Origin of the sequence: Methylobacterium sp. Leaf111 (assembly GCF_001423285.1) — a bacterium.
In the GTDB taxonomy this organism is placed as follows: Bacteria; Pseudomonadota; Alphaproteobacteria; order Rhizobiales; family Beijerinckiaceae; genus Methylobacterium.
In genome coordinates this window covers 109869-165981 of sequence record NZ_LMNE01000056.1, presented here as the reverse complement: position 1 = coordinate 165981, position 56113 = coordinate 109869, and the positions used below count along the sequence as shown (strand labels likewise).

The following is a 56113-nucleotide window of genomic DNA, read 5'->3' as shown; positions in this document are numbered from 1 at the left end:
CGGCAGGTCGCGCAGCGGTTGCCCCTGGGGCAGGACGGGCGCCGCCGGCGTCGGGGCGCTAAGTGCACCCTGGCCCGCCATCGTGCCCATGTTGTGCCGCATCTGCGCCGACGCGGGCCGGGACCCGATGAACCCGGCGAGACCCGCCACGAATGTACGCCGCCGCATCCTCAGCCTCTCACCGGTTCATTCGACCAATCCATCAATCGCCTTATCAGGAATTTATCGGCCAACACCATCCCGAAAGCAGCATTTGTTGTATATTTTACAGTATTGACGTTACAGTATTGCGCAAGACTTCGACATGGTATCGTTGCGCGCACGGCGACGCCCCTTCGCAGGCGGGACGCCGCGGCGACGCGCAGACGACCCGCCGAGCGTCGTCGGCGTGTCGTACCGATCCCGAACACCGACGAGACCCTGGACCCCATCGGGGGCGGGCGCGCCTGCCGACGCGCGAAGACACGCGAACAGCACGCGAAACGCGCCGAATGCGGATGAGTCCTGGGACAGATCTTTCCACGCGGTCTCAGCCGGGACCGCGACGCACGGCCTCCGCGAAGGGATCTCGACGGCGCCGGTGCGCCCAACGCGATCCCGGATCGCGGACCCGTGACGAGTGGCCGTGAGGCCCCTAGCCGCCCGCAACGACGACGAGGCGCTGGACCTCGCCGCGCAGGTACGCCTGCAGGAACTTGTCGTAGTCGCGGAACGAGACGCAGCCGTTCGAAGCGCCGCTCGCACCCAGCATGTAGGTGTGGGCAAGGAGGCCGACCCGGCCGTGGATGGCCTCCGGGCCTCCGACGGGGGTGAGACGCAGGGCGCGGACGCCGTGGAACGGCTGCTCGCGCTCGCGGATGTCGTAGGTGCCGAGGGGGGTCGGCCCCCTCATCCGCACATGCGTGTGGCCGGGATTGTCCATGCTCTCGCCCAGCCCCGAATGCGCCTCGAGCTTCTCCCCGTTCGGAAGGGTCACGACCTTGGCGCGGATATCGTAGACCGCGACGCCGCCGGTCGGGCTGGTCGGCACGGCGCTGAGGGCGCGCCGGAAGACGTCGTCGACGGGTTTGGTCTCCAGGGCCGTGTAGGCGAGCCGCGGCGGCTCGGAACTCTCGACGCCGAAGAGCTTCTCGATGAAGGAGCGGGTGTCCTCCGGGGGCGGCGCCGCGCTGGCGGTCCGGGCGGGCGCCGCGCGGGTCGACCGTGCGGAGAGGCGCCCGGCGCGAAATTCCGGGGGCCGCGGCACCGGCAGCGGCACCCACCGCGCCACGAGGGGCGACTGGGCCGTGGCCGGCTCCGCCATAGCCGTGGGCGCGGTCTCGGGCGCGGCCTCGGGGGTTGCTGTCGTGGCTTCGGCGACGCCCGCGGGCGCCGGGACTTCGGGTGCCACGGGCGCCGGGACTTCGGGCGCCGGGTCGGCGGACGTCGCGGCGGCGGAGTCGGCAGACCTGTCGGTACCGACCGGGGCCGCTGCCGGCGGGTCCACCGGCGTGACGGCGGCGAGGGTCGGGATCGCGGCCGGCGGACGGGACCAGGCGACGAAACCCGCGATACCGCCGCCGAGGAGGAGGGCCGCGAGGCCGAGGCCTCGGGCGGCGCGACCGGGTCGGGTCGACATGGAACGCTCGGCAGCTTCCGCCATGGTCGGCTCCATCTCCTGCATGGGCCGGCGCACGTGCCGGGCCTTCGGTCCGGCCCCAGGGCGCGGATGACGGGCGCGCGACTTGCGTCGTCCGTCACGGGGCTATCCGACCCGGTCGACTCGGCGTTTCTGAGGCGGGATTGTGCCGAAACTGGACACATGCTTGTATCCGGCGCGCCTTTATTCGCGGAATCTGCCGAACCTCCGTCGCAAGACTGCCGATCCTGTGTCACCACACTTTCGTCCGGAATGCGATACCCAGCGCGATTCGTCGATCCTCGCGCCGGGGTCGGATCCCGCTCGGCCCCTCGTCCTGGCGGAACGCCGGCGGATGCCCGCGCGGCAGGCCGGCGCGACGGAGCCGGGGGTCGGCCCCATCCCCTGAGGCACGAACGCCACACCCGCCGCGAAAGATCGAGCGGTCCCGGCAAATCCCTTACCGCCCGCGCCCGGCGCCTTGCCGCCAGCGCAATTGCCGGTGACGCAGGCCGAAACGAGGAGCCCCCGGGCTCCCCACCCGCACCTGCTCGGAACATGACATCGATGCCGCGTTCGCTCCCGTCGACAGCCGCCGTCCTCGCGCTCGCCGCCAGCCTCGGCGCCTGTGCCTCCCAGCGCCTCGAGGGTCCCACGCGCGGCCGGATCGCCCCCGGCCCCCAGGCGGCCCTGGAGCCGGTCGTCCCCGCCATGCCGTCCGGCCCGGTCACCTCGGAGCCGCTGGCCCCGCCGCCGGGCGCCACCGCCGCCCCGGCGGACCTGCCGCCCCCGGTGGGCGCCACCGTGGCCGTCGCCCCCTCGACCCCGGTGATCGCCCCGGAGGCGCCCCCCGTCGCCCCGACTCCGCCGCCGGTCGTGGCGGGCGGCCGCTCGTCCGTCGTCGGCACCTGGAATGCCAAGGACGCCACCGGCGCGAGCTGCAAGGTCTCCCTGTCGAGCGCTCCGGCCCTGGACCTCTACAAGGCCAGCGCCTCCGGCTGCCCGAACAAGGACCTCTCCAAGGTCACCGCCTGGGATTACCGCGACGGCGAGGTCTACCTCTACCAGCCCGGCGGCACCGTCGCGGCCCGGCTGCGTCAGGGTGGCGGGGCCCTCGACGGCGCGCTGTCGAAATCCGGCGCGTCGCTGGCGATGGTGCGCTGAAACCCGCGCGACCTCGACACGACCCTCTTGGTATACCGCGACGAAAAAGCGGGTCCGCGCGTCACGGATTGACGCGCAGGCCGAGCAGGAACGTGTTCGCGTGGAAGCTCGAACCGGACGAGGTGCTGTCGAGGCGCTGGTAGATGTAGCTCCCGCGCATCGCCAGCCAGCGGTTAAAGCGATAGTCGATCCGCGCCGTCGCCGAGAATCCGCGCTCGGTGATGTTCACCCGGTCATAGTCGTTCGACAGGTAGCTGATGCCGCCGGTCAGCGAGAGATTGCGCAGGAGATCGTGCTGGACTTCCAGCGTCGCGGTTTGTGTCAGGACACCGCTCGAACCGGGCACCGACGTCTCGACGATGCCCGTCGCTCCATTCAGGCGGACCGTGGTGAGCGGACTCGCGCTCCAGATCAGCGCCGCGGTGATGACGGGCGCCGTCAGATCGCGCAGGGCCGGGTCGACATAGCTGCGGTGCTGAAGTCCCGCCGAGATTTCCCCGGTGACGAAGCGGGTCAGGGCAAAGGATGCGCCGCCCGAGAGCGTGATGCCATCGGAATCGCGCCGTATTCCCGAGGAGTCTACGCGCAGATCGTAGACGCGCGTGTCGGCCAGGACATCGACGAAGGGCGTGATGACGGGCGAGATCTCGTATCCGGCCCGGAGTTGCAGGCCATACTGGTTCAGGTTGCGATCGCTCTGGCGCAGGATGGTGCCATCCGAGAGCTGCGCATCCTCGAACTCCGAGCGGTCGAGCAACCCCCGCAGCGAAACCTGGACCCGGTTGAAGCGCTCGGAGACGCCGACCGTCGTGCCATAGCTCGCGATCAGCGGCCGGGTCGCCGTCGCGGCCGCCAGGTCCGGCGTGCCAGTGCGTTGTGTTTCCAGGAGAAATCGGCCTTCGACCTCGATCCGCGTGTCGCGGTTCGCGTCGATCCGCAGCCGCGTCACGCCGGCTCCGTTCGGTCGGCTGGCCCCCTGATTGTCCGGATAATCGACGTAGCCCCCCCGCAGGTCGCCGGTGAGCTCGCTCGACGACCAGTCGCTCCGGAAGCTCAATTCGCCATCGGTCCGCAGCGCCAGCGACGGCTTGGCCAGCCGATTCGTGATCTGGTCGGGGTTGGTGTCATAGCCGATGCTCTGCTGGATCGCAGGCAGGATCGTGAAGGTGCCGACCTTGATCCCGAGCGGCGCGTAGGCCTCGTCGATGGTGATCGGCCGCCGAAGGGCCGTCGAGAGAAAGAATCCCGGCGTCTGGACACCAGCGAGCGGCAGCACCGTCGGCAACGGAACGCCGCTCACGGCATTGCGCACCACCGGCGTGAGACGCAGATCGTAAGGCGGCACTTGCGTGATCGATCGGACCGGCCGGACCGTCGCGCTCCCGAAGCGGCGCGGCGGGATCGCCCTGAGCCGCAGGAGATTCGTCAGTCCGCGATTGTTGGGCCCATTCGTCCCGCCGGAGGCGAGGGCGCTGCCGGATCGGCTTCCGGCCAGCGCACGGGTGGCCAGTCCTCCGCTGCCTGACGTCTCTCCGCCGGTCGCAGAGCCGTTGCTGTTCAGAACCCCGCTGCCCGAGACGGTACTGCCCCGCAGGCCCGCGCCCAGCGGCAGGACGTCGCCCACGGCCGGCGCTCCGAAGGTACTATCGGGCGCACCGGAGGGAAGCGCCTGAGCCCGGGCAAGGGACGGAAGCGTGAGGGCAGCGATCAGGGCAAAGCCACGAAGACCTTGGCTCTGCCATCCTGCGATCGGCCCTGCGCATGTCACGGATCGACGTCTTTCCGCTGACCTTGACGCCGAAGACGGCGCTTCGAGACCTGGGCCGCCTGCGGATGCGCGAGACGGACGACGCCAGACCGTCTTTCAAGGGAAGACGCCCCGACCTCATGGTTAACAGGCCTACAACCGGCACGGTTAATGGGGCGTCAACGCGGAGCGGGACACATCGGGCAAGGCCAAGGGGTCGCCATCCGACCACAATCCCTGTCCATAGGCGGACGACCGTGGCGCCGCACGCGCACGCGATCTCACGAGAAGGATACGGGGCAGTATGGCTCCAGCAGACAGCGCCCAGGCCTTGCGCCCCGCCTCGATCCCCGCGGATTCGACGCTCTCGCCGGCGGTCGCCTCCGCCCTGCGGACGATCGAGACCGAACGCGATGGGCTCGCCTGCTTGATGGAGTCCATCGGCAATGGGCTCGGCGCGGCGTTCACCGATGCGGTGTCGCGCATCGCCCGCGCCAAGGGACGCGCCATCCTCACGGGCATGGGCAAATCGGGCCATATCGGTCGCAAGATCGCTGCGACGCTGGCCTCGACCGGGACGCCCGCCCTGTACGTTCACCCCGCCGAGGCCAGCCATGGCGATCTGGGCATGATACAGCCCGAAGACGTCGTGGTGGCACTGTCCTGGTCGGGCGAGACGACGGAGTTGGCCGACATCATCGGTTATGCCCGTCGCTACCGCGTCGGCCTGATCGCCATCACGTCGAGCAGCACGTCGACTCTGGGCCGCGAAGCCGACATCTGCCTCACCCTCCCGAAGGCGCGCGAGGCCTGCCCGAATGGCTTGGCCCCGACGACGTCCACGGCAATGCAGCTCGCGCTCGGCGATGCGCTCTCCATTGCGCTCCTCGAAGCACGCGGCTTCTCCGCGCGGGAATTCAGCATCTATCACCCGGGCGGTCGCCTCGGGGCCTCGCTGCGTCAGGTTCGCGAGGTGATGCATACCGGATCTCAGTTGCCGGTGGTCCCATGCGGGACCCCGATGCGCGCGGCCATCGCCGAGATCGATGCGAAGGGGTTCGGCTCGGTGGTCGTGGTGGACGCCGAGGGACGCCTCGCGGGGATCCTCACGGACGGCGATCTGCGCCGCAACGTCTTCCGCACCGATCTCGATAGCCTCGCGGTCGAGGCGCTGATGAGCGGCAAGCCACGGACGGTCGCCCCCGAAACGTTGCTCGCGAAGGCGCTGGAAATCCAGGAATCGATGAAGATCACGGCGCTGATCGTCGTCGAGGACGACCGCCCGGTCGGGCTCGTGCACTACCACGATCTGCTCCGGTCAGGCGTCGCCTGAGCCGTCAGAGGCGGCGCTCGAGCCAGCGCTGAACCGGTTTCCAGCCCGGGATCCACTTGGATCGCCAACGCGCCGTGTCCTCGGCGGCATCGCGGGCCTCGAGGCTGTCGAAGGCATGCGCGCGCTCCAGCATCTCGGCCGCGACCGCTTGTGGGTCCGGGATCGACCACCCGAAATGAAAGCCAGGCTCCTCTTCGATCATGCTCCCCGGAACGAAGTAGTACCGCGCCTGCGTGCCATTGAGCGCATCGAGCAGGGGATAGTTGGCGTGGACCGGAGGCGTCCAGTTCAACGCGAGGATCCGGCGGTTCGGCGCCGCGAAGACGGCCGTATGGAACGCCGAGCCTGCCGTTCCAAGAACCATTTTCCGTTCCGAAAGCAGACGAACCAACTCAGGAAACCGCAGGGTCTCCGGGAAAACGATGTCCACCCCCTGCCGCGCCAGACGCTCGCACAGCACATCCTCGTTGCGCAGGCGCGAGATCCCCGATGCCAATCTTGCTTTCGACAGGTAGACCGGCCGCGTTTCCCGATCGACAGCGACTGGGTCGTAGAACGCCTCGCCGGTATAGTGCGTGAGCGTGCCGTAGATCGCATGGGTGAAGTCCTGCTCCTTTACGCTCGGCTCCGGAACCAGCAGCTTCGGGATCCGCGTCACGTTCTGGAAGGTCACGAGGTCTGCGATGGTCAGATCGAAGCGGGCGAGAATGTCGGCGAGGAACGGTAGCGTCGCCCATTTCGCGTGCAGCGCATCCAGAGGTCCTTCAGCGTAGCAGAGGAGGCGTGGCTTCGGTCCCCTCCAGGTGAGGAGTGGCCAGAGGCGCGCGAAGGTGCCGAGGAGGAAATGGCCGTAATGGGTGATCAGCGGACCGATGAAGAGAGTCGGGCGATCGTCCGCCTCGTCCACGACGTCCGTCAGCATGGGATTGGCGCCAAATTCGATGATGGTGCCATCGGCATCGCACAGCGCCCAACTCCCGTCCAGGGTCGCCGGCTGATACACGGCGTTGGTCACCGCACGCAGTCCCGGAAGTGTATCGCGCTGTTCGGTCCGTCCCCATACGGTGCGGCAGCGCTGCAGCTTGGCCTTCACGCGCGGATAAGCCCCTCGAAAGAGAACCGTAAGGTCTTCATACCGTCGACCTTGTCGTCACCCTCGTGAGCGTGCGTCGAATCGGCAGCGGGTGTGGCACGAACCAACGTTTCCATCCTGGCCTTTCGGCTGTGTCCGAGGGCACCTATAGTTTCCTTCGCATGTCCACGCCACCTCGCCCCGTCCGTCGCCTCGATCCGATCCTCGTCGACCGTATCGCTGCGGGCGAGGTCGTTGAGCGGCCTGCCTCAGCGGTCAAGGAACTCGTCGAGAACGCGATCGATGCTGGCGCACGCAGTATCGAGGTCACGATCGAAGGAGGCGGCCGACGCTTGATCCGTGTGGTCGATGACGGCGCGGGCATGGATGCGGATGATCTTGCGCTCGCCGTAGAGCGACACGCCACCTCGAAGCTTCCAGGGGGAGACCTTACCCGCATCGAAACGCTGGGCTTTCGTGGCGAGGCCCTACCCTCCATCGGCGCGGTCGCGCGCCTGACTCTTACCAGTCGTACGTCCAAGGCCGAAACCGGTGTCACCCTTACGGTCGATGCGGGCATCAAGGGCGAAGTCCGCCCGGCACCGAGCGCGCGCGGCACGCGCATCGAGGTGTCCGATCTGTTCGCGGCCACACCTGCGCGACTGAAATTCCTGAAGTCCGACCGGGCCGAAACGGCGGCGATCGGCGACATCCTGCGCCGGCTCGCGGTGGCGCAGCCCGAAATCCGACTTGTCCTGCGATCGGAAAGTGGGACGCCGCTCATTTTCCCGGCCGAGACAGAAACGGGTTCTTCCGCAACCCTTCGGCGCCTGACTGGGATCTTCGGCACCGACTTCGCATCAAATTCGCTAGCCCTCGACATGGCCCGCGAGGGCTTCGCGCTTGCGGGTCATATCGGCCTGCCGAGCTTCCATCGCGGCGCTGCCAGCCAGATCCACTTCACCGTCAATGGCCGGCCGGTCCGTGACCGCCTACTGCTCGGCGCCGTGCGGGGCGCCTATGCCGATACCATGAGTTCCGACCGCCACCCGGTCCTGGCTCTGGCGATCCTGTGCGATCCGTCGCTGGTGGACGTGAATGTGCACCCGGCCAAGACCGAAGTCCGCTTTCGCGATCCCGGCCTGGTCCGGAGCCTGATCGTCAGTGCGATCCACGAGACCCTCCGACAAGCCGGCCTGCGCGGCTCCACCACGGGCGCTGCCCGCACGTTGGACGCCTTGCGGCCGACCGGTCTCGCCGTTCATTCGGGCACCAGTACCTATCCGATCCCCTCACTGAACCGACCGGGCTCGGTGCCGTCCATTGCTGCGCCCTATCCCTACCGCCAGGCGGTTCCGCGCTCGCCGGCGCTCACCGGAATGGCCGAGGCGCCCCAGGCCCGCTTCGCGCATGATTTCGCCCCCCCGGCGGCGGATCTGCGCCCACGGGTGGAGCCAGCGGACGAACAGGTGCACCCCCTTGGAGCGGCGCGGGCTCAGTTGCACGAGACCTACATCGTCGCCCAGACGGCCGATGGTCTCGTCCTCGTCGATCAGCATGCCGCCCACGAGCGCCTGGTCTACGAACGGCTGAAACGCGAACGCGTACGGGGCGGCATCGCCCGTCAGGGTCTGCTGATTCCCGACGTGGTGGAGATGGCTCCCGGCGAGGCGGAGCGCCTCGTCGCCGCGGCCCCCGATCTCGACCGCCTGGGCCTCACGCTCGAGCCGTTCGGCTCGGGCGCCGTCCTCGTGCGGGAGGTACCGGCCGCTCTCGCCGGCGCTTCGATCCGGACCCTCGTCACCGATATCCTCGATGCGCTCAGCCAGAGTGGTCTCGAAGACGAAAGCCCCGATGGCACCGATGCGGGTGCAGGCCCCCTCGGCCGGCGCCTGGACGCGATCCTGTCGCGGATGAGTTGCCACGGCTCGATCCGAGCGGGCCGGCGCCTGCACCCAGAGGAAATGAACGCGCTCCTGCGCGAGATGGAAGCGACGCCGCTCGCCGGCACCTGCAACCATGGCCGCCCGACCTTCGTGGAGCTGAAGCTCCACGACATCGAGCGGCTCTTCGGACGGCGCTAGGCCGCCGGCAGGTCGGAGGCGGCCTTCAGAGCACCGTCGAGGGCCTTCTGGCGGGCGTCCGGACCGAGTGCGATGCCCTCGGCGACGATGATCTCCGGGTTCGTGATGCCGATGAAACCCAGAACCACGCGCAGGTAGGTCTCGGCATGCTCCGCCGCCGCGTTCGGTGTTCCCGCTCCGTAAAGACCGCCCCGAGCAACGGCTACGATGACCCGCTTCTGCGGAACGAGGCCGACGGCGCCGCTCTCGGTGTACTTGAAGGTCTGGCCCGCCACGAGGATACGATCGATCCAGGCCTTCAGCTGCGACGAGATCGTGAAGTTGTACAGAGGCGCGCCGATCACCACGATGTCGGCGGCGAGGAATTCGGCAAGGACGGAACGGCCGAGCTCGACGTCGTGCTGGATATCAGGGGTGTTCGTCGCGTTCGGCTGGTGGCCTGCCAGGTAGGAACCCGAGAGGTGCGGAATCGGCGTCGCGGCGAGATCGCGGTAGGTGACGTCGAGGCCCGGTGTCGCCGCCGTCAGATGCGTGACGATCGCAGCCGAAACCGCGCGGCTGACCGAATGGTCCCCCAGAATGCTTCCGTCGACGTGCAGGAGTTTCATCTTCGATCCCCGGTATCAGAAGTGTACCGAGGCGGTATAGAGAACCAGATGCGCTCCCGCGCAAGGAGGCACATTCGTGGAACTGGGGCACAACGAGGGAACCGCAACGACCGCACAGCACAACCCGGGCGATTGCCGGGTCGTCGGCACAGTCCTGTCGCGGATCGGCGACAAGTGGTCGATCCTCGTGGTGATGATGCTGACGGATGGGCCGCGGCGCTTCAACGAACTGAAGCGCCTGGTCGGGGGCATCTCGCAGCGGATGCTGACCTTCACCCTCCGAGGCCTCGAGCGCGACGGCTTGGTCTCCCGGACCGTGTATCCCACCATTCCGCCCCGGGTGGAGTATGAACTTACGGATCTCGGGCGATCCCTGCAGGTCCCCGTTCAGGCCCTGGGGGCCTGGGCATTCTCGAATCTTCCGGCAATCCAGGAGGCACGAAGTCGCTTCGATGAAGGCCAACCGAATTGAAGGCAGGATAATATCTCACGTCCAGTAAAGGATACGAGCCGGCAAGGTGCGCTGGATCTCTCCCGTCAGCCAAGAACGCATGGACTGCATCAGATCCCGCGGAAAGACGTACTTCACCGATCCGAATTTCGTCAGCTTGCGACTTCGTTCCGTCTCCGTCATCGGGAGATCCGAACCGGGATACCACCTTTGCAGAACGCTCTTCGAACCGGGCGTGAAGCGATGGGTGATGAGTTCAACGGTGAGATCGATGCCCTTCACGCCCGACAGCGCCGCGGCGACATCCCGTATCAAGCCGGCATAGGCGTCCTGCCAGTTCGGGACCGGCAGGATCGGCGCGATGGTGAGGCCGACCGGATAGCCGGCCTCCGCGACCTCCCGGAGGGCCGCCAGGCGCGCATCCAAACTCGCCGTTCCCCCCTCGTAGCGAGCAGCCGAGCGCGCATTCACGGAGAACCGGATGCGGGAACGCCGGTTGTGGGCAAGGCCGAGCAAGGGCTGCACGGCCGCGAACTTGGTGGTGAAGCGAAGTTGGACCGGTGCCTCCCAGGCGCCGAAGCGGGTGATGGCGGCCGAGAGCGAGCCGGTGAGATGTTCGATGCCGAGGGGATCGGTGTAGCACGAGGCCTCGAAGGTGGTGCCTTCCTGGGCGCGGTCAGCCTGGGTCGAGGTGATGGCGCCCTGGCCGAGATAGGCCGGCAGGTTGTCGAGGATCGCGTCGAGGTTCGCGTAGGCCCGCGTCACCGGGGGGCCCGAGAGAGAGCCCGCCAGATAGCAGTACTGGCAATGGGCCGGGCAGCCCTCGGCGAGGTCGAAGCGCCAGTCGGCGCTCGGTGGAATCGGCTGGAGTTTCAGCTTGGTCGGTGGGGCGACGACGATGGCGAGGGTCGCCTTCGCCTCGCGATACGCGATCCGTGGGTCCGGATTTCGTAAGCCCGTCAGACGGTTGGCGGCCAAGCGCTCGACCGGTAACCCGAGGGCCTCGGCGCGAGCCACCATCGCGCGGCCGTGCGCGTGCTCCAGGGCGGCCGGGGTGACGAGGACGCGGCGCGGTCGCCAGAGGCGGGACGGGCGCGGGTCGGAGGCGACCGGATCGATCTCGGCGGCGTCGGTTCGGGGTTCGGCGAGGACCATACCGGAGGAACGCGCCCGGGTGCCGCGGGGGTCCGCCGCGCGCGCGTCGGTCGCGCCGGTATACCACGCAGCTCGCGTCGAGGTCGCGCGTCAGGCGGCGTAGCGCGCGTAGGCGAGGGCGGTGTCGCCGTAGACCCGGCGCTCCAGCTCGGTGAACCCGGGCGGCAGGGCGACGTGGACACTCGCGGATTCCTCGACGACCGCGAGGGCGCCGGGAGCGAGCCAGCCGCCGGTGGCCGCGCTGGCCAGGGCGGCCGGAGCGAGGTCGCGGTGGTAGGGCGGGTCGCAGAACACGAGGGAGAAGGTACCGCTGGTGCCGGCCGGGCCGAGTCGGGTGGCGTCGCGCCGGAACAGGCGGGTCGCCCCTTCGGCGCCGAAGGATTCGATGTTCTCCCGAATCAGGGCGCGGGCCTCGGCGCCCTCGTCGACCAGGAGGGCGTAGGCCGCACCGCGCGACAGGGCTTCGAAGCTCAGCGCCCCGGTGCCGGCGAACAGGTCGAGGACCCGGGCCCCGGCGACGGCATCGTCATAGGCGTGCGCGAGGACGTTAAAGAGTGCCTCGCGGAGCCGGTCCGAGGTGGGCCGGATCGCGTCGGTCTTCGGGGTTGCGAGGCGGCGGCCGCGGTGATCGCCGCCGACGATCCTCACCGGCCGCCACCGCGGGGCGGACGGGCGCCGCCGGGCTTGCCGCCACCGGAGCCGCCGCGGCTGAAACCGCCGGGCTTGCCACCGGGCTTGCTGAAACCGCCGGGTTTGCCACCGGCCTTGAAACCGCCGCCGGGTTTGCCGGCCCCCTTGAAGCCGCTGCGCTCGCCGTCCGGGCGAGTGCCCTTGTAGCCACCGCCCTCGCCGTCCGGGCGAGTGCCCTTGTAGCCACCGCGCTCGCCGTCCGGGCGGGTGCCCTTGAAGCCGCCACGGTCGCCGCCGGGGCGGTCGTTGCCACGGAAGCCGCTGGGCTTGTCGCCCCGGAAGCCGTCGCGGCGGTCGTCCCGGGCCGGCGCGCCGCGGGAGGCCGGACGGGCGCCACGGTCGTCGCCGCCCTCGGCGCGATTCGCATTGCCGCGGAAGGGGCCGCGGGGGCGATCCTCGCTCCCGCGCGGGGGACCACGGCGCTCGGCACCGTCCTGCGAGCGGAAGTTCCCGCGCGGACGGTCGTCGTCCCGGCGCGGCGGCCGGCCTTCGCCGCCGAAGCCGCGAGCGGGCCGGTCACCGGCGGGGCGAGACTCCGAGGCACGGTCGTCGGCCTGCCGGAACGGGCGGCCCTGGGCCTCGGCGCGGGGGAAGCGGCCCTCGCGGGGGGCGGCCTCGTCCCCGCGACGGCGCACGGCGCTGTCGCGGCGATGCGGCTCGGCGGCCGGTTCCTGCGGGCTCGACTTCAGGCGCTCCACGAGGACACGGCGCTCGCCGGTGCTGATGGCGCCGACGCGTTCGCGTCCCCGGGCGGCGGCCGTCTCGCGCTCGACCTTCGGGTCGGCTCCCCGGCGCGGGATCTTGACCCGCCGGGTCCCATCCTCGGTTTTGGCCTCGTCCTCGGCGCGCCAGACGGAGCGGCGCGGACCGGCGCTGTTGCCGCCGGTGGGCACGCGGGCGGGCTTGGCCGGCGCCATCGGGCGGCCGCCGCCGCGCGGCCCCTCGTCGTCGGTGCCCCGGGTGTCGCGGCGCTGGGCGGCCGAGGCGCTGCGGGCGGGCTGCTTAGCCTGCTGCTTCGGCGAGCCGAAGGGCGCGATCGGCTCGCGCACCGGGCTCTCGAAATCGACGCCGGCCTGTTCCGAGAGGGCCGGACCGAGCTGTTCCTTCAGCACCTTGGTGCGGATCTCCTCCGCCAGGCCCGCTTCGAGGTCGCCGAGCTGGAACGGCCCGAACGAGAGGCGGATCAGCCGGTTCACCGCGAGCCCGAGATGCTCGAGGATGCGCTTGACCTCGCGGTTCTTGCCCTCGCGCAGGCCGAGGGTGATCCAGAGGTTGTCGCCGGACGCCCGGTCGAGGGTCGCCTCCACCGGACCGTAATCCATGCCGTCGATGGTCACGCCCCGGCGCAGCTTGTCGAGCTCGGCCTGGGTGGTGTCGCCATGGGCGCGCACGCGGTAGCGGCGCAGCCAGCCGGTATCCGGATGGGCCACGACCTTGGCGAGGCCGCCATCGTTGGTGAGGAGCAGCAGCCCCTCGGTGTTGATGTCGAGGCGGCCGATGGCGACGACGCGGGGCAGGTCCTCGGGCAGGTTGTCGAAGACGGTCTGGCGGCCTTCCGGGTCGCGCGCCGTGGTCACGAGGCCGCGGGGCTTGTGGTAGATCCACAGGCGCGTGCGCTCGCGGGCCGGCAGCGGCTCGCCGTCGACGGTAATCCGGTCATCGGGGGTCACGTTCATCGCCGGCGAGGTCAGGACCCGCCCGTTGAGGGTGACGCGGCCCTGTTCGATCATCGCCTCGGCATCCCGGCGCGAGGCGATGCCCGCGCGGGCGATGGCCTTGGCGATGCGGTCGCCCTCGGGCGTGCCCTCGTCGCGGGCGGGACCGCCGGACGCGGCGGCCGCGGTCCCCGGCTGGGCGGCCTTCGCCACGGCGGTCGTTGCCATGGCGGTCTTGCGGCGCAGGGGCGCGTCGCCGCCGCGGGGCATGGCGGCGTGCCGGACCTTCGGCTTCTCCTCGGCCGAAGGGCCGGGAATGCCGGCATCGGTCGCCGGAGCCCAGGACCCGGCCGGGGCCTTCGACTCGTAAGAGGTCGTGGCGGCGGCCTGCGGCGCCGCCGCCTCGGCCGGCGTCGCCTTGGCGCGCTTGGGCGCAGCCTCGACCGCCGGCCTGGCGACGGACGCGTCCGCCGCGGGCGCGGGAGGCTCGGCGGCGACAGCCTCGCTCGGCGCGGCTTCGGGTGCCTTGGCCTTGGAGGGCTTGGCCGTTGTGGGCTTCGCCGTCGTGGGCTTGGCCGTCGTGGGCTTGGCCGTCCTGGGCTTGGCCGCGGACGGCTCCGCCACTGCGCTCGCGGCCTCGGGCGCTACGGTGGAGGCCTCCTTCGAGACGTCCTGGGACGCCTCGGCCTTGGCCGGCTTGGCTTTCGCGGCTTTCGGCTTGGCCGTGTCGACGGGTTCGGCGCCCGCCGCAGCCTTGGCCGACGCGGCATCGGCCGTCGCAGGCTTGCCCGTCTCAGCCTTCGGCTTGGCGGAGGCCGCCTTCGGGGCCTTGGACGTCACGGTCTCCGCCGCGAGCGTCTCCTCGGACGCGGCCGGCTTCGCGGACTTCGCTTTCGAAGGCGTCGCAGCGGACGCCGGGGTGTCCGAAGCCGTCGCGGTCGCCGTCTTGCCAGCGCCGGCCTTGCCCGCACCCGTCTTGGCGGCGTCCGCCGTCTCAGGCTTGGCCTTCGCGGCCTTGGCCGCCTTGGCGGGCGGGCTCGCCGCCCCCTCGGCCGCCCCTGCGGCGGGCGCGGACGCGTGGGCCTTCGCTGGCGCGGTCTGGGTGGACGCCGCCGCGGTCTTGCTCGACGGGTTTGCCGAAGCCTTGGGCTTCGAACGGGAGGTCTTGGCAGGCACGTCCTCAGACTTGCCCATCGTATCGTCAGTCTTGTCGGTCATGCCTGCCCCATAACAGAGCGGGCGCGTTGTTGCGAGTGATCCCGCGCGCAAGGGCCGCGGGTTCGGTGGATGCAGTCCCCAAACATGCGAAAAGGCGGCTCGCGCCGCCCTTCCGAGATCATCGTCGCCGGATACGAGATCCGGGGTCGAAAGACTTAGAGCTTGCTCTTGACCGCGTCGGCGGCGTTCTTGACGCCGTCCTTGGCATCGCCGACCGTCTTCTGGGTCTCGCCCTTCAGCTCCTGGGCCTTGCCCTCGGCCTTCAGCTTGTCGTTATCGGTCACGTTGCCGATGCCCTGCTTGACGTTGCCGACAGCCTCGTTGGCGAGACCCTTGATCTTGTCGGTGGTGCTGCTCATCGTGCGCTCCTCGTCTTCGGGTTGGCGGTCGGCGTCGTCTCGGCCGTGCCGCATTGCCCATCCCAACGGCCACGCCCGAGCGATGTTCCGGGATTTAATATCCTCGTGAAGCCATTCCACGAACGGCTTCGGCTTCTGCTCGGTGCGGGAGCTCCATCGGCGCGCCGCGCTTGAACAATCCGCGTGCGAAGACGGCAGCGATGTCCCATGGCGGTGACGAAGCCGCCGTCGAGCCCGACCTGCCGTCGCTGAACCGCCAGCCGGGGGTTGCAGGGCTTTCGTGCCGACGGTGCCGAGGGTTCCTCGGGTGCAGCCCATTGCGAAGCAGCGTCGCGGTCGCCAAGGATCGGGCGCCAGGGATCGGGCGCCGATCCGCAGGACTCCATCATGCCCGAGACCGATCCGTCCGCCACCGACCCCCTCAGCCACGCCTTCGCGGCGGCACGTCGGGCGGCGGCGGAGGGGGAGGTTCCGGTGGGTGCGGCGGTGGTGAGGGACGGGGTGGTCCTTGCCGTGGCGCACAATCGCCCGCGGGCCCTGCGCGATCCGACCGCCCATGCGGAGATCCTGGCGATCCGGGCCGCCTGCCAGGCCCTCGACGACGAACGGCTGAACGGATGCGACCTCTACGTCACCCTGGAGCCCTGCGCGATGTGTGCGGCCGCGATCGCCTTCGCGCGGATCCGGCGGCTGTACTTCTCGGCCGCGGACCCGAAGGGCGGTGCCGTGGAGAACGGGCCGCGCTTCTTCAATCAGCCGACCTGCCATCACAGTCCGGAGGTCTATGGCGGCTTCCGGGAAGCCGAGGCCGCCGGGTTGCTGCGGGATTTCTTCGCCGAACGCCGCCTGCCCTGAGAGTTCAGCTGCCGCCCCCGCCGCCGGTGCTGGCGATCGGCGTCTGGGTCTATGCGGCGTTGCCGGACGCGCCGGACGCGTTCGAGGCACTTGGAGGCCCCAGTGGCTCCGGGGGCGACGGTGCCGATCGAACCCGGTCCCCCATTATCGATGCCGCCGGGCCAGACGATTCCTTTGTCGACGACGCCCGGAATCGTCAGGCGCGGCGGCCCGGGGGGCTCGATCTCGGCGCGGGCATTGCCCGTCGCCAACGCCAGGGAGCCGCCGGCGAGGACCAGGGAAAGGGCGGTGGGGACGATCCGCATGGGGTCCTTCCCGAGATGGGCGTGACCCGGTCGGTGCCGGACCGACACGGATCAATCCCGGTGGTTTCGAGCCTTGCCGGGGCTCGATCGCCGCAGATCAGGCGGCCGCCAAAGGTTTCGAGACGTCTTCCAGGGATTTCCCCTCGGCCGCCGTTCCGAAGAGACCGCCCACGACCGCCGCCACGGCCATCAGGGTCGCGCCGATGAGGTAGCCGACCAGCACGTAGTCCCGCGAGCCGGTCTCCACCAGGGCGCCGAACAGGAGCGGCCCGGAGACGCCGCCGATGCCGGTGCCCAGCGCGTAGAACACCGCAATGGCCAGGGCCCGGATCTCCAGGGGGAAGGTCTCCGCGACGGTGAGGTAAGCCGCGCTCGCGGCGGCGGAGGCGAAGAAGAACACCACCATCCAGGCCGCCGTCTGGCCCACCGGGCCGAACACGTCGATCTTGAACAGGTAGCCGGTGATCGCCAGCAGGACCGCCGAGATGCCGTAGGTGAAGGCGATCATGGGACGGCGGCCGATGGTGTCGAACAGGCGCCCGAGGAGCACGGGACCCAGGAAGGAGCCCAGGGCGAAGGGCAGCAGGTACCAACCGACATGGTCGCCCGGCACGTTGTAGAACCGCTGCAGCACCAGGGCGTAGGTGAAGAACAGAGCGTTGTAGAAGAAGGCCTGCGCCACCATCAGGGCGAGGCCGACGAACGTCTGCCGGCGGTGACCGACCAGCATGGTGCCGAACACCTCCTTGAGGGGGGTGTGGCTGCGGGTCCTGAGCTTCATGCGCTTGCCCTCGTCGATCGGCGGCAGGGTGTGGCCCTCGTCGGTGAAGCGCTTCTCGATGGCGGTGACCACGCGGTCGGCCTCGGCGACGTAGCCATGGGTGGCGAGCCAGCGCGGGCTCTCGGGAATCCAGGTGCGCAGGAGGAGGATGACGAGGCCGATGCCGCCGCCGACGAAGAAGGCGATGCGCCAGCCCCAGGCCGGGTCGATCATGCCCGGGCGCAGCACCACGATGGAGAGGAACGAGCCCATCGCCGCGCCGATCCAGAACGAGCCGTTGATGACGAGGTCGGTCCAGCCGCGCACGCGAGCCGGCACGAGTTCCTGGATCGTCGAGTTGATGGCCGTGTATTCGCCACCGATGCCGGCGCCCGTGAGGAAGCGGAACAGGCAGAAGCTGTAGATATTCCAGGACAGGCCCGTGGCGGCGGTGGCGGCGAGGTAGAGCGCCAGGGTGATGAAGAAGAGCTTCTTGCGGCCGATGCGGTCGGTGAGCCAGCCGAAGCCCAGCGCGCCCGTGACGGCGCCGACGAGGTAGGAACTCGCCGCGAGGCCGATGTCGAACTCGGTGAAGCTCATGGGCTCGGCTCGCAGCGCCCCGACGAGGGAGCCCGCGAGGGTGACTTCGAGGCCGTCGAGCACCCAGGTGATGCCCAGCGCCACGATGACGAGGACGTGGAAGCGCCCCCAGGGCAGGCGGTCGAGCCGGGCGGAGATGTCGGTGTCGATCACGGTTCCCATCGGGACCCGCTCCGGCGTCGTCCCCGCGCTCGCGCTGCCCCGGTCCGCCACGGCCTTGGTTGCCATCGAATCCTCGTTAACCGTGCTGTACGACAGTTGTTGGCAATCCGGCGCGGTGCCCGGCGGTTCCGCCAAGCTTCACGCAAAGGTTAAGTCATCTCCGCTGAACTCGGCAGGCTCTCCCGGACGCCCTGCCGATGCCCGCCCGCGTGTCTTCCGCCCTGCTTCTCGCCCTCACCGCCCTCGGGGTCCCGCCCGCCGCCGCATCCGAAGCGGGACGCGGCGCGGCGGCGCGGCCCCTCGATCCGTGGCGACTGCGGCCGAGCGACGTCGTGCCGGCGGAGGCGGGCCCTGCGCGGGACGCCAAGGGCCGGCCGGTCTCGGAGATCCCGGAAGAGCGGCGCGTGGTCCGGGTGGTTTATCCCGGACTCACCAATCCGCGCTGAGACGCGGGTCGAGGGCCTCGGCGAGGCCGTCGCCCAGCACGTTCAGCGCCACCAGGGTGGCGACGAGGAACCCGGCCGGGGCGGCGAGCATCCAGGGGGCGGATTCGATGGCCCGTGCGCCCTCGGCGATCAGGGCGCCCCAGCTCGTGGACGGTTCCTGCACGCCGAGCCCGAGGAAGGAGAGGAAGCTCTCCAGCAGGATCACCTTGGGGACCAGCAGGGTCGCCGCCACGGTGACGGGTCCGAGGGTGTTGGGGACGATGTGCCGGCGCAGGATCGCGACCGTGGAGAGGCCCAGCGCCTCGGCGGCGCGCACGAAGTCGCAGTGGCGCAGCGACAGGGTCTGCGCCCGGGTGATCCGGGCCATGTCGAGCCATTCCACCGCGCCGATGGCGACGAGGATCAGCCCGAGCCCGGCCCGGAAGAAGACCAGCAGCAGGATGACGAAGAACACGAAGGGCAGGGCGTAGAGCACGTCGACGCCGCGCATCATCACCGCGTCGACCCGGCCGCCGGCATAGCCCGCCACCGCCCCGTAGGTGACGCCGATGAGGAGCGCGACGCCGGAGGCGACGAGGCCGATGAGGAGCGAGATCCGGCCGGCGACGAGGCTGCGCGTAAGGAGGTCGCGCCCGAGCACGTCGGTGCCGAGGGGAAAAAAGAGCCGCCGCACCGGCGCCTCGACCACGAGGCGGCGCCCCTCGGCCTCCCGCGACAGGATGGTGGCGGGGCCGAACAGGTCCGAGCGGGGCAGGTAGCTCAGCACCCGCGCGTTGATCGGGTTCGGCGCCGACAGGGTGACGCGCAGGCGCCCGTCCGCGACCCGGATGTCCGCGGCCGTCACCCGCATGCGGAAGGCGAGGCGCTCCACCGCCGGGGCGATGGCCTCGGGGCGCGGATGGGCCCGGAGCGAGGGCGCGGTGCGCACGAGGTCGGGATAGATCCGGCCCGGATCGTGGCCGGTGAGCGGGGGACCGGCGAGGCAGGCGAGGGCGACCAGCGCCAGGACGGCGAGGGCCGCCAGGGCGCTCCCGTTGCGGGCGAGGCGCCCGAGGACGCGCCTCACCGGGCCGCCCGCAGGCGCGGGTCGAGAAGGCCGGAGAGGAGATCGGCCACGAGGTTAAGGGCGATGACGAAGACGGCCACCAGCACGACGGTGCCCATCACCAGGGTGTAGTCGCGGTTGAGCGCGCCGTCGACGAAGTAGCGGCCGATGCCGGGCAGGCCGAAAATGGTCTCGACCACCACCGAGCCGGTGAGCAGCGAGGCCGCCGTCGGCCCGAGGATCGCCACCACCGGCAGCAGGGCCCCGCGCAGGGCGTGGCGGGCGATGCGGTGGGGCGGCAGGCCCATGGCGCGCTGGGTCCGGACCGGCTGCGCGGCCAACACCTCCGCCAGGGCGGCGCGGGTGAGGCGGGCGAGCGCCCCGACCTGGGGCAGGGCCAGGGTGACCACCGGGAGCACGAGGTTGGCCGGCGCGCCGCTCTCCCAGCTGCCCACCGGCAGCCAGCGCAAGGTCAGGCCGAACACGATCTGCAGCAGGGGCGCCACCACGAAGGTCGGCACCGCGAGCGTCAGGCCGGCGGTGAGGCCGACGAGGCGGTCTACGGCGCTGCCCCGGCGGAAGGCCGCCAGCGCGCCGAGGCCGATGCCGAGCACCAGGGCGAGCGCCAGGGCGAGGGTGCCCAGCGTCATCGAGACCGGCAGGCCACGGGCGAACAGGTCGCCGACGGTGAGGTCGCGGAAGGAGAAGGAGGGCCCGAAATCGCCGGTGAGCAGGGCGCCGAGGTAGCGCCCGTACTGGACGATCAGCGGCTGGTCGAGGCCGTAGACCCGGGCGAGGTTGGCCATGGCGGCCGGGGGCAGGGGCCGCTCCAGGTCGAAGGGCCCGCCCGGGGCGAGGCGGATCAGGAAGAAGCTCGCGGTGACCACGGCGAACAGGGTCGGGATCGCCTGGAGGAGGCGGCGCAGGACGAAGCCGATCACGCCGTCAGCCTCAGGAACCGGGTCGGGGCGGCGTTGCGCAGGTTCGGGTGGTAGCCGGCCAGCCGCGGGGCGATCAGGGCCTTCGAGCGGGTGTGCATCACCGGGATCCAGGGCAGCTCGGTGACCACGATCGTCTCGGCCGCGGAGAGGAGCTCGGCCCGCCGGGCGATGTCGCCCTCGGCCGCCGCCCGCCGCATCAGGCCGTCGTAGGCCGGGTTGCTGTAGCGGCCCGGGTTGAGGCCGTCATTGCCGGTCTCCAGCAGGAACAGGAAGTTCTGCGGATCGGAATAGTCCGCGATCCAGGACATGCGCGCCACGTCGAAGGCGCCGCCGTCGCGCAGGTAGGCGAAGTGGGTCTTGGCGTCGGTGTAGACGAAGCGGGTCTCGATCCCGATGCCGCGCCACATGTCGGCGATGGCGAGCGCCGTGTTGCGGTTGTTGTCGCTGGTGTTGAAGCGATACTCGAGCCGCAGGGGCCGGCCTTCGCCGAAGCCGGCGGCCGCCAGCAGCGCCCGGGCCTCGTCCTCACGGTCGATCGGCAGGGCCTCGCGGCCTTCGGTCTCGGGCGGCCGGCGATAATGGTCGAGGCCGGGCGGGCAGAGGGAATAGGCCGGGTCCATGGTCCCGCCCCAGAGCTGGCTCGCCAGGAACTCGCGGTCGATGACGAGGGAGAGGGCGCGCCGGACCCGGACGTCGTCGAAGGGCGCCTTGCGGGTGTTCACCGCGAGCGCATAGAGGCCGAGTGAGGGGCCGAGCACCACTTCGGAGCCGAAGCGCGCCTTGAGCGAAGCGATCTGGTCGCCGGGCAGGTCGGCCAGCGAATCGATCTCGCCGGCCGCGTAGCGCCGGACCGCGCTCGACAGGTCCGGCGTCGGCAGGAAGGCCACCTGCGGGATCGCCACCGTGGCCGCCGCATGAAAATGCGGGTTGCGCTCCAGGGTGATGCGGTCGTTCGGCACCACGTCCGCCAAGCGGTAGGGGCCGTTGGTCACGCTGTTGCCGGCCCGGGCGAAGGCGTCGCCGTGCCGGGCGACCGAGGGCGGATGCACCGGCAGCGCGGTCTGGTGCGTCAGGAGTTCGAGCAGGTACGGCGTCGGCTGCTCCAGGGTCAGCACCAGGCGCCGCTCGTCCGGGGCGACGACCCCGAGGGCCTCGGGGGGCAGTCCGCCCTGGTTCACCGCCCGGGCGTTCTTCAGGGGAAACAGGACCTCGGCGTATTTGGCCGCGGTGGCGGGGGCGAGGATGCGCCGGAGGGCGAAGACGAAGTCACCGGCGCGGACCGGATCGCCGTTCGACCAGCGCCCGTCCGGACGCAGGGCGAAGTCGTAGGTCAGGCGATCATCGGACAGGGTCCAGGCGGTGGCCGCCCCGGGGATGATCGCGCCGTGATTGTCGTAGGTGAGCAGGCCTTCGTAGAGGTCGCGCAGGATATGCGCCTCGGCCACCGTCGAGGATTTGTGCGGGTCGAGGGTCTCCGGGTCCGCATCGTTGCCGCGCCGGTAGAGCTCGGCCGGCGCGGCCGAGGCCCGGCCGACGCCGCCGGCGGCCAGGAGCGCCGCACCGCCGACGAGCCAGTGCCGCCGATGCGGGCGCGGCATCGGTTCAGGCGCCGGTCTGCGCGGTGAGCCCCGCCGCCTCGATGCCGGCCAGCGCGCAGAGCTCGTCGTTGTCCGAGGTGTCGCCCGAGATGCCGACGGCGCCGATCACGGCCTCGCCCCGGCGGATCAGGACGCCGCCCGGCACCGGCACCAGGGCGGCGGGGCCGACGAGGTGGCTGACGGCGGCGACGAAGTAGGCCTGCTCCTCGGCGCGCTTGTGGATCGCCCGGCCGCCGAGGCCGAGGGCAAGGCAGCCATTCGCCTTGCCCATCGCCACCTCGGCGCGGCGCAGGGAGGTCCCGTCCTCGGCGCCCATGGCCTTGAGGGCGCCCCGCGCGTCGTAGACCACCACGGCCAGGGGCTTCAGCGCGTGGGCGCGAGCCGTCTCCAGGGCGGTGGCGACGATGGTCTGCGCGGCGGCGAGGGTGAGGTCGGACATCGGGGCTCCGGGTTCGGATCGAGGGGGCGTGCCCCTCGACTAACCCGGCGCGGGGCGAGCGACCAGGGGCTCAGCGCGCAAGCCGCGCCAAGAAGGCGTCGTAGCGGGCGGTGACGGCATCCAAGCACTCGAAATGCGGGAAGGCGCCCGTCTCCAGCACGTCGAGGGTCCAGTTCGGATCGCCGCGGAAGCGGTCGGCGTGGCGGTAATCAACGAAGTCGCCCCGGGTGCCGTGCACCATCCAGACCGGCCCCTCGAGGCGGGGATAGATCCGGCCGGTCTCGGTGGCGAAGAGGTGCCCGGCCAGGAACGAGAAGGGCGCGAATTCGGCGCCGGGCTGGTGGGCCGAGACCTGATCGTATTCGAGCAGGCCCTCGTCGATGCTGCGCGAGCCCCAGGTCTTCTCGAGAAAGAACCGCATGCTCGGGCGGCTGACGAGGAGGTCGATCAGCGCCTGGCCCCAGAGCGGATAGGCCGCCACCGCCCGGGCCGTGTCGCTGCCGGACGGATTGCGGCGCTCGTAGCGCCGGTCGAAACCGGTCGGGCTGATCAGCCCCAGGCTGCGGTAATCGTCGGGGCGCGCCAGGGCCGCCCGGGCCAGGAACTCGGCCGAAAGGGAAAGCGCCATCGCGTCGATGGCGGCGCCCCCGTGCCGGTGGCGGATCTCGGCCACCATGGCGTGGATCGCGTCCGTCATGAGTTCCGGCGTGTAGATCCGGTCGCTGCGCTCGGAGAAGCCGAAGCCCGGCAGGTCGAGGGCGTAGACCGGGCGCGTCCTCGCGTAATGGCGATAGAGCGGCCGGACCTCGTAGGCGTTGGCTGCCGCGTTCACGGAATGGATCAGCAGGAGCGGCACGCCCTCGGCCGGCCCATCGGCGTAGAACGACAGCCCGCCCGCATCGCTGCCCAGGCATTCTTGCCGGCCGGGGAGGGCGGGCGGCATCCGGCGACGATGGTCGATGCCGAGGCGGCTATAGGCGATCCAGGCCCCGGCGGCACCGAAAGGAAGCAGCGCCAGCAAGGGCCTGAGCCGGCGGCGGGGGGCATCAGGCATCGTCGGGGTCCCTCGAGTTGCGCCGTCGGAAACGCCCCGGCGGTTTGGATGTTTCCGAGCGGCCTTGCGGTCGGTGCTGGTCCTTTCACGATCAGGGCGCGTCTCGCTCGCCTTGGGGGGAGGAGGGGTGCGTCGTGCCTCTCCAGCAAACGACGCCCCAGGACAGGGCGCGTCCCTCTCCCCCTTGTGGGGAGAGGTTAGGAGTGGGGGTGGTTCCGCCAGACGTCGCCGGTCGAGGGAGGATGCGTGCGTAACCCCCATCACCGGAAAGGCAGCCGCGACCGCACCGTCATTCCGGGGCGCCGCAGGCGAGCCCGGAATCCAGAACCGCCGACAGCGTGAAGTCTTACACGACCTGCGTGTCAAGATCCCAAGCTCCGCTGCGCGGCCCCGGGATGACGGGGTGCTGCGGGCTGATTTCCGAACACGGGGTCCTCTCCTGGAGTATCGCAGCACCGCGGGGAGCGGCTCGACCCCACTCAGGCGGTCGCGCCCTCGATCTCGCCGCTGAGCTCCAGCCACTCCTCCTCGGCCGCCTCCAGGGCGGCGGCGGCGTCGGAGCGCATCTTGGCGATCTCGCCGGCCTTGGCCGGGTTGGCCTGGAAGGCGGTGCCATCGGCCAACGCCGCGTCGATCTTGGCCATGGCGTCGGTGAGCTTCTTCATGCGCGCCTCGACGCCCTCGAGCTTCTTGCGCAGGGGTGCGAGGGCGACGCGGCGGTCGGCATTGGAGCGCCGTTCCACCGCCTTGGCGCCGCCGGTGGAGTCCGCCGCGCCCTTCTCGGCCTCGCGCTCCGGCCCGGCGAGGACGTAGCGGCGGTAATCGTCCATGTCGCCGTCGAAGGCCTTCACGCTGCCGTTCGAGACGAGCCAGAGCCGGTCGGCGCAGGCCTCCACCAGGAAGCGGTCGTGGCTCACCAGGATGACGGCGCCCTCGTAGTCGTTGATCGCCTCCACCAGGGCCTGGCGGCTCTCGATGTCGAGGTGGTTGGTCGGCTCGTCGAGGATCAGGAGGTGCGGACCGCGGAAGGCGGCGAGGCCCATGAGCAGGCGCGCCTTCTCGCCGCCGGATAGCTGCGAGACCGGCGTCTCGGACTTGGTGCCCGAGAAGCCCAGGCGGGCCGCCGCCGCGCGGGCCTTCGATTCGGGCACGTCCGGCATCAGGTCGCGGACATGGGCGTAGGCGCTCTCGGCCGGGCGCAGTTCGTCGAGCTGGTGCTGGGCGAAGTAGGCGACCTCCATCTTGGAGGAGCGGCGCAAGTCGCCGCTCAAGGGGGAAAGGCGCCCGCCGATGAGCTTGCAGAAGGTCGACTTGCCGTTGCCGTTGGCGCCGAGCAGCGCCACCCGGTCGTCGGGTGCGAGGCTCAAGTTCAGGCCCGTGAGCACGATCCGGTCCGGGTAGCCGGCCTGCACCCGCTCCATGGCGACGATGGGCGGGGAGAGCGGCCGCTCGGGGCTCGGCAGGCGGAAGGCCGGCACGTCGTCCTCGATCACTGAGGCGATGATCTCCATCTTGGCGAGGCGCTTGACGCGAGACTGGGCCTGCCGGGCCTTGGTGGCCTTGGCCTTGAAGCGGTCCACGAAGCTCTGGAGATGGGCCCGCTCCGCGTCCTGCTTCTGCTTCGCTTTGGCCTGGAGCACGCGCTTCTCGGCGACCTGCCGGGCGAAGCTCGTGTAGCCGCCCCGGTAGATGCTGAGCTTGCCCCGGTCGAGGTGCAGGATGTGATCGACGCACTCGTCGAGGAGGTCGCGGTCGTGGCTGATGATCACGGCCGTGCGGGGATAGCGCTCTAGGTAGTCGTAGAGCCAGATCGTGCCCTCGATGTCGAGGTAGTTGGTCGGCTCGTCGAGGAGCAGCAGGTCGGGCTCGGAGAACAGCACGGCGGCGAGCGCCACGCGCATGCGCCAGCCGCCGGAGAAGTCGGCGCAGGGGCGCCCCTGCGCCTCCGCATCGAAGCCGAGACCGTGGAGGATCGCCGCCGCGCGGGCCGGCGCCGAGTGCGCCTCGATGTCCACCAGCCGGGTCTCGATCTCGGCGCGGCGCAGGCCGTCGGCGTGCTCGGCCTCCGCCATCAGGCGGGCGCGCTCCGTGTCGGCGGCCAGCACCACGGCGTGCAGGGTCTCGGGGCCGGCGGGCGCCTCCTGGGCCACCGCGCCGATGCGCATGCCCTTGGGCATCGACACCGTGCCGCCCTCGGTGGGCAGCTCGCCGAGGATCGCCTTGAACAGGGTGGTCTTGCCGGCGCCGTTGCGCCCGACGAGGCCCACGCGGGCGCGGTCGGGGATGACGAAGGTGGCGCCGTCGAGGATCAGGCGCTCGCCGATGCGATAGGTGAGGTCGTTGACGCGGAGCATGGCGCGCTTTTGCGGGGTCGGGGCCTCACTGGCAAGCGGCCGGGGACACGCGCCCCGCACCGGCCTGTGCGGTTGGCGCGGACCTCGCATCCACGCCTATCGGCAGGCGAGCAGTACGGGACAGCTTGACCCAGGAATTGCACGGCGTATCGATCAGGTTCGATCATCGAGGGGGCAGGACGCGTGACCACAGGACGGCTGACGACCATCCCGTTCTTCAAGGAGCCGGGAATCGAGCTGTCCGTCTACGAGACGCGCTGCCACTGGCGCCGCTTCGACGAGAACGAGGTTCTGGTCGATTACGACGACGTCTCCACCGACGTCTATTTCCTGGCCTCCGGCGAAGTGCGCATCCTCAACCGCTCGCAATCGGGCAAGGAAGTGATTCTCGGCGAGATGCGCGGCGGCGCCTTCTTCGGCGAGCTGGCCGCGCTGGACGGCATCGGCCGCTCGGCCAACGTCACGGCTCTGACCCGCGGCGAGGTCTGCGTGGTGCCCGCCCCCGTGTTCCGGCAGATCATCTTCGCCTCCGAGGCGATCGCCGACCGGCTGTTCCGCCTGTTGGCCAAGCGTGTGCGCGAGCTGAACACCCGCCTGATGGAGCACGCGCTCCTCGACCTGCGCCACCGGCTCTATGCCGAGCTGCTGCGCCTGTCGGTGCCCCGCGCCGGCGGCGACGGCGAGCGGGTGGTCACGCCGCCGCCCTACCACCATGTGCTCGCCGCCCGCATCGGCTGCCGCCGCGAGCAGGTGACGCGGGAATTCACCGTGATGGCGGCCGACGGCCTGATCGACCGGACGCGCGGCGCCCTGGTGATCCGCCGGCCCGACCTCCTGGAGGCCCGCGTCGCCGAAGCGCTGCGCGAGGACGGCTGAGGGTCCGGCACCCGCGATGGCGTCGACGCGCGCGCCCGGTCCCGCCGGCCTGCTGACCTGTGCCGGCCTCGGCAAGCGCTTCGGCGCGCACGCGGCGGTGGCCGACCTCGACCTCACCCTGCAGCCCGGCGAGTTCGTCTGCCTGCTCGGTCCCTCCGGTTGCGGCAAGAGCACGCTTTTGCGCCTCATCGCCGGCTTCGAGACCCCGACCTCGGGCACGATCCGCCTCGGGGACACCGACATCACGGCCGACCCGCCGCATCGCCGGCCGGTCAACATGATGTTCCAGTCCTACGCCCTGTTCCCGCACATGAGCGTGGCCGCCAACATCGCCTATGGCCTCACCGGCCTCGCGCGCGCTGCCCGCGCGGCGCGGGTGGACGAGCTCCTGCGCCTCGTGCGTCTCGACGGGTTCGGCCCGCGCAGGCCCAACACCCTGTCCGGCGGGCAGCGGCAACGGGTGGCGCTGGCCCGCGCCCTGGCGCGCGCGCCGAAGGTGCTGCTCCTCGACGAGCCGCTGGGCGCCCTCGACCGCGCCCTGCGGGAGGAGACGCAAGGCGAGCTGCGCGCCCTGCAGCGGCGCCTCGGCACGAGCTTCCTCGTGGTCACCCATGATCCCGGCGAGGCCCTGGCGCTGGCCGACCGCATCGGCGTGATGGAGGGCGGCCGCCTCGTGCAGATCGGCGACGGGGCGAGCCTGTACGAGCGCCCGGCCAACCGCTTCGTCGCCGGGCTCCTGGGCGACGTGAACCTGATCCCGGGCCGGGTGTCGGATCGCGAACCCGGCGGCCTGTCCACCCTCGACACCGCGCTCGGGCCAATGCGCGCCCGCGGCGCAGCCGAGGGGGAGGGCGTCATCGCCCTGCGTCCCGAACGGATTGCGCTGGCCCGCGCCCCGTCCGGGGACGGACGGGCCCTGCCCGGGCAGGTGGTCGAGACGACCTATCTCGGCGACCGCATCCGGCTCCGGGTCCGCATGGCCGACGGATCGGTCTGGCGGGTGAGCGCGCCCACGGGCGCCGACGCGCCCGCCGTGGGAGAGACCGTCCACCTGTCCTATCCGCCCGAGCTGGCCTGGCTGATGCCGGCGGCGGGGTGAGCATGAAGCGCTGGCTCCCGGTCCTGCCCGCCCTGTGGCTCGCCGCCTTCGTGCTGCTGCCGGTGATCCTGACCCTAAAGATCAGCCTGTCGACGCCGGCCACCGCGCAGCCGCCCTACCTGCCGGTGCTCGACTGGAGCGCGGGGTTCGAGGGTTGGGGCAGCTTCCTCGAGGCCCTCGACTTCGCCAACTTCGAAACGCTGGCGGGCGACGCCCTCTACCGCGACGCCGCCCTGTCCTCCGTGACGCTCGCGGCCGTCGCCACCGCGATTCTCGCCCTGATCGGCACCCCGATCGCCCACGCCATGGCCCGCGCCCCGGAGCGCCGTCAGCCGCTCCTCGTGGCGCTCCTCATCGTGCCGTTCTGGACGAGCTTCCTCATCCGCATCTATGCCTGGATCGCGATCTTGAAGCCCGAGGGGCTGCTCAACGCCGGCCTGATGCGGCTCGGGCTGATCGCGCAGCCCCTGGAGATCCTGAACACCCAAGGGGCGGTGCTGATCGGGCTGACCTACGCCTACCTGCCCTTCATGGTGCTGCCGCTCTACGCCGTGCTGGCCAAGCGCGACCCACGCCTGGCCGAGGCCGCGGCCGATCTCGGCGCCGGGCCCGCGCGGGTGTTCTGGACCGTGACCCTGCCGCTGGCCCGCCCAGGGCTGGTGGCCGGGGCGCTACTCTGCTTCGTGCCGATGGTGGGCGAGTTCATCATCCCGGACCTGCTCGGCGGCTCGGACACCCTGATGCTCGGGCGGGTGCTGTGGAGCGAGTTCTTCTCCAACCGCGACTGGCCGCTCGCCTCCGCGGTGGCGATCCTGGTCCTCGTCCTGGTGGTCGGCCCGCTGATCCTGTTCCGCGAGGACGGGGCGACCGCGCGGGAGGCCGGCCGGTGAGGGGCCTCGACCGCATCGCCCTCACGTTCGGGCTCGGCTTCCTCTACGCGCCGATCCTGATCCTGGTGATCTACTCATTCAACGCCTCGGCCCTGGTCACGGTCTGGGGCGGGTTCTCGACCCGCTGGTACGGCGTGCTCGCCGCCGACGCCCCCTTACGCGCGGCGGCCGGCGTCTCCCTCGCGGTGGCGCTGGCCTCGGCCGCCCTCGCCACGGTGTTCGGGACCCTGGCGGCCCTGACCCTCGACCGGGGCGGGCGCTTCGCCGGCCGGCGGGTCTTCACCGGGCTGATCTACGCGCCGCTGGTCATGCCCGAGGTGATCACCGGGCTGTCGCTGCTGCTGCTCTTCGTCGGCCTCGGCCTCGATCGTGGCCTCCTCACCCTGGTCGTCGCGCACGCGACCCTCGGCCTCGGCTTCGTGGCGGTGATCGTCGGGGCGCGCCTGCGCGGTCTCGACGGCGCGCTGGAGGAGGCGGCGGCCGATCTCGGCGCGGCGCCGGGCCGGGTCTTCGCCACCGTCACCCTGCCGCTGATCGCGCCCTCCCTGGCGGCGGGCTTCCTCCTCGCCTTCACCCTGTCCCTCGACGACCTCGTCATCGCGAGCTTCGTCTCGGGGCCGGGGGCGACGACCCTGCCGATGCGGCTCTACAGCCAGGTCCGGCTCGGGGTGAACCCGGAGATTAATGCGGCCTCGACGCTTCTCGTCGGCGCCGTCACCGCCCTCGTGCTCACCGCTTCGTGGCTGACCGGGCGCAAGGGTGTAGCCTGAAACGCCGAGGGCCGGGCTTCCGCTACGGGGCGTAGGCGCGGGCGCCCGCCGGGAGGGCCAGCCCGACGGCCGGCATCCGCAGGGACTTTGACGGCGCCACCGCGCCGCCGCGCAGGTCCGGCGTGGCGTCCAGGGCGAGGCTGCGCACGTCGAGGTTGCCGAAGGGACCCGCGATCTGGACGCGCATCGGCGGCCGCTTCTCCGACGCCGTCCCCCGTGCGGAGATCTCCGCGAGGGTGTCGCAGCGCCGGTCCGGTAGCGAGACGGTGCCGCGCAGGGAGGCGGCCAGGACGTTGGCCTCCATCGTGCCCTCGGTGATCTCGCCGATTCCGTCGCGGAAGCGCAGGCTCAGGGTCGCACGCTCGAACGCCGTGCGGCCGACGCGCCGGACCGGCATCCGGTTGCGCTGGGCCGCCTCGTTCAGGTCGAGCCCGATCAGGGTGCCGGCGTCGACCGAGAGGGCGGCATGACCGTCGAGATGCTGCAGGAGCGCGTGCAGGTCGGCCCCCGAGCCCTCGGCCTGGAACTGGCCCTGCGCCGTGCCGAGTATCCAGTTCTCCGGGCGCAGCGCGCCGGGGACGACCGCCAGGTCGAGCCGGTCGAAGGCACCCTGCACCTTGGCGTCGGTCACGGCCGCGTCCTTGGGCGAGGTGGCGAGGGCGAGGCGGCCCTTGAGGGTTCCGCCCCCCAGGGCGGCGCGGCTTAGGGACGCCTCGATATTCCCGTCCCTAACCAGGACGCTGGCGGCCAGGTCCTCGGCGAGGATCGGACCGAACCGGGCCGCGCCCGCCGAGATTCGCAGGTCGAGGTCGCCGCCGGTATAGGGCGCGAGGGCGAGGGCGCGCAGGCGCCAGTCGGGGGCGCCGGCGGTGGCGCCGACGGCTCTCAGCAGATCCGCCAGCAGGGGGGCGAGGTTCAGCGTCTCGGCCGCCAGGGTCGCCTGCACGGCTGGACGGCCCCGCCCGAAGGAGACGGCACCGGCCCCCTCCAGGCGATTGTCGCCGAAGGAGACCCGGACGTTGGGCAGCAGGAGCTGACGCCCGCTCATCTCGAAATTGCCGGTCATCCCGAACGCCCTGACGAACGGCGAGAGGGCGACGTCGCCACCGGCCCAGGCGAGGGTCTCCGGCAGGGACCGCGTCTCGAACTGGCCGAGCCCGGTCAGTGTCAGGCCCTCGGCCCGGACGACGCCGCTGCCCTCGGCCGTGAGGGTCCCGGCGCCCCAGCTCGCCGTGAGGGCGTAGGGGGTGGCGCCGCCGTCGAGGAGGTCGATCACCCGCAGGCCCGAGACGGAGAACCGCGTCGGCATGGCGCTCCACTGGAAGCTGCCGAAGATCTCGGCCTGGGCGCTCCAGAGCGGCCAGGACAGGGTCAGGTCGAGGTCGCGGGCGGTCTGGGGAGAGCCGTCCCGGGGATCGAGGCCCTTGGCGACGGCACGCGACAGGCTGATGCGGCGCGGATGCGCGGCGCCGTCCACCGCGAGGCGCGCGCCGAGAAGCCGAACGGGCTCGGCCCAGCGGGCGTCGTCCGGCCCCGAGGGCAGGTAGACCGTCGCGCCGTCGAGCCCCAGGGTGTTCACCTCGAGGCGCCCCGTCAGCAGGGCCAGCAGGCTCAGCTGGAGGGAGAGGGCGCCGCCCTCCGCCAGGACGGGACCGTCGACGCCGCCCGCGGCCAGGCGGACATCGCGAAACCCCAGGCGCGGCAGCGGCAGAAGGGTGACCTCGGTCGGCCCCCGCGCGGTCATGGCGAGTCCGTAGACCCGCGCGAAGTCCCGTGCCACGAAGGCCCGCAGGCGCGGCGTTGCGACCGACCAGGGCAGGCAGGCGGCCGAGAGGGCGACGACGAACGCCGCGAGGCACATCAGGGACAGGAGGCGGCGCAGGGGCATTCCCCTCCATCCGGTGTGTGGGACGCGCGGCGGACCGCGTGATCGACGAGGGGATGGGCGCGTCCGGCCCCGGCAGCCGCGACGCGCGGAAGACCCGGCGACCCTCTCCTGATAGGCCTCGGCGCCCGGCTTGTCTCCCCGGGCGGGGGCGACGCCCCGGTGCCATCCACCACGCAGCGCGCCGGAACGGTCCCGCCGGCCCGAGCGCCCCCGGGCCACGCCGTCCGGTCGGACCCGCGCGCAGACCCGTTCCGGGCGGTGCCGCGCAGTGCAAAATGTAACGGCCGCACCGCGACAAGGGGTTGGCAGGACGCCGCTTTCGCGTGACGGTCGCGCCGACGAAGAACAGAACCACACAGGAGGGCATCCATGAAGAAGGTTTATCCCGACGCCACGGCGGCGCTGGCCGGCGTGCTGAAGGACGGCATGATGATCATGTGCGGCGGCTTCGGCCTCTGCGGGATTCCCGACGCCCTGATCGATGCGATCCGCGCGTCCGGGGTGAAGAACCTGACCGTGGTCTCCAACAATGCCGGCATCGACGGCGTCGGCCTCGGCAAGCTCCTGGAAACCCGCCAGGTCGCCAAGATGATCTCGTCCTATGTGGGCGAGAACAAGGAATTCGCCCGCCAGTACCTCGGCGGCGAGCTCGCCATCGAGTTCAACCCCCAGGGCACGCTGGCCGAGCGCATCCGCGCCGGCGGCGCCGGCATCCCGGCCTTCTATACCAAGACCGGCGTCGGCACCCTGATCGCCGAGGGCAAGGACGTGCGCGAATTCGACGGCGAGGACTACGTGATGGAGCGCGGCCTGTTCGCGGACCTCGCCATCGTCCACGCCTGGAAGGGCGACACCGAGGGCAACCTGATCTACCGGAAGACGGCGCGGAACTTCAATCCGATGATGGCCACCGCCGCCACGATCACCGTGGCCCAGGTGGAGCATCTGGTACAGCCCGGCGAGATCGATCCCGACACCATCATCACCCCCGGCATCTTCGTGAAGCGCCTCGTCCACGTGCCGGAGCGCGAGAAGCGCATCGAGCAGCGCACCACCCGCAAGCGCGGCGAGCCCGCCGTGCCGCCCGCCGCCGTCTGAGAGCCGACAAGGAGACCACGATCATGGCCTGGACCCGCGAACAGATGGCCGAGCGCGCCGCACGAGAGCTGCAGGACGGCTACTACGTGAACCTCGGCATCGGCATCCCGACCCTCGTTTCGAACTACATCCCGGACGGGATGTCGGTGCAGCTGCAATCCGAGAACGGCATGCTCGGCATGGGCCCCTTCCCCTACGAGGGCGAGGAGGATGCCGACCTGATCAATGCCGGCAAGCAGACGATCACCGCGCTGCCCACCACCAGCTACTTCTCCTCGGCCGAATCCTTCGGGATGATCCGGGGCGGCCACATCAACCTGTCGATCCTCGGCGCGATGCAGGTGGCCGAGAACGGCGACCTCGCCAACTGGATGATCCCGGGCAAGATGGTGAAGGGCATGGGCGGCGCCATGGACCTCGTGGCCGGCGTCAAGAAGGTGGTGGTGGTGATGGAGCACACCGCCAAGGGCAAGGACGGCTCGGAGAGCCCCAAGCTGCTGGACGCCTGCGACCTGCCGCTCACCGGCACCCACGTGGTCGACATGGTCATTACCGACCTCGGCGTCTTCGCCATCGACAAGAAGGGCGACGGGGGCATGACGCTGGTCGAACTCGCCGACGGCGTCACCGAGGACGAGGTCCGCGCCAAGACCACGGCCCGCTTCACCACCAAGCTCGCCTGAGCGGCGTGGTCCCGGGCGGAGCCGCTCCGCCCGGGCGACGGAAACCCGCCCGGCGCCGGCCGCGGCGGGTTTTTGCGGGCCCGAGGGTCCCCGCGCGCCGGCGGCGCCCTACCGTAAGGCACAGGTCCAAACGGGAGCGCACGACATGGCAGTGGTATCCAAGACGGTGATGGACGAGGGCAGGGCGGCCAAGCAGGCTGGCCAGCCGGACTCCGTCAATCCCTATCCGGCCGGCTCGCAGAACAGCGCCGACTGGCTCGAGGGCTACACCTACGACGAGGCCGAGCAGAACACCGACCGGGCCGAGAGCGACACCTGAGGACCGCGCGGGAGCCGGCACCACCGGCTCCTGCTTCGCCGGGGTCGAGTGGATCACCGCCGAATGTGCCCGCGACCGGGCACGACGGTCGGAATCGTTCGCGCCACACCGGACCACGGGATCGGTGCCGGGCGGGCTAAGCCTGGATAAAGAATTTGAACAATTGATCGCGGGCCTGCGTTGGTCGATCAGCTAACGAAAACTGGGAGATACCGCAGCATGTCTATCAAGACCCTTGCCTTTGCCGGCTCGATCGCCCTGGCCCTGACGGGGACCGCCTTCGCGCAGACCGCGACGGGTACCGAGGGCAACATGAACAATCCGGGCAGCGTGAAGAGCAACAGCGAGAAGTCGATGGAGCGGATGGGCGCGCCCGCCACCACGGGTTCGACCATGGCCCCGGCTGGCACCTCCGGCGGGCCCAGCACCGCGACCGTCGGCGCACCCGGCGGCAGCACCGGCGGCAACGGCGAGACCGGCAGCGGCGCGGCCCCCAGCGGCAAGTAAGCCCGCAAGTAAGCCCGCGAGCAGGCCCCATCGGGGTCCGTCGAACGGCCTGAGTGCGTTCCGAGCCCCGCAGCCCCGCTGCGGGGCTTTTTGCGAGCCCGACTACGAACCCGTGTAGCCGAGCGCGGCGGCGGCGGCCTTCAGACGGTCGAATGCCTCCGCGTAGCGCGCATGCCGGGCTTCGCCGTTCGCCAGCGTCCGTTCGGGGCTGAGATTGTCCTCCGTGTCGGACATCTTGATCAGCAGCCCCCCGAGATGGCCCCTGGCGATCAGGGCGGAGATGCGTGCGTCGTACGGCACCGGCTCGGCGGACTTCGTCAGCATCACCACCATGGCGATGACAGCGTCGGAAAAGCCTTCGGCCCGCAGGGCGATCGGGGTGGTCGGGGTGTCCTCGAGGACGTCGTGGAGGATCGCGGCCTGCATCACCTCCATCGGCTCGATGGCGAGGCGGTCCACCGATTTCGCGTGCCCCGCCCGGCCGACCGCCGCATTGGCGACCCGCTCCAGGTGGCGGATGTAGGGTTGCCCGCCTTTATCGATTTGCCCCGCATGCGCGATCATCGCGAAGCTGTGGGCCTCGAAGATGGATGCCATGCCGCGCGCTCCTCTCCGGCCGGACCTGCCGGCCCGGTAGACCATTCCGCCGAGCGATCCACAAGCGCGGCCGTGCACCGGTGGTTCGGCCCGGAAACGGGACGCCGCCGACCGGTAACGTTAGCGGCCCATTAAGCGGAACCGTCGAAATCAGGGGATGTGCCGGGGCGTTCGCCCGGCCCTTCGAGTGCAGCGTGAGGACAGTGGCGTATGGGCAGCGTTCCGGCGACGATGGACAATGTGGTCCCCTTCCGACGCGCCCTCCGCCCCCAGCCGTCGGCGGCAGCCCCGTCGGCGCCCCGCGGCGGCCTCGCGGCCCGGCGCAGCGAGCAGCGTGCCCTGATGGATTCGGTTTATGCCACGGGCAGCCTGTCCGTGGCGGCGGGCGACCGCGAGACCAAGCTGATCGCGGCGCGGCTCCAGGTCTACGGCTTCGTGCTGATCGAGGAGATCGGGGCCGACGGCACGCCGCGGCGCCTGCGCCCGTCCGAGGCCATCCGCGCCCGGACCGAGTCGCCGTGGCGCCTCTCGAAGGCGAGCTACGGCGCGGGTGCCGGCCTCGCGGTCACCATCCCGGCCGTCGACGACTTCCTGTTCGACCAGCCGGCCGACCGTCCGGCCTGAGGAGGCCGCGCACGCCTCTGTGGCCGCCGGGAGACATCGGCAATTTCCTCGTCGGCGCCGTGGTTCTGATCATCGAATTCTCAGGCCGGGCGTGAGATGAAGGGTCTCGTTTCACTCCCGGCCATACCGCCATGCTGTCCGCCTCAGAAAACATCGTCATCCAGCACCGTGAGATCGTCGCCGTCCTGGTGACCTACGGGATATTCCTGGCCGGCGTGATGGGCGTGGCTTGGTTGATCGCGTAGCCGCGGCCCGGTTGATCGCGTAAGCTGAGCGGACGCGCCGTCGCGGGGTCGGAACCGCGCGGGTTTCACCCCGGTTTTCCGCCCGATCGTTTCGGGAGAGAACCGCATGGCAGACAAGGGCGACGACCACGCCGAGACCTACAAGGCGTTCCACGAGGCCGTGAACATGACGGCAGCCAAGCTCGACGCGTTCCTGGAGACCGACGAGAGCCAATTGGTCGGCCAGAAGAAGGATGGCGGCGAAGCCACCGGCCACCGCGAGGGGCGGCGCATCGTCGAGCTTCTGCGCACCAAGAAGACCGACCTCACCGACGACGACTACGCGCACATGGCCAAGGTCGTCGGCTACGTGCACCGTCACCTCAAGCAGGGTGGCCCAAAGGAGGCCGACAAGGTGAAGGAGTCCCCCTGGCGCCTGTCGCTGATGAACTGGGGACACGATCCGCTGAAGGACGACTGAGTCCGGCCCGGAGCGGGCTTCGGATCAGGTCGGATCGCGGGCTGGAAAACCACCGGCCGTCCCGCGTTGGGGAAACCTGGTGGAGCTGAGCGGGATCGAACCGCTGACCTCCGCAGTGCGATTGCGGCGCTCTCCCATCTGAGCTACAGCCCCGTTCCGGGGTGGCGGCCTTTTAGGCTCGCTCACGCCGACCTGTCAATTCCCGAAATCCTGCAGCTTTGCGTGGGCGTGATGCGTCCCGCGGGCGCGGGCCACGAGGACATCGTTTCCGCGCATGAACGCCTTCATCTGGCTCTTCGACACCGTCGTGCAGCTCTACATCTACGTCCTCATCGCCAGCGCCGTCCTGAGCTGGCTCGTGGCGTTCAACGTGGTGAATGTCCGCAACCCGATCGTGTCGCAGATCGGCGAGGTGCTCTACCGCCTCACCGAGCCGGTGCTGCGCCCGATCCGCAACATCCTGCCCAACCTCGGCGGCGTCGATCTCTCGCCGATCGTGCTGGTGCTGCTGCTGCTGTTCGCCAGCCGCCTGCTGCACGAATTCGTGCCGACGCAGACCTCCGTCTACATCCGCTGACCGGTCGGGCTTTCGAGGGGCGGGGCGCAACGACGGCCCGCCCGACATCAAAAAACAGACGCGCCATCGCGTCGCCCTGGGGACGAGACCGTCATGAAGACCAATCCCGGCCGATTCTTCGAGGATTACCGCCTCGGGGAAACCCTCCGTCACGCCACGCCGCGCACGGTCACCCTCGGCGACGTCGCGCTCTACACGTCGCTCTACGGCCCGCGCTTCGCCGTGCAGTCCTCGGACGCCTTCGCGCGCGCCATCGGCTATCCGCAGAGCCCCCTCGACGACCTCCTCACCTTCCACGTGGTCTTCGGCAAGACCGTGCCGGACATCTCCCTCAACGCGCTGGCCAATCTAGGCTACGCCGAGGGCGGCTTCCGCCGGCCGGTCTATCCGGGCGAGACCCTCTCGACGGTCTCCGAGGTCATCGGCCTGAAGGAGAGCTCGAACCGCCAGACCGGCGTCGTCTACGTGCGCTCCACCGGCTCGGACGCCAACGGCGAGACCGTGCTGAGCTACTGCCGCTGGGTGCTGGTGAAGAAACGCGACCCCGAGGCCAAGATCGCGCAGGAGCACGTGCCGACCTTCGCCAAGGTGGTGGACCCGGCCGACCTCGCCGGCGCCCTGCCGCCCCTGAACCCCGCCGCCTATGATTGCGCGCTCTCCGGCTCGCCCCACCGATTCGGCGACTACGTCGTCGGCGAGAAGATCGACCATGTCGACGGCATGACCGTCGAGGAGGCCGAGCATCAGATCGCCACCCGCCTCTACCAGAACACCGCCAAGGTGCACTTCGACGGCTACGCCGCCAAGGACACCCGCTTCGGCCGACGGTTGATCTACGGCGGCGTCGTCATCTCCCTGGCCCGGGCGCTGAGCTTCAACGGCCTCGGCAACGCCTTCGCGCTAGCGGGCATCAATGCCGGCCGTCACGTCGCCCCGCTGTTCGCCGGCGACACGGTCTATGCCTGGAGCGAGGTCCTGGAGACCGCCGAGCTTCCCGGCCGCACCGACATCGGGGCGCTGCGCCTGCGCACGGTGGCCACCAAGAACCAGCCCTGCGGCAACCATCCCGACAAGGTCGGCGACGCCTACGACCCGTCGGTGATCCTCGACCTCGACTACTGGGCGTTCATGCCGCGCTGACCCCCCCGGTCCCGGCCCGGCGCATGACGGGCCGGGCGGGCTGGTCCGGTGGCGACGAGCGGCGGATGCCGTGCGGGGTCGCGAACCGGACGTGAAAGGCGACGCAGTCCCGGGCCAGGTCGGGCCGTCGCCGTCGGCGAACCGCTCCCCGGCGACTCGGCGCCCTGCTCGCCGGCAGACCCGCGGCGGCGGTCGCGGGACGGCCCGCGACCATCCCGCCGAGGGTCGGTGCCACCCCGCCGAACGCTCCGTCCGCGAAGGACCGGGCCTCGGCGTCCACGCCCCGGGCAGCGACGACGAGATTCTCGGCTTTGGCCTGCTCCGCCGCGGACCCTCAACCGGTGCCCGTCGCCTGGTCGAGCCCCCGCTCCCCTGGCTTCGAATCCAGGCCCCGCGCGCACTGCGCGATGCCATCGGCGATGCCGCGACGGATTTCGTCGTCGCGGGCGCCCCCGGCGTTTCCGGTGCGGGCCGGCTCCGCGATATGCGCTTGGATCGCGTCTCTCAGGCTGCCGCCGACACAGTCGCCCCCGTCCGAAACGTCGCCTTGTCTGCGTGCAAGCCGGCGCGTCTCGTGCGCAGGACTGCGGCTCCATTTCCCATCGTCGTTGAATACAGTCTGCCGGCCTCTCGCAGGAAGTCTTCAAAGCAGATCATCAGGACACCTGGGTCGACCTGCTTTTCTGGACACATGCGCCGGATCATCGCCCAAAAATCCGCGCAGCGACCGATCGGGGCCGGAGCGAAGCCCCCTCCGCACCCCCGATTTCCGGCACTTCCGCATTAGAACAATTAGGAATTGTTGCCGCAAAGGCACGGGCCCCGAACCGTTTTCTGCCGACGCTTGATCACCAGCGCGTGATCGACTAACCGCCAGACATGTCGACGTATCGATGAGCAATTTAGGATCACTCTAAGGTAATCCTCAAGAGTTCGATACGCGACGCAGGCGCCAGCACAAGGATTCACGGGTGCGCAAGATCACCTCAGCGCTGTCAGCAACCTCGACGTATGCTTTGATCAGCACGACTGCGCTGGTTTTCAGCTCGGTAGGTCTGACGTCGAGCGCCAAAGCGCAAGAATCCGTGCGGCTCGACGAGCTTTCGGTGGCGGGGCCTTCCGGGGGGACGGGGCGCGGCGGCCAGGGCGTCGGGCTCCTGAAGGATCTGCCGCCGCCCTATGCCGGGGGCCAGTTCGCGCGGGGCGGATCCCTCGGTGTGCTCGGAACCCGGGACGCCCTGAACACGCCGTTCAGCACCGTCAACTTCACGCAGCAGGTCATCCAGGACCAGCAGGCGCGCACCGCGGCCGATACCCTCGTCAACGACGCTTCGGTCCGCCTGACGACGGCCAGCAACGGCTTCAGCGACACCTTCCAGATCCGCGGCTTCGAGGTTCAGGCGCAGGATGTCGGGTTGAACGGCCTCTATGGCCTGGTCTCGTCCAATCGCGTGGCGGCGCAGTACATCGAGCGCATCGAGCTTCTGAAGGGACCCGGCGCGTTCATGTACGGCATTCCGCCGGGCGGCAGCGTCGGCGGCAGCATCAACATCGTTACGAAACGCGCCCTCGATGAGCCCTTCGTCCAGGTGACGCCGCAATACATCAGCCCCGGCAATTTCAGTGTTCATGTCGATGCCAGTACCCGCGGCGGCGAGAACAAGGAATGGGGCGTCCGCTTCAACGGCCTGGCCCGGGACGGCGAGGCGACGATCCGGGACGGAAACCTGCGGACGGGACTCGGGGCCCTGTCCCTCGACTATCAGGGTGAGCGCCTGCGCTGGGCGCTCGACGTGATCTCCCAGAACGACGACACCAAGAATTTCCGGCCGCAGATCGGCCTGCAATCGGATATCGCCTTCATCCCGCGCCCGCCCAGCGGTCGCAGCAACTGGTTCCCGGGGACGCAGCTCCAGCAGCGGGACAACACGGTCGCCTCCTTCCTGGAATACGATCTGACCGACTGGCTGACGGCCTATGGCGGGATCGGATATCGCGCGGGGTCCAATCGGCAGACCTTCCCGGATTACCGGGTGTTCGGCTTTCCGAGCGGTGCCGACGTCCTCGGCAACTTTCGGCTCGTGAACGCTTTCTACGATTCCTACAGCAGCACCGTCAGCGGCAATGCCGGTCTCAAGGCCCACTTCGACACCGGGTTCATCAATCACTCGGTGAACCTCGTCTATACCGGGTTCACGCGGGAGGACGGCTACGCCTACGTGGCGAACTCGGCCGACGAGTCGGTCCCGTCCAACATCTATCGGCCGGCGCCGCTGCCAGTCGTGACCGGCGAGCGGATCGCCCCGCAGCGCTATGCCGGGACCACCCTGACGAGCGTCGCCGTCGCCGACACGATGTCGGCCTTCGACGACACCGTCCTGCTGACCGCCGGCGTCCGCTATCAGATGGTGAACCAGAAGAGCTACGACACCGTCACCCAGGCGCGGACCAGCGAATACAACGCGGACGCCACGTCGCCGCTCGCCGGCATCGTGTTCAAGCCCTGGAAGAACGTCTCCCTGTACGCGAACTATGCCGAAGGCCTGACGGCCGGCACCATCGTGGGACCCGGCTACAGCAACGCGGGCGCGATCCTGAGTCCCTACAAATCGGATCAGCAGGAAGTCGGCATCAAGGTCGACTGGGGCACGATCACGACGACGGCGGCCCTGTTCCAGATCAGCCGGCCGGACCAGGTCCAGACGGCGACCAACGCCCTGGCGTATAACGGCGAGCAGCGCAACCAGGGTCTGGAGTTGTCTGCCTTCGGGGCGCTCGCACCGACCCTGCGCGGATTCGCGAGCGCGACCTTCCTGCGTCCCGAACTGACTAAGCCGATCGACCCGCTCCAGCGCGGGAACGACGCCGCGGGCGTCCCGGACCTGACCGTCTCCGCCGGCCTCGAATGGGATACCCCCTGGGTCCCGGGCCTCGCCCTGAACGGCCGGGTCCTCTACACCTCCGGCTCCTATCTCACCGGCGCCAACACCGTCCGCTTCCCGGACTGGACGCGGTTCGACCTTGGCTTCCGCTACGCGACGATCCTCGACGACAGGCCGTTCGTCTTCCGCTTCAACGTCGAGAACGTGGCGGACAACCGGTACTGGCTGACGACGGGCACCTTCGTGACGGTCGCCTCGCCCCGGACCTTCGTCGTGTCCGCCTCCTATACGTTCTGACGGGGCCGAACGGCCTGGAGCGGCTCCGACCGGACGCGATCCCTCGGGGCCGCGACGGGAAACGGCGCGGGGACGCTCATCGCACCTCGGCGCTCCGACCGGGGTCCGGCGCGGAGGCCTTGCGGGCCGCGCCTCCCGTCGGCAAACATCGAGCCGCCGACACCTTCGGAGGAAGCTTTGCCATGCCGGATGAACCGACCAAGGGACCGGCGTCGTATTTCCCGTCGATCGAGAAGCGGTACGGCCGCCCGATCGCGGCGTGGCAGCAACTCGTCCGGGAGAGACTTCCGGCCAAGCACATGGACCTCGTGGCAATGCTGAAGGCCGAGCACGGGATGGGGCATGGACACGCCAACGCGATCGTGGCGCACGTCCTGGCAGCGTAGAAATCGTGACGCGCTCCCGCTGACACCGTGCGCCGACGGCGGCGGAGACCGCGCGGCCCTCTCAGTGGCGCAGACGCCCTGCGGTGGCCGTCACCCCCCGAACCATCCGGCCACCGCCCGGCGCAGCGGGTTGGCCGGGTCGGAGAGGAGGCGCAGGGCCATCAGGCAGGCGATGGTGACGAGGAGGGGGCGGATTAGCCGGGCGCCCATGCGGATCGCCAGGCGCGAGCCGATCTGCGCACCGAGAAAGGCGCCCACCGCCATCATCAGGCCGATCGCCCAGACGACGTGGCCGCCGAGCGCGAAGAGCGCGAGGCTGCCGAGGTTGCTCGCGGCGTTGGCGAGCTTGGTGTGGGCGGTGCCCTTCACCACGCCCAATCCCAGCAGGGTCACGAAGCCGATCATGTAGAAGGCGCCGGCGCCGGGGCCGAACACTCCGTCGTAGAAGCCGACCGCCGGGGCCCAGGTCAGGGCGAACCAGTTCGGGGTGATCCGCGCGGTGGCGTCTTCGTTGCTCATGCGCTTGGCGGTCGCGAAGTAGATCGCGATGGCCACGAGGAGAATCGGCACGGCGGCATCCAGCACCGCGCGCGGCAGCAGGCTGACGCAGAGCGCGCCCGCCACCGAGGCGCAGCCGGCGCTCACCGCGATCTTCCAGGCGTCGGGCCAGTGGATCAGGCGGCGGCGCGCGAAGGCGAGGGTCGAGGAGACCGCGCCGGCACTGCCCTGGAGCTTGTTCGTGGCGATCGCCGAGACGGGATCGAGGCCGGAGAGCAGCAGGGCCGGCAGGGTCAGGAGGCCCCCGCCGCCCGCGATCGCGTCGACGCAGCCGGCCGCCACCGCGACCGCGAACAGACCCGCGATCAGGCCGATATCCACCCCGAAGATCATCCCGTCCTCACGTCATGGTCCAGTGAGGGCCGACTGGAGGCGGGATGGCGATCGAGGGGAAGCGCCGGACGCACGCCTCAGTTGCGGACGACGACCTTGGTGCCGACCTTGGCGCGATCGTAGAGATCGACCACGTCCTTGTTGGTCATGCGGATGCAGCCCGAGGAGACGGCGGCGCCCATGGTCTCGGGCTCGTTCGAGCCGTGGATGCGGTAGAGCGAGGAGCCGAGGTAGAGCGCCCGGGCGCCGAGCGGATTGTCCTGGCCGCCGGCCATGAAGCGCGGCAGGTCGGGGCGGCGCGCCAGCATCTGCGACGGCGGGCGCCAATCCGGCCACTCCTTCTTCATGGTCACGTGCTTCTCGCCGGACCACGAGAAGCCCTGGCGGCCGACGCCGACGCCGTAGCGCACGGCCTGGCCGCCGCCGAGCACGTAGTAGAGCCGCCGCTGGCTGGTCGAGACCACGATGGTGCCGGGCTTCTCGGCGCCCTTCCAGGCGACGGTCTCGCGCGGAATCGCCTGCTCCTTGAAGATGTTCATGAAGTCGGCGATCGGTCCGCTGTCGAACGGGTTTCCGGCGAAGGCCGGTCCGGTCGATACGGTCAGGGCCGCCGCGAGGGCGGATGCGGCGAGAACGCGGCGCGTCTGCATGGTCTCTCCTCCAGCCGAGGACCGGAAAAGGGCGGGCGCGAGGACCCGGCTTTCCCGGAGGCTTGTGGTCGGGGGCGAGAGCCTTGGCGCGATGGGGAAGGGGGGTCAACCGCACCGCGATCGAACGCGGTGCCCCTGTGTGATCCCGGCAACGCCCCGACTCGGGATCCCTCGGAGGGCCATCAGGCCCCCAGACACGATGCCGCAGGAACTTGCGGCCAAGCCCGCCTATCCCCAGACTCGGTGCGGTGAGACCCAACACTGTCCAGATCGCACGCGCCGCCGAAGCGGCTTCGCACGTGCATGAACCGGCTTCGCCCTCGGCGGCGCGCCCGGTCGTGCGCGCCGTCGGCGTGCTTGCGTCCGGTCTCCTCGCGCTCCTGCTCCTCGTCTGCGCCGTCCTGCCCCTGATGCGGATGGCGGGGGACGTACCGCACGGCTTCGTCCGCCAGACCGTGATGTCTCAGGCCTCGCTGCCCGAGAACCGGGACACGATCCTGCGCGTCTCGGCTGCGATGGCCGACCTCGACGACAGCTTCGGCAGCGTCGCAACCCTGCGGATCCCGCGCGTGACGAAGCACAGGGTGGATCGCTTCGCGATGCCGCGCAGCCTACGGGTCCTTGCGACGCGCGCGGTCGCTCCCCTCGAGCGCCCCCCCAGGCTCGCCCTCCCGGCCTGAACGGTCCGGAGTCGTCCGGCGCTCACGGAATTCGACGTCACTTTTTCGCGTTGAATACAACCCGTGTCGTCGGAACGCCCAGATTGTGGGCCATCTCCGGGATCGTCACCGGACGATTCGGGCCAGGTCTAAGCGATCCGACCCGCGCCGCCGCGGCGCGGGCGATGCCTCGGCCCCTGTCACCGCCCCCACCGCGCCCGGCCATGCCACATGGCCCAGCGCTTGCCATGGCCCGGACCGCTCGCGGCGACGGGGCCCTGGACCCTGAATGCGGCGATGCCGGCCTGCGCCACGCGGGCCATCCGCCAGAATCTCGCAGGAGCGACGCGATCGTGACGTCTTTCAACCACCGCCTGTTCGGGGCCCGGCCGACCGCGCTCGCCGCGGGCGTCGTCCTGGTCGCTCTCTCGGCCTGCAATCAGAAGCAGCAGGCCGCGGCGCCGGTTCCGGGCCCGATCCCCGAGGTCAACATCGTGACCGTCCGCGAGCAGCCGATTCCGTACGTCCGGGATCTCCCCGGCCGCGTGGCACCCCTGCGCATCGCCGAGGTCCGCTCGCGGGTGTCCGGCCTCGTCGTGAAGCGCACGTTCGAGCAGGGCAGCCTCGTGAAGGAGGGCGACCTCCTCTATAAGATCGACCCGGCCCCCTTCGCGGTCGAACTGCAGAGCGCCGAGGCCGCCCTCGCCCGCACCGAGGCGGCGCAGGTCCTCGCGAGCCAGCAGGCCGACCGCCTGGAGCAGCTGCTCTCGCGCCAGACGGCGAGCCAGGCCCAGTACGACAGCGCCTACGCCGCCCTGAAGCAGGCCGAGGCCGAGGTTGCCGGCGCCAAGGCGGCCCGCGACCGGGCCAAGCTCAATCTCAACTGGACCGACGTCCGCGCGCCCATCTCCGGCCGCATCGGCCGCGCGCTCCTCACCGAGGGCACGCTGGTTGAGCAGGGCGGCACCGCCAACCTCGCCACCATCCAGCAGCTCGACCCGATCTACGTCGACATCACCCAGTCGGTGGGCGAGCTGAACAAGCTGCGCCGCGATCTCGCCAGCGGCGAGCTCTCGCGCCTCTCGGCGGACACGGCCAACGTTCACATCATCATGGATGACGGGACGCTCTACGGCTCGGCCGGCAAGCTGTTGTTCTCCGACGTCACGGCGGACCCGAGCACCGGGCAGGTCACCCTGCGCGTGCTGTTCCCGAACCCGCATGACGAGCTCTTCCCGGGGATGTACGTGCGCGCCCGCATCAAGCAGGGCATCGACACCGATGCGCTCGCGGTGCCGCAGCAGGCGATCCAGCGGACCAACGACGGCAAAGCCGAGGTCTGGGTGGTGCGCGACGACAGCAAGGTCATGCTTCAGCCCGTGGAAGTCGGCCCGGTGGTCGACAACCAGTGGGTCATCCGCTCCGGCCTGAAGGCCGGCGACCGGGTGGTCGTCGAAGGCGTGCAGAAGATCACCGTCGGCCAGCAGGTGAAGACCGTCGAGCTGAAGATCGCCACCGCCGACGCCGAGCCGAAGCCCCGTGATACGGAGGTACCGGAGCGCGAGGCCGCCGAGGCGCCCGGCACGCCCAAGCCTGCGTCATCGACCTCGGCGTCGCCCAATTCCGATTCACCGAGTTCTGCCTCACCCAAGCCCGTGTCGCAGGTGCGCTGAACCATGGCTCGCTTCTTCATCGACCGACCGGTCTTCGCCTGGGTCGTCGCCCTCTTCATCATCCTGGGCGGCCTGCTCACGATCCCGCAATTGCCGGTGGCGCAGTATCCCGTGATCGCGCCCCCCTCCATCGCGCTCTCGACCGCCTATCCGGGCGCCTCGGTGGAGAACCTCTACACGGGCACCACGCGGCTCATCGAGGATGAACTGAACGGGGCCGCCAACATCCTGAGCTTCGAATCGGCCAGCGACGCCTTCGGCGTCGTCGAGATCACGGCTCAGTTCCAGCCTGGCACCGATTCGAGCCTCGCGGGCGTCGAGGTGCAGAACCGCCTCAAGCGCGTCGAGGCCCGGCTGCCCGCCGAAGTGCGCCAGCAGGGCACCCTGGTGGAGGAGGCCTCCGCCGCGACACTGCAGATCATCACCCTGGTCTCGCCCGACAAGTCGATGGACGAGATCGCGCTCGGCGACTTCCTCATCCGCAACGTCATCAATGAGATCCGCCGCATCCCCGGCGTCGGGCGCGCGACGCTGTACTCCACCGAGCGAAGCCTGCGCATCTGGATCGATTCCGACAAGTTGCGCGGTCTCTCGCTCAACGCCTCGGACGTGTCGAAGGCAATCTCGAACCAGAACGTCCAGATCGCCTCCGGCGCCGTGGGCGCCATGCCGAGCCCGCAGAACAACCCGGTCAACTTCCCCATCATCGTGAAGGGCCAGATGACCGCGCCGGAGGAGTTCGGCGCCATCGTGCTGCGCGCCAATTCCGACGGCTCCAACGTGCGCTTGCGCGACGTCGCCCGGATCGAGCTCGGTGGCGAGGACTACAAATTCACGACCCGCCTCGACGGCGGCGAGGCCGCCGGCATCTCCGTCACCCTGGCCCCCGACGGCAACGCGCTCCAGACCGCCTCGGCCATCCGCGCCAAAATGGAGGAGCTGTCGCAGTTCTTCCCGTCGAACGTGAAGTGGGACATCCCCTACGACATCACCCCGGCCGTCGAGGCCTCCATCGAGAAGGTGCTGCACACCCTCGTCGAGGCGGTGGTGCTGGTGTTCATCGTGATGTTCGTCTTCCTCCAGAACATCCGCTACACGCTCATCCCCACCATCGTGGTCCCGATCGCCCTGATGGGCACCTGCACGGTGATGCTGCTCGCAGGCTTCTCGGTGAACGTGCTCACCATGTTCGGCATGGTGCTCGCCATCGGCATCCTCGTCGATGACGCCATCGTGGTGGTCGAGAACGTCGAGCGCATCATGAACGAGGAAGGCCTCTCTCCGAAGGAGGCCACCCGCAAGGCGATGAGCCAGATCACCGGCGCCATCATCGGGATCACGCTGGTGCTGATCGCGGTGTTCATCCCGATGGCGTTCTTCCCCGGCTCGGTCGGCATCATTTACCGCCAGTTCTCCATCGCCATGGTGACCTCGATCGCGTTCTCGGCGCTGCTGGCCCTGTCGCTGACCCCGGCCCTGTGCGCGACCCTGCTCAAGCCCATCGAGAAGGGCCACGGCCATTCGAAGGGCGGCGTCTTCGGCTGGTTCAACCGGGTGGTGGATCGCGAGACCGCCCGCTACGGTCGCGGCGTCGCCGGGCTGATCAAGCGCTCCGGCCGGGTCATGCTGGTCTATCTCGCCCTGGTCATCGGCCTCGGCTACGCCTTCCTCCGCCTGCCGGAGGGCTTCCTGCCGGTGGAGGATCAGGGCTTCTTCACCGTCGACATCCAGACCCCGCCCGGCTCCTCCTTCAACCGCACCGAAGCGGCGGTGAAGAAGGTCGAGGAACACCTCCTCGCGCAGCCCGGCGTCGCCACCGTGACCGTCGTCAACGGCTTCTCATTCTCCGGCCAGGGACAGGTCACCTCGCAGGCCTTCGTGACCCTGAAGCCCTGGGGTGAGCGCGATGCCGACAACTCGGCGGCCAAGCTGATCGAGGGCACCAACAAGGCTTTGGCATCGTACAAGGACGCGGTGATCCAGGCCCTCGAGCCGCCGCCGATCGACAATCTCGGCAACGCCTCGGGCTTCAGCTTCCGCCTCCAGGACCGCGCGCAGAAGGGCTACTCGGCCCTGATGGCGGCCCAGGAGCAGTTGCTGTCGCTCGCCCGCAAGAGCCCCGTCCTGCAAAAAGTCTATGTCGAGGGCCTGCCCCCGGCGCCCCAGGCGGAACTCGTCATCGACCGCGAGAAGGCGGCCGCCCTCGGAGTCAACTTCGAAGAGATCAACAACACCATCCAGGTCAATCTCGGCTCGGTCTACACCAACGACTTTCCGAACCGGGGCAAGATGCAGCGCGTCATCGTTCAGGCCGAGGACGCACAACGCCTGAAGGCGGCCGACATCCTGAACTACGGGGTGAAGAACGCCTCCGGGACCATGGTGCCGATGTCGTCCTTCGCCGACCTAAAATGGGGCGTCGGCCCGGCCCAGATCATCGGCTTCAACGGCTACCAGTCGGTGCGCATCACCGGCGAGCCGGCCCCGGGCTACACCTCGGGCGACGCGCTGAATGAAATGGAGCGGCTGATGGAGCAGTTGCCGAAGGGCTTCGGCTACGCCTGGACCGGCCAGTCGCTGCAGGAGAAGCAGGCGGGCTCACAGGCCTCGCTGCTGCTCGGCCTCTCGATCCTGATCGTGTTCCTATGCCTCGCCGCCCTCTACGAGAGCTGGTCGATCCCGTTCTCCGTGCTGCTGGTCATCCCGCTCGGCGTCATCGGCTCCGTGGCGGCGGTGTACCTGCGCGGGCTGCCGAACGACGTCTACTTCAAGATCGGGATCATCACGATCATCGGTCTCTCGGCCAAGAACGCGATCCTGATCGTGGAATTCGCCAAGGACCTTTGGAAGCCGGGAACCTCCCTGGTGGACGCGACCATCGAGGCGGCGACGCTCCGCTTCCGACCGATCGTGATGACCTCGCTGGCCTTCATCTTCGGCGTGGTGCCCCTGGCGATCGCCTCCGGCGCCGCCTCGAAGAGCCAGCAGGCGATCGGCACCGGCGTGCTCGGCGGCATGATCTCGGCCACCATCCTGGCGGTGCTGTTCGTGCCGGTGTTCTTCGTGGTGGTGATGCGGATCTTCCGCCGCAAGGACGCCACCGAGGGCATCCAGCCCGAGGCGGAGCCGGCCACGGTGCATGGGCCCCATCACGCCCCGGCCGAGTAGTCCGGCGCGGCGGAGCTCGCCCACCGGGGAGCCCCGCACATGAGAAAGGGGCGCGCGGTCCGATCGACCGCGCGCCCCTTTTCTTCCAATGTCCGGTCGCGACCGGGGCCGAGCCTCAGACCAGATCCGGCTGATCCCTTCGGGATGGCGGATCTGGGCTTCGCCCAGACGACGCGCCAGCTTGCCTGAATTACGCTCCGCTGTGATCGAGCGGAGCCCGTATCAGACCTCGCGGGCGATCATCATCTTCTTGATCTCGGCGATGGCCTTGGCCGGGTTCAGGCTCTTCGGGCAGGTGTTGGCGCAGTTCATGATCGTGTGGCAGCGATACAGCCGGAAGGGATCGTGCAGCGCATCGAGGCGCTCGCCGGTGTTCTCGTCGCGGCTGTCGATCAGCCAGCGATAGGCCTGGAGCAGGGCCGCCGGGCCGAGGAAGCGGTCGCCGTTCCACCAGTAGCTCGGGCACGAGGTGGTGCAGCAGGCGCAGAGGATGCATTCGTAGAGTCCGTCGAGCTGGGCCCGGTCCTCCGGCGTCTGCTTCCACTCGCCCTCGGGCGCGGGCGTCTCGGTCTGGAGCCAGGGCTCGATGGACGCATGCTGGGCGAAGAAGTTCGTCAGGTCGGGGACGAGGTCCTTCAGCACCGGCATGTGCGGCAGCGGATAGATCCGCACCGCGCCGGTCTTCTTGCCCTTGGCGTGCTCCTGGCACTCGTCGATGCCCATGGTGCAGGCCAGCGCGTTCTGGCCCTCGATGTTCATGGCACAGGAGCCACAGATGCCCTCGCGGCAGGAGCGGCGGAACACCAGGGTTGAGTCGACCTTGCTCTTGATCCACAGGAGGGCGTCGAGGACCATCGGGCCGCAATCGTCGCGATCGACCTGGTATACGTCGACGCGCGGGTTCTTCCCGTCGTCGGGATTCCAGCGGTAGATCCGGAATTCCTGCAGGTTGTTGGCGCCCGCGGGCCGAGGCCAGGTCTTGCCCTCGGTGATCTGAGAGTTTTTGGGAAGATTGAACTGAGCCATGGTGTGGCGTGCCTAAATCCGTCTCGTGAGAACCAGTCCAGGGAACGACGGGAGTGGTGTCCTCAATACACCCGCGCCTTCGGCTCGATGTACTGGATCTCGTTCGACATCGTGTAGGTGTGGACCGGACGGTAATCGATGCTGACCTGCTTGGACGAGTCGTCCATCCAGGCGAGGGTGTGCTTCATCCACTCCTTGTCGTCGCGGTCCGGGAAGTCCTCGCGGGCATGGGCGCCGCGGCTCTCCTTGCGGTTGGCCGCCGATTCCATGGTGACGACGGCCTGGCCGATCAGGTTGTCGAACTCGAGGGTCTCGAGGAGGTCGGTGTTCCAGATCAGCGAGCGGTCGTTGACGTGGATGTCGGGAATACCGGCGGCGACCTTGTGGATGAGGGTCTTGCCCTCCTCCAGCACCTCGCCGGTGCGGAACACCGCGCAGTTGTTCTGCATGGTCTTCTGCATCTCGGCGCGCAGCTGCGCCGTCGGGGTGCCGCCGCTGGCGTAGCGGAAGCGGTCGAGGCGGGCGAGCGCCTTGTCGGCGGAATCCTTCGGCAGGTCCATCTGGCGGGCGCCCGGCTCGACGATCTCGGCGCAGCGCAGGCCGGCGGCCCGGCCGAACACCACGAGGTCGATCAGCGAGTTCGAGCCGAGGCGGTTGGCCCCGTGCACCGAGACGCAGGCCGCCTCGCCCAGTGCCATCAGGCCCGGCACCACCGTGTCGGGGTTGCCGTTGCGCAGGGTCAGCACCTCGCCGTGATAGTTCGTCGGGATGCCGCCCATGTTGTAGTGCACGGTCGGCAGTACCGGGATCGGCTCCTTTGTGACGTCGACGCCCGCGAAGATCTTGGCTGATTCCGAGATGCCGGGCAGGCGCTGGTGCAGGATGGCCGGGTCGAGGTGGTCGAGGTGCAGGTAGATGTGGTCGTTGGACTTGCCGACGCCTCGACCGGCCCGGATCTCCATGGTCATAGAGCGGGAGACCACGTCGCGCGAGGCAAGGTCCTTGGCGCTCGGGGCGTAGCGCTCCATGAAGCGCTCGCCCTCGGAGTTGGTCAGGTAGCCGCCCTCGCCGCGCGCGCCCTCGGTGATGAGGCAGCCGGCGCCGTAGATGCCGGTGGGGTGGAACTGCACGAACTCCATGTCCTGCAGGGGCAGACCGGCGCGCAGCACCATGGCGTTGCCGTCGCCGGTGCAGGTATGGGCCGAAGTGGCCGAGAAGTACGAGCGGCCGTAGCCGCCGGTGGCCAGGATGGTCTGCTGGGCGCGGAAGCGGTGGATCTCGCCCGACGCCTGGTCGATGGCGATGACGCCGAGGCAGCGGCCCTCCTCGTCCATGATGAGGTCGAGAGCGAAGTACTCGATGAAGAAGTTGGTATGGTTCTTCACCGCCTGCCCGTAGAGGGTGTGCAGCATGGCGTGGCCGGTGCGGTCGGCCGCCGCGCAGGTGCGCTGGGCGGTGCCCTTGCCGTAATCGGTGGTCATGCCGCCGAAGGGGCGCTGGTAGATCTTGCCCTCTTCGGTGCGGGAGAAGGGCACGCCCCAGTGCTCGAGTTCGTAGACGGCGGCGGGCGCGTTGCGCACGAGGTACTCGATCGCGTCCTGGTCGCCGAGCCAGTCCGACCCTTTCACGGTGTCGTACATGTGCCAGCGCCAATCGTCCGGGCCCATGTTGCCGAGGGAGGCCGAGATGCCGCCCTGCGCCGCCACGGTGTGGGACCGGGTCGGGAACACCTTGGAGATGCAGGCGGTGCGCAGGCCGGCCTGGGAGCAGCCCACGGTGGCGCGCAGGCCCGCGCCGCCCGCACCCACCACCACCACGTCGAAGGTGTGGTCGTTAATCGTGTAGGCGGGGGTGCCGTTGGTTCCGTTGGTGGCCATGGGCTGATCCTTCGGGTTCGAGATGCGGGTCAGACGAGCTTGCCGAGGCTGACGCGCAGGATCGCGTACAGGCAGGCGACGGCGACGATGACCGCGTAGAAGTTGTTGGCGAGCAGGCTCAAGAGCTTGAGTGTCTTGTCTTGTACGTAGTCTTCGATGATGACTTGCATTCCGATCCTCATATGGGCCGTGACCGAGATCACGGCGAGGATCAGGATGAGCGCCACCACCGGGTGCGACATCAGGGCGACGGCCTCCGGGTAGGGCCGGTTCGCCATCAGGGCGACGACCACCACGAAAGCCAGCATGAGCGGCGCGTTGGCGGCGGCGGTCAGGCGCTGGATCCAGAAATGGCCCGCGCCGTGGCCCGAAGCCCCGAGGCCCTTCACCCGGGCGCGGGGCGTACGCATGGTGACGTGGGTGTTCTGGCGATTGTCGACCATCGATCGGCCTCCTCAGCGCAGGGTCAGGGCGAGCGCCCAGATCAGGACGGTCAGGATGACGGAACCGATCAGGGTGGCGCGGGCGAGGCCCATGCGCTGGGCGCGGTCGAAGCCGTAGCCGAGGTCCCAGATGAAGTGGCGCAGGCCGCCCAGCATGTGGTGCATCAGGATCCAGGTGTAGACGAACAGCACCAGGCGCCCGACGATCGAGCCGAAGAACCAGGACACGGTGTCGTAGGCACCCGGACCCGCGGCGAGGGCCACCAGCCAGATTGCCACCAGGGCCGAGCCGCCGTAGAGCGCGGTGCCGGTGACGCGGTGGAACACCGACATCGCCATGGTCCAGGTCCAGCGGTAGATCTGGAGATGGGGCGAGAGCGGCGGGGCGACCGTGGGACGGACGGTGGGAGCCATCGTGCGGAAGGTCCTCGACTGGGCGGCGCACCGGGATTTGAAGGCGCGCCAAGAAAAATTTGGATCGTCTCTAAAGTGCTAGCGGGCAGGCGCCAATGCGCAACCCCGGCTTGCCGCAGCGCACATGCGACACGGGCGCCAAATCGTCATTCGCCTCGCGCCGCGTCATGGTAGCCATCCGAGCATGCACCACCACAGATAATCCAGGGGTGCGACGACGACGAGCGACGCGAGCCCCGTTGCCAGGGTCAGCTTGGTCGCCGCCCGCAGTGGCACCTTGCCGAGATCGACCGCGAGGACGATCGGCGGCGCCTGGTAGGGCAGGAACAGGGTCGAGTAGCCAACCACCTGGATCATCACCACGGCCATGAGGTCGAGACCGCTGACCCGGGCCATTTCGCCCGCGAGCGCCGTGTAGAGCGCCGGGGCGCCGTTCGCGGTGACCGCGAGGGTCAGGATCGCCGCAAGCCCTGTCAGAATCCCGAAATTGTAGCCCGGCGCGTCGGGCGTCAGGGGCGCGACGTGGAGCAGGGCATGGCCCAGGCGAGCGCCGAGGCCGGTCTCGTTCACGGTGGCGACGAGACCCAGGAGGGCGGCCACGTAGAAGCAGGTCCGTAGGTTCACGGCGCCGAAGGCCTCGGCGGGCAGGACGCCGATGCGGGGCATCAGGCAGAGGATCGCGGCGACGAGGCCCACCCAGGCGGGGGCGATGTGGTGCAGGCTGTCCGTGACCCAGAAGGCGAGGGTGGCGGCCAGGATCACGGCGAGGCGCCGCGCCTCCGGGCGCAGGGGTTCCTTGACCAGGGCGGCCCCGTTCTCGCCGTGGTCGAGCCGGTCCGGAAACAGCCAGAGGATCGCCAGGACGAGCAGGACGCCCTTCGCGAGGGCCAGGACCGGCGCATGCAGCAGCAGGTAGGGCAGGTAGGCGATGTGGAGGCCGTACTGCGTCTCCGCGGTGCCGGCCATGACGAGGTTCGGGACGTTGGCGGGCAGGATCGCGGCGGAGAGGAGCGGCGTGGCGAGTCCCACCGCCAGGACCGCGCCGTGCCGGCCCGGGCGCCCGCTTGCGAGCCCGAAGGCGTCGCAGAGCGCGAGCACCACCGGGACCAGCAGGGCGATCCGCCCGAGATTGGACGGCATCACGAAGGCGACGGCGAAGGACAGGGCGACGATCCCGGCGACGAAGGCCGGGTAGGAGGCGGAGAGATGCCCCGACAGGCTTCGCGCCAGACGGTCGCCGAGGCCGGAGCGCGTCATGGCGAGCCCGACCACCATGCCGCTCAGGACGAGCCAGAACGCCGAGGAGGCGAAGCCCGAGAACACCGTCGCGGGGGGCGCGAGGTGGAACAGCATCGCCCCGGCGAAGAACAGCATCGCCGTGACGATCTCTGCGATGAGGCCGCTGGCCCAGAGGCCCATGCAGAGCACGAGCAGGAGCGCGGTCACCGAGACCGTCGCCTCCCCGCCCATGAACGCCCCTGCCGGCATGCCCGAGTCCGATCCGTCTCTTCCGGCGGGACGATGATCCTACCTTGGAGCCGTTCGCAATTCGGAGTTTTCCGATCCAGCCTTCGCGAAGCGCGAAGGCTCAGAAGCGGGCCGGGTCGAGCTCGAAGGTCGGGGGCAGGGCCTCGAACCATTCGCCGTAATAGGGATCGCGGGGGAGCTTCGCCGCCCAGCGATCGCGAAACCGCTGGTGCTCGGCCGGGTCGACGGTGCGGGCGCGATTGCGGCTCTCATAGTGGTACAGGCTGGCCTGGGCGCAGTAGACGCTGCGCAGCCCGCGCTCGCGCAGGCGCAGGCACAGGTCGACGTCGTTGTAATTCACGGCGAAGGCCGCATCGAAGCCGCCGATGGCCTCGAAGTCCGCGCGCCGCACCAACACGCAGGCGCCGGTAACCGCAAGGTAGTTCCGGCTGCCGACGGTGGAGAAGAAGTGCCCGGGATCGTCGCCGGGATAGCCGCGCCGGACATGATCGGGGGTGGCGTCGACGATCGAGACGCCGGCATGCTGGATCTCGCCGGTCTCGAACAGGAGCTTGGGGCCGACGGCGCCGACGCCGGGGATCTGCAGCTGCGCCAGCATCGCCTCGATCCAGTCGGGCGTGATGACCGCGATGTCGTCGTTGAGGAAGACCAGAATGTCGCCGCTCGCCGCCGCGGCGCCGAGGTTCATCTTGGCCGCCACGTTGAAGACCGGCTCCGACCAGGTCACGCGCCGGGCGCCGTGGCGGGCGAGGGCCGCCTCCGTGCCGGATCGCAGGTCCCCGTTGTCCACCACCACGAACTCGATGTCGGGATAGGTGCTGGTCGCGGCGACGCTGTCGAGGCAGGCGGCGAGGAGATCCACCGTGCAGCCGCCGACGGTGCTGTCGCGCCCGGCCGTGGGGATCACGATGGAGACCAAAGGGCGCTCGGTCAGCTTGCGGCGCATCTCGAAACAGCCCTTGAACGCGCTCGAGCGGGCGAAGTCGAGTTCGCCGGTGCGCCGGGCCCGGTCCTCCAGGCCACGGATCGCCGCTGCGATGACGTAGTCCTTGTTGTCCATGGTCTGGGCGGTGGAGCCCGGGATCGCGCGCCAATGGTAGAGCACCTTCGGCACGTGGACGACGTTGCGGACATGCTCGGTGTAACGCAGGGCGAAGTCGTAATCCTGCGCCCCGTTGCATTCGTCGCGAAAGCCGCCGATTTGGCGGACAATGTCCATCCGGTAGAGCGCCAGATGCGCCGTATACATGCAGGCTTCGAGGGCTTCGGGCGACCAGTCCGGCTTGAAGAACGGCTCGTAGCGGACCCCGTCGATCGAGATCTTGTCCTCGTCCGAGTAGATGAAGTCGACGCTCGCGTCGGCGTTCAGGATACGGACGAACTCGTAGAGCGCGTTGTCGGGAATCGCGTCGTCGTGGTCCATCAGGGTCAGGTAGGTGCCGGTCGCCAGGGCCATGGCGTCATTCGAAGCGGCCGAGATGCGCCCGTTTGTGGTGCGGCGATGGAGCTTGATGCGCGGGTCGGCGGCCGCGAAGGCCTGGAGCAGCGGCCAGATCTGCGGGTCGGGCGAGTTGTCATCGCAGAGGCAGAGTTCCCAGTCCGGATAGGCCTGGGCCTGCACCGAGGCGATGGCGGCTTCCAGCCAGCGCCGGGGAGTGTTGTAGACCGGCATGACGATGGAGATACGGGGGCGAGAGCGGAAGCCCTCGATCTCGGTCCGCATCGCCGCCACGCTGAGGCGGCTTGGCGTCTCCACCGTGTCGATCCAGGCCGTGTAGGAGGCCGGCACCGGGCGGGGCCGGGCGCTCGCCCGGAAGTCGCGCCAGAGTTCCGCGGCGCCCTTCGCGCGCCAGGCGTCGCGGAGGCGGGCGAGGAGGCGGGCCGGCGCGCGCTCTGCCTCGGGCAGCGCCTGCACGCGGCGGCGGGCGGTCTCCGCGGTCGCTCCGAGGGGGCCGAGATGGGTCAGGGAGACGTGGCCCAGGCGAAAGCGTCCGGCGCCGCTCATCGGATCGAGGCGCAGGCCCCGGACCCGGCGCGGCAGGTGCACGAGGTTGTCGATGCCGGTCGCATCGGCCTCCAGCGGAATGGTCAGGGTCTCGCGAAACCCCTGGCCGTCATCGACGTAGAGGATCGGGACGAGCTTCGTGCGGTCGAGGGCGGTGAGGTCGGCGCGCAAGCGGACCCAGCCGCCGCGATGGCGCCGGCGTCCCTCCGGCGGCCAGAGGCGGAAATGCGGGTCCGACCCAGTCGCGCGCCACGTGTCGGGCGTCCCCTCCGCCTCGATCTGGCTGACGGCGTCGAGGCGACAGCGTAGGGTGCGCGGCAAACCCGGATCCTCTTCGAGGCGGGCGCAGGGCCTGCCGTGCCCGGGGGTTTAGGGCAAGCCCGCCGGCCCTCGCAAGGGCAGCCTCGGACCTCGCCTCAGCCGCGCCCGGCGGCGAGATAGGCACGCCACCCCCCGTGCCGGGTGATCTCCGGCGCCTCCGCGACGGCATGGGCTTCGCAGAGGAAACCCGAGACGGGTTCGCCATCGGCCAGAGCGATCTTGCCGAGGCCGAGGGGCGCGGGAATCGCGGCGGCGAAACGCCCCAAGGCAGCCGGGTCGAGCGCCCAGACCTCGACCTCGAGCCCGGGGCCCGCGAAGCCGGGCGCGCGCACGAGGCCGGGTTTCGGCGGCACCGTGCCGGGCAGGGCATAGAGCCGGTAGTCGTGCGCCGTCCGGGTCGCGCGCAGGAACGTCGCTCCGAGGTCCTGGAGCTGGTGATTGAGGGCG

Annotated in this window: 50 protein-coding genes and 1 tRNA gene (2 of these 51 only partly in view); 23 read left to right on the top strand and 28 right to left on the bottom strand. The window is 70.0% G+C overall.

What is annotated here, in order from left to right; genetic code table 11:
• Positions 1 to 168: the 5' end (the start) of a multicopper oxidase family protein gene (locus ASF41_RS20185; RefSeq protein WP_056496394.1), read on the bottom strand. Its footprint begins 1452 nt before the window's first position; 168 of the gene's 1620 nt are visible here — the first part of the coding sequence; its start codon is at positions 166 to 168; its stop codon lies off the left edge, out of view.
• 466 nt (positions 169 to 634) lie between these two features.
• Complete coding sequence (locus tag ASF41_RS20180) at positions 635 to 1642, bottom strand: DUF2778 domain-containing protein (protein ID WP_244479729.1); 1008 nt, start codon at positions 1640 to 1642, stop codon at positions 635 to 637.
• A 543-nt stretch (positions 1643 to 2185) separates the two neighbouring features.
• Here ASF41_RS20180 and ASF41_RS20175 point away from each other — a divergent pair.
• Positions 2186 to 2782, top strand: coding sequence for an AprI/Inh family metalloprotease inhibitor (locus ASF41_RS20175; RefSeq protein ID WP_056496390.1), 597 nt, complete (start codon positions 2186 to 2188; stop codon positions 2780 to 2782).
• Positions 2783 to 2843: 61 nt separating this feature from the next.
• Here the strand turns inward: ASF41_RS20175 and ASF41_RS20170 are convergent, their stop codons facing one another.
• A complete protein-coding gene (locus ASF41_RS20170; RefSeq protein ID WP_082504697.1) occupies positions 2844 to 4550 on the bottom strand; it encodes an outer membrane beta-barrel protein in 1707 nt (568 codons plus the stop codon).
• Positions 4551 to 4833: 283 nt separating this feature from the next.
• On the opposite strand from ASF41_RS20170, the gene ASF41_RS20165 reads away from it, so the two are divergent.
• Positions 4834 to 5862 carry an SIS domain-containing protein gene (locus ASF41_RS20165; protein ID WP_056272644.1) on the top strand — a complete coding sequence of 343 codons (1029 nt, stop codon included), beginning with the start codon at positions 4834 to 4836 and terminating at the stop codon, positions 5860 to 5862.
• Between the two features lie 4 nt (positions 5863 to 5866).
• On the opposite strand, the gene ASF41_RS20160 is transcribed toward ASF41_RS20165, so the two are convergent.
• Positions 5867 to 6955, bottom strand: coding sequence for a DUF563 domain-containing protein (locus ASF41_RS20160; protein WP_156653404.1), 1089 nt, complete (start codon positions 6953 to 6955; stop codon positions 5867 to 5869).
• A gap of 161 nt (positions 6956 to 7116) precedes the next feature.
• Between ASF41_RS20160 and mutL the strand changes: the two genes are divergently transcribed.
• Positions 7117 to 9018: a DNA mismatch repair endonuclease MutL gene (gene mutL / locus ASF41_RS20155; protein WP_056496384.1), complete on the top strand. Its 1902-nt coding sequence runs from the start codon at positions 7117 to 7119 to the stop codon at positions 9016 to 9018.
• Here the strand turns inward: mutL and ASF41_RS20150 are convergent.
• Entirely contained in the window at positions 9015 to 9626 is a 612-nt protein-coding gene (locus tag ASF41_RS20150; RefSeq protein WP_056496379.1) for an FMN-dependent NADH-azoreductase, read from the bottom strand. The genes mutL and ASF41_RS20150 overlap by 4 nt on opposite strands.
• A gap of 76 nt (positions 9627 to 9702) precedes the next feature.
• Here ASF41_RS20150 and ASF41_RS20145 point away from each other — a divergent pair, with 76 nt between their 5' ends.
• Positions 9703 to 10098, top strand: coding sequence for a helix-turn-helix domain-containing protein (locus ASF41_RS20145; RefSeq protein WP_056211162.1), 396 nt, complete (start codon positions 9703 to 9705; stop codon positions 10096 to 10098).
• Positions 10099 to 10113: 15 nt separating this feature from the next.
• On the opposite strand, the gene ASF41_RS20140 is transcribed toward ASF41_RS20145, so the two are convergent.
• From ASF41_RS20140 to ASF41_RS20120, 4 genes are all read right to left on the bottom strand, one after another.
• A complete protein-coding gene (locus ASF41_RS20140; protein WP_056496377.1) occupies positions 10114 to 11232 on the bottom strand; it encodes a radical SAM protein in 1119 nt (372 codons plus the stop codon).
• A 90-nt stretch (positions 11233 to 11322) separates the two neighbouring features.
• Positions 11323 to 11880, bottom strand: a complete 558-nt coding sequence (rsmD, locus tag ASF41_RS20135; protein WP_056272629.1) for a 16S rRNA (guanine(966)-N(2))-methyltransferase RsmD — start codon at positions 11878 to 11880, stop codon at positions 11323 to 11325.
• Positions 11877 to 13805 carry a pseudouridine synthase gene (locus ASF41_RS20130; protein WP_244479730.1) on the bottom strand — a complete coding sequence of 643 codons (1929 nt, stop codon included), beginning with the start codon at positions 13803 to 13805 and terminating at the stop codon, positions 11877 to 11879. Before ASF41_RS20130 ends, rsmD begins: the two co-directional genes overlap by 4 nt.
• 1145 nt (positions 13806 to 14950) lie before the next feature.
• Complete coding sequence (locus ASF41_RS20120; protein ID WP_056211453.1) at positions 14951 to 15154, bottom strand: CsbD family protein; 204 nt, start codon at positions 15152 to 15154, stop codon at positions 14951 to 14953.
• 387 nt (positions 15155 to 15541) lie between these two features.
• Between ASF41_RS20120 and ASF41_RS20115 the strand changes: the two genes are divergently transcribed.
• Complete coding sequence (locus ASF41_RS20115; protein WP_056211169.1) at positions 15542 to 16009, top strand: nucleoside deaminase; 468 nt, start codon at positions 15542 to 15544, stop codon at positions 16007 to 16009.
• A 402-nt stretch (positions 16010 to 16411) separates the two neighbouring features.
• Here ASF41_RS20115 and ASF41_RS20110 read toward each other — a convergent pair whose 3' ends face one another.
• Positions 16412 to 17902 carry an MFS transporter gene (locus ASF41_RS20110; RefSeq protein WP_056211171.1) on the bottom strand — a complete coding sequence of 497 codons (1491 nt, stop codon included), beginning with the start codon at positions 17900 to 17902 and terminating at the stop codon, positions 16412 to 16414.
• A gap of 131 nt (positions 17903 to 18033) precedes the next feature.
• Between ASF41_RS20110 and ASF41_RS20105 the strand changes: the two genes are divergently transcribed.
• Positions 18034 to 18282, top strand: coding sequence for a hypothetical protein (locus ASF41_RS20105; RefSeq protein WP_056211173.1), 249 nt, complete (start codon positions 18034 to 18036; stop codon positions 18280 to 18282).
• On the opposite strand, the gene ASF41_RS20100 is transcribed toward ASF41_RS20105, so the two are convergent.
• The 6 genes from ASF41_RS20100 to ASF41_RS20075 all read right to left on the bottom strand — a co-directional run bounded on the left by ASF41_RS20100 (position 18266) and on the right by ASF41_RS20075 (position 25713).
• Complete coding sequence (locus ASF41_RS20100) at positions 18266 to 19348, bottom strand: ABC transporter permease (RefSeq protein WP_056496371.1); 1083 nt, start codon at positions 19346 to 19348, stop codon at positions 18266 to 18268. The genes ASF41_RS20105 and ASF41_RS20100 overlap by 17 nt on opposite strands.
• Entirely contained in the window at positions 19345 to 20268 is a 924-nt protein-coding gene (locus ASF41_RS20095) for an ABC transporter permease (RefSeq protein WP_056211176.1), read from the bottom strand. The genes ASF41_RS20100 and ASF41_RS20095 overlap by 4 nt, the downstream gene beginning before the upstream one ends.
• Positions 20265 to 21866 carry a peptide ABC transporter substrate-binding protein gene (locus ASF41_RS20090; RefSeq protein ID WP_056211178.1) on the bottom strand — a complete coding sequence of 534 codons (1602 nt, stop codon included), beginning with the start codon at positions 21864 to 21866 and terminating at the stop codon, positions 20265 to 20267. The genes ASF41_RS20095 and ASF41_RS20090 overlap by 4 nt, the downstream gene beginning before the upstream one ends.
• A 4-nt stretch (positions 21867 to 21870) precedes the next feature.
• On the bottom strand, positions 21871 to 22305 hold the full coding sequence (locus ASF41_RS20085; RefSeq protein WP_056211179.1) for a heme-binding protein: 435 nt from the start codon (positions 22303 to 22305) through the stop codon (positions 21871 to 21873).
• Positions 22306 to 22375: 70 nt separating this feature from the next.
• Entirely contained in the window at positions 22376 to 23359 is a 984-nt protein-coding gene (locus ASF41_RS20080) for an alpha/beta fold hydrolase (RefSeq protein WP_056496367.1), read from the bottom strand.
• 479 nt (positions 23360 to 23838) lie between these two features.
• Positions 23839 to 25713, bottom strand: a complete 1875-nt coding sequence (locus ASF41_RS20075; protein ID WP_056211183.1) for an ABC-F family ATP-binding cassette domain-containing protein — start codon at positions 25711 to 25713, stop codon at positions 23839 to 23841.
• 183 nt (positions 25714 to 25896) lie between these two features.
• Between ASF41_RS20075 and ASF41_RS20070 the strand changes: the two genes are divergently transcribed.
• Genes ASF41_RS20070 through ASF41_RS20055 form a run of 4 tightly spaced genes read left to right on the top strand, consistent with a single transcriptional unit; the run spans position 25897 to position 29348 of the window.
• The gene (locus ASF41_RS20070) at positions 25897 to 26589 is read left to right on the top strand and encodes a Crp/Fnr family transcriptional regulator (RefSeq protein WP_056180343.1); all 693 of its coding nucleotides are present in this window, start codon (positions 25897 to 25899) and stop codon (positions 26587 to 26589) included.
• A gap of 16 nt (positions 26590 to 26605) precedes the next feature.
• Positions 26606 to 27688 (top strand): ABC transporter ATP-binding protein, encoded by a 1083-nt coding sequence (locus ASF41_RS20065; protein ID WP_056211186.1) that lies wholly within the window; start codon positions 26606 to 26608, stop codon positions 27686 to 27688.
• Between the two features lie 2 nt (positions 27689 to 27690).
• Complete coding sequence (locus ASF41_RS20060; protein WP_056211188.1) at positions 27691 to 28578, top strand: ABC transporter permease; 888 nt, start codon at positions 27691 to 27693, stop codon at positions 28576 to 28578.
• Positions 28575 to 29348 carry an ABC transporter permease subunit gene (locus ASF41_RS20055; protein WP_056211196.1) on the top strand — a complete coding sequence of 258 codons (774 nt, stop codon included), beginning with the start codon at positions 28575 to 28577 and terminating at the stop codon, positions 29346 to 29348. Before ASF41_RS20060 ends, ASF41_RS20055 begins: the two co-directional genes overlap by 4 nt.
• A 22-nt stretch (positions 29349 to 29370) precedes the next feature.
• Here ASF41_RS20055 and ASF41_RS20050 read toward each other — a convergent pair whose 3' ends face one another.
• Positions 29371 to 31236 carry an AsmA family protein gene (locus ASF41_RS20050; protein WP_056496365.1) on the bottom strand — a complete coding sequence of 622 codons (1866 nt, stop codon included), beginning with the start codon at positions 31234 to 31236 and terminating at the stop codon, positions 29371 to 29373.
• A 369-nt stretch (positions 31237 to 31605) separates the two neighbouring features.
• Between ASF41_RS20050 and ASF41_RS20045 the strand changes: the two genes are divergently transcribed.
• The 4 genes from ASF41_RS20045 (at position 31606) to ASF41_RS20035 (ending at position 33843) form a co-directional block, all read left to right on the top strand.
• Positions 31606 to 32334, top strand: a complete 729-nt coding sequence (locus ASF41_RS20045; RefSeq protein ID WP_056211200.1) for a CoA transferase subunit A — start codon at positions 31606 to 31608, stop codon at positions 32332 to 32334.
• Between the two features lie 23 nt (positions 32335 to 32357).
• Positions 32358 to 33017 carry a 3-oxoacid CoA-transferase subunit B gene (locus ASF41_RS20040; RefSeq protein ID WP_056211202.1) on the top strand — a complete coding sequence of 220 codons (660 nt, stop codon included), beginning with the start codon at positions 32358 to 32360 and terminating at the stop codon, positions 33015 to 33017.
• Between the two features lie 145 nt (positions 33018 to 33162).
• Positions 33163 to 33336 carry a hypothetical protein gene (locus ASF41_RS25740; RefSeq protein WP_200927198.1) on the top strand — a complete coding sequence of 58 codons (174 nt, stop codon included), beginning with the start codon at positions 33163 to 33165 and terminating at the stop codon, positions 33334 to 33336.
• 219 nt (positions 33337 to 33555) lie between these two features.
• The gene (locus tag ASF41_RS20035) at positions 33556 to 33843 is read left to right on the top strand and encodes a hypothetical protein (RefSeq protein ID WP_056354045.1); all 288 of its coding nucleotides are present in this window, start codon (positions 33556 to 33558) and stop codon (positions 33841 to 33843) included.
• Positions 33844 to 33945: 102 nt separating this feature from the next.
• On the opposite strand, the gene ASF41_RS20030 is transcribed toward ASF41_RS20035, so the two are convergent.
• Positions 33946 to 34485 carry a phosphohydrolase gene (locus tag ASF41_RS20030; RefSeq protein WP_244479727.1) on the bottom strand — a complete coding sequence of 180 codons (540 nt, stop codon included), beginning with the start codon at positions 34483 to 34485 and terminating at the stop codon, positions 33946 to 33948.
• A 165-nt stretch (positions 34486 to 34650) separates the two neighbouring features.
• On the opposite strand from ASF41_RS20030, the gene ASF41_RS20025 reads away from it, so the two are divergent.
• Both ASF41_RS20025 and ASF41_RS20020 read left to right on the top strand, forming a co-directional pair.
• Positions 34651 to 35064 carry a hypothetical protein gene (locus ASF41_RS20025; RefSeq protein ID WP_056211207.1) on the top strand — a complete coding sequence of 138 codons (414 nt, stop codon included), beginning with the start codon at positions 34651 to 34653 and terminating at the stop codon, positions 35062 to 35064.
• A 351-nt stretch (positions 35065 to 35415) separates the two neighbouring features.
• The gene (locus tag ASF41_RS20020) at positions 35416 to 35769 is read left to right on the top strand and encodes a DUF3140 domain-containing protein (protein WP_056496359.1); all 354 of its coding nucleotides are present in this window, start codon (positions 35416 to 35418) and stop codon (positions 35767 to 35769) included.
• Between the two features lie 77 nt (positions 35770 to 35846).
• On the opposite strand, the gene ASF41_RS20015 is transcribed toward ASF41_RS20020, so the two are convergent.
• A tRNA-Ala gene (locus ASF41_RS20015) sits at positions 35847 to 35922 on the bottom strand.
• Positions 35923 to 36043: 121 nt separating this feature from the next.
• Here ASF41_RS20015 and ASF41_RS20010 point away from each other — a divergent pair.
• The 4 genes from ASF41_RS20010 (at position 36044) to ASF41_RS19995 (ending at position 41051) form a co-directional block, all read left to right on the top strand.
• The gene (locus tag ASF41_RS20010) at positions 36044 to 36346 is read left to right on the top strand and encodes a YggT family protein (RefSeq protein WP_056211211.1); all 303 of its coding nucleotides are present in this window, start codon (positions 36044 to 36046) and stop codon (positions 36344 to 36346) included.
• A gap of 93 nt (positions 36347 to 36439) precedes the next feature.
• Entirely contained in the window at positions 36440 to 37486 is a 1047-nt protein-coding gene (locus tag ASF41_RS20005; protein ID WP_056272585.1) for a MaoC family dehydratase, read from the top strand.
• A gap of 1106 nt (positions 37487 to 38592) precedes the next feature.
• Positions 38593 to 40665 (top strand): TonB-dependent siderophore receptor, encoded by a 2073-nt coding sequence (locus ASF41_RS20000; protein WP_244479726.1) that lies wholly within the window; start codon positions 38593 to 38595, stop codon positions 40663 to 40665.
• Positions 40666 to 40847: 182 nt separating this feature from the next.
• Positions 40848 to 41051, top strand: coding sequence for a DUF4287 domain-containing protein (locus ASF41_RS19995; protein ID WP_056496355.1), 204 nt, complete (start codon positions 40848 to 40850; stop codon positions 41049 to 41051).
• Between the two features lie 90 nt (positions 41052 to 41141).
• On the opposite strand, the gene ASF41_RS19990 is transcribed toward ASF41_RS19995, so the two are convergent.
• Both ASF41_RS19990 and ASF41_RS19985 read right to left on the bottom strand, forming a co-directional pair.
• The gene (locus ASF41_RS19990; protein ID WP_056211220.1) at positions 41142 to 41942 is read right to left on the bottom strand and encodes a TSUP family transporter; all 801 of its coding nucleotides are present in this window, start codon (positions 41940 to 41942) and stop codon (positions 41142 to 41144) included.
• A 77-nt stretch (positions 41943 to 42019) separates the two neighbouring features.
• Entirely contained in the window at positions 42020 to 42592 is a 573-nt protein-coding gene (locus tag ASF41_RS19985; protein ID WP_056211222.1) for a L,D-transpeptidase, read from the bottom strand.
• 248 nt (positions 42593 to 42840) lie between these two features.
• On the opposite strand from ASF41_RS19985, the gene ASF41_RS19980 reads away from it, so the two are divergent.
• From ASF41_RS19980 to ASF41_RS19970, 3 genes are all read left to right on the top strand, one after another.
• On the top strand, positions 42841 to 43272 hold the full coding sequence (locus tag ASF41_RS19980; RefSeq protein WP_156653403.1) for a hypothetical protein: 432 nt from the start codon (positions 42841 to 42843) through the stop codon (positions 43270 to 43272).
• Between the two features lie 332 nt (positions 43273 to 43604).
• Positions 43605 to 44924, top strand: coding sequence for an efflux RND transporter periplasmic adaptor subunit (locus ASF41_RS19975; protein WP_244472753.1), 1320 nt, complete (start codon positions 43605 to 43607; stop codon positions 44922 to 44924).
• Positions 44925 to 44927: 3 nt separating this feature from the next.
• Positions 44928 to 48092 (top strand): multidrug efflux RND transporter permease subunit, encoded by a 3165-nt coding sequence (locus ASF41_RS19970; protein ID WP_056496349.1) that lies wholly within the window; start codon positions 44928 to 44930, stop codon positions 48090 to 48092.
• A gap of 222 nt (positions 48093 to 48314) precedes the next feature.
• On the opposite strand, the gene ASF41_RS19965 is transcribed toward ASF41_RS19970, so the two are convergent.
• The 7 genes from ASF41_RS19965 to atzF form a co-directional block, all read right to left on the bottom strand.
• Positions 48315 to 49118, bottom strand: a complete 804-nt coding sequence (locus ASF41_RS19965) for a succinate dehydrogenase iron-sulfur subunit (RefSeq protein ID WP_056211228.1) — start codon at positions 49116 to 49118, stop codon at positions 48315 to 48317.
• 62 nt (positions 49119 to 49180) lie between these two features.
• Positions 49181 to 50995: a succinate dehydrogenase flavoprotein subunit gene (gene sdhA, locus ASF41_RS19960; protein ID WP_056211230.1), complete on the bottom strand. Its 1815-nt coding sequence runs from the start codon at positions 50993 to 50995 to the stop codon at positions 49181 to 49183.
• A 29-nt stretch (positions 50996 to 51024) separates the two neighbouring features.
• Positions 51025 to 51438 carry a succinate dehydrogenase, hydrophobic membrane anchor protein gene (sdhD, locus tag ASF41_RS19955; RefSeq protein WP_056496346.1) on the bottom strand — a complete coding sequence of 138 codons (414 nt, stop codon included), beginning with the start codon at positions 51436 to 51438 and terminating at the stop codon, positions 51025 to 51027.
• Between the two features lie 12 nt (positions 51439 to 51450).
• Positions 51451 to 51852: a succinate dehydrogenase, cytochrome b556 subunit gene (gene sdhC / locus ASF41_RS19950; RefSeq protein ID WP_056496343.1), complete on the bottom strand. Its 402-nt coding sequence runs from the start codon at positions 51850 to 51852 to the stop codon at positions 51451 to 51453.
• Between the two features lie 165 nt (positions 51853 to 52017).
• Positions 52018 to 53340 carry an SLC13 family permease gene (locus ASF41_RS19945; protein ID WP_407067305.1) on the bottom strand — a complete coding sequence of 441 codons (1323 nt, stop codon included), beginning with the start codon at positions 53338 to 53340 and terminating at the stop codon, positions 52018 to 52020.
• 100 nt (positions 53341 to 53440) lie between these two features.
• Positions 53441 to 55666, bottom strand: a complete 2226-nt coding sequence (locus ASF41_RS19940) for a glycosyltransferase (RefSeq protein ID WP_056496340.1) — start codon at positions 55664 to 55666, stop codon at positions 53441 to 53443.
• Between the two features lie 95 nt (positions 55667 to 55761).
• Positions 55762 to 56113: the 3' portion of an allophanate hydrolase gene (gene atzF / locus ASF41_RS19935; RefSeq protein ID WP_056496338.1), read on the bottom strand. The gene runs 1454 nt beyond the window's last position; only the last 352 of its 1806 coding nucleotides appear in the window; its start codon lies off the right edge, out of view — the gene reads right to left on this strand; it ends in the stop codon at positions 55762 to 55764.

What these genes read in the sequence shown, in the direction of transcription:
- ASF41_RS25740 (WP_200927198.1), top strand. Translation starts at nt 33,163, where the DNA reads ATGGCAGTGGTATCCAAGACGGTGATGGACGAGGGCAGGGCGGCCAAG.
- ASF41_RS20010 (WP_056211211.1), top strand. Translation starts at nt 36,044, where the DNA reads ATGAACGCCTTCATCTGGCTCTTCGACACCGTCGTGCAGCTCTACATC.
- ASF41_RS20120 (WP_056211453.1), bottom strand. Translation starts at nt 15,154, where the DNA reads ATGAGCAGCACCACCGACAAGATCAAGGGTCTCGCCAACGAGGCTGTC.
- ASF41_RS20025 (WP_056211207.1), top strand. Translation starts at nt 34,651, where the DNA reads ATGGGCAGCGTTCCGGCGACGATGGACAATGTGGTCCCCTTCCGACGC.
- ASF41_RS19985 (WP_056211222.1), bottom strand. Translation starts at nt 42,592, where the DNA reads ATGCAGACGCGCCGCGTTCTCGCCGCATCCGCCCTCGCGGCGGCCCTG.
- ASF41_RS20180 (WP_244479729.1), bottom strand. Translation starts at nt 1,642, where the DNA reads ATGGCGGAAGCTGCCGAGCGTTCCATGTCGACCCGACCCGGTCGCGCC.
- ASF41_RS19945 (WP_407067305.1), bottom strand. Translation starts at nt 53,340, where the DNA reads ATGCCGGCAGGGGCGTTCATGGGCGGGGAGGCGACGGTCTCGGTGACC.
- ASF41_RS19995 (WP_056496355.1), top strand. Translation starts at nt 40,848, where the DNA reads ATGCCGGATGAACCGACCAAGGGACCGGCGTCGTATTTCCCGTCGATC.
- sdhA (WP_056211230.1), bottom strand. Translation starts at nt 50,995, where the DNA reads ATGGCCACCAACGGAACCAACGGCACCCCCGCCTACACGATTAACGAC.
- ASF41_RS19970 (WP_056496349.1), top strand. Translation starts at nt 44,928, where the DNA reads ATGGCTCGCTTCTTCATCGACCGACCGGTCTTCGCCTGGGTCGTCGCC.
- ASF41_RS20065 (WP_056211186.1), top strand. Translation starts at nt 26,606, where the DNA reads ATGGCGTCGACGCGCGCGCCCGGTCCCGCCGGCCTGCTGACCTGTGCC.
- ASF41_RS20110 (WP_056211171.1), bottom strand. Translation starts at nt 17,902, where the DNA reads ATGGCAACCAAGGCCGTGGCGGACCGGGGCAGCGCGAGCGCGGGGACG.
- ASF41_RS20175 (WP_056496390.1), top strand. Translation starts at nt 2,186, where the DNA reads ATGCCGCGTTCGCTCCCGTCGACAGCCGCCGTCCTCGCGCTCGCCGCC.
- ASF41_RS20140 (WP_056496377.1), bottom strand. Translation starts at nt 11,232, where the DNA reads ATGGTCCTCGCCGAACCCCGAACCGACGCCGCCGAGATCGATCCGGTC.
- ASF41_RS20020 (WP_056496359.1), top strand. Translation starts at nt 35,416, where the DNA reads ATGGCAGACAAGGGCGACGACCACGCCGAGACCTACAAGGCGTTCCAC.
- ASF41_RS20005 (WP_056272585.1), top strand. Translation starts at nt 36,440, where the DNA reads ATGAAGACCAATCCCGGCCGATTCTTCGAGGATTACCGCCTCGGGGAA.
- ASF41_RS20045 (WP_056211200.1), top strand. Translation starts at nt 31,606, where the DNA reads ATGAAGAAGGTTTATCCCGACGCCACGGCGGCGCTGGCCGGCGTGCTG.
- ASF41_RS19990 (WP_056211220.1), bottom strand. Translation starts at nt 41,942, where the DNA reads ATGATCTTCGGGGTGGATATCGGCCTGATCGCGGGTCTGTTCGCGGTC.
- ASF41_RS20150 (WP_056496379.1), bottom strand. Translation starts at nt 9,626, where the DNA reads ATGAAACTCCTGCACGTCGACGGAAGCATTCTGGGGGACCATTCGGTC.
- ASF41_RS19965 (WP_056211228.1), bottom strand. Translation starts at nt 49,118, where the DNA reads ATGGCTCAGTTCAATCTTCCCAAAAACTCTCAGATCACCGAGGGCAAG.
- ASF41_RS20130 (WP_244479730.1), bottom strand. Translation starts at nt 13,805, where the DNA reads ATGGCAACGACCGCCGTGGCGAAGGCCGCCCAGCCGGGGACCGCGGCC.
- ASF41_RS20050 (WP_056496365.1), bottom strand. Translation starts at nt 31,236, where the DNA reads ATGCCCCTGCGCCGCCTCCTGTCCCTGATGTGCCTCGCGGCGTTCGTC.
- sdhC (WP_056496343.1), bottom strand. Translation starts at nt 51,852, where the DNA reads ATGGCTCCCACCGTCCGTCCCACGGTCGCCCCGCCGCTCTCGCCCCAT.
- ASF41_RS20075 (WP_056211183.1), bottom strand. Translation starts at nt 25,713, where the DNA reads ATGCTCCGCGTCAACGACCTCACCTATCGCATCGGCGAGCGCCTGATC.
- ASF41_RS20085 (WP_056211179.1), bottom strand. Translation starts at nt 22,305, where the DNA reads ATGTCCGACCTCACCCTCGCCGCCGCGCAGACCATCGTCGCCACCGCC.
- ASF41_RS20090 (WP_056211178.1), bottom strand. Translation starts at nt 21,866, where the DNA reads ATGCCGCGCCCGCATCGGCGGCACTGGCTCGTCGGCGGTGCGGCGCTC.
- ASF41_RS20035 (WP_056354045.1), top strand. Translation starts at nt 33,556, where the DNA reads ATGTCTATCAAGACCCTTGCCTTTGCCGGCTCGATCGCCCTGGCCCTG.
- sdhD (WP_056496346.1), bottom strand. Translation starts at nt 51,438, where the DNA reads ATGGTCGACAATCGCCAGAACACCCACGTCACCATGCGTACGCCCCGC.
- ASF41_RS20115 (WP_056211169.1), top strand. Translation starts at nt 15,542, where the DNA reads ATGCCCGAGACCGATCCGTCCGCCACCGACCCCCTCAGCCACGCCTTC.
- ASF41_RS20165 (WP_056272644.1), top strand. Translation starts at nt 4,834, where the DNA reads ATGGCTCCAGCAGACAGCGCCCAGGCCTTGCGCCCCGCCTCGATCCCC.
- ASF41_RS20105 (WP_056211173.1), top strand. Translation starts at nt 18,034, where the DNA reads ATGCCCGCCCGCGTGTCTTCCGCCCTGCTTCTCGCCCTCACCGCCCTC.
- mutL (WP_056496384.1), top strand. Translation starts at nt 7,117, where the DNA reads ATGTCCACGCCACCTCGCCCCGTCCGTCGCCTCGATCCGATCCTCGTC.
- ASF41_RS20080 (WP_056496367.1), bottom strand. Translation starts at nt 23,359, where the DNA reads ATGCCTGATGCCCCCCGCCGCCGGCTCAGGCCCTTGCTGGCGCTGCTT.
- ASF41_RS20030 (WP_244479727.1), bottom strand. Translation starts at nt 34,485, where the DNA reads ATGGTCTACCGGGCCGGCAGGTCCGGCCGGAGAGGAGCGCGCGGCATG.
- ASF41_RS20040 (WP_056211202.1), top strand. Translation starts at nt 32,358, where the DNA reads ATGGCCTGGACCCGCGAACAGATGGCCGAGCGCGCCGCACGAGAGCTG.
- ASF41_RS20060 (WP_056211188.1), top strand. Translation starts at nt 27,691, where the DNA reads ATGAAGCGCTGGCTCCCGGTCCTGCCCGCCCTGTGGCTCGCCGCCTTC.